A 56396-nucleotide genomic window follows, 5' to 3' on the forward strand; every position below is an offset into this window, starting at 1 on the left:
GGCCTCGGAGCGGCGCAGCAGCGGCAGCAGCGCGCCGGTCACCGTGACCACGCCGAAGACGTTGGTCTCGTAGACCTCCCGCAGGTCGGCCGCGGTGGCCTCGTCGGCCGTGCCGGTGAAGCCGCCGGCGATCCCGGCGTTGTTCACCAGGATGTCGAGGCGGCCGTACCGCCGCTCGATCTCGGCGGCGGCCTCGGCGACGGAGGCCGGGTCCGTGACGTCGAGGCGGATGGGCACCGCGGTGACGCCGTCGGCGACGAGGGCGTCCGCGGCCTCCTTGCCGCGGACCTCGTCGCGGGCGCCGACGAGGACGGTGACGCCCTGCTCGCCGAGCTGCCGCGCGACGGCGAACCCGATGCCCTTGTTGGCGCCCGTGATGAGCGCGATCTTCCCGTCCGGCACGTCATTTCCTTTCCTGAGGGGCGTTCCACGTGAGGCGCGCCGAATTGCTCATGCATTGACGTTAGTAAGAGGCAAAAGCCGGGAGCACCTCCGACATTGCCATTCAGCTCCGGCGTTCAAGCGTTCAACATCGGCGTTCAAGCACGCCTATTCCTCGGTTGAACGCCGCATCCGCGTGCCCGCATTCAATTCATTGCAGTCGAACACGGCGCTGAGTAGCTTCACCATGGCCAACCATTGCCACTGCGCAGAGGGTCTTAATGATGAAAACAACCGATGTCATCGTGGTGGGTGCCGGGCCCGTCGGCCTGTTCCTCGCCGGAGAACTGAGGCTGGGCGGCGCGGACGTGGTCGTCTACGACAAGCTGCCGGAGCCGAGCGGGGAATCCCGGGCCCTCGGCTTCAACCGGCGGGCCGCCGAGACCCTGGGGCAGCGCGGTGTGCTCTCCCGGCTCGGCGAGTTCCGGTGGGGTCCGATGGGGCACTTCGGCGGCGTCCGCTTCGACCTCGGCATGCTCGACGAGGACCACAGCGGCGTCCTCGGCCTGTCCCAGGCCAGGACCGAGGACGCGCTGGGCGGCTGGCTGGACGAGCTCGGCGTCCCGGTGCGCCGCGGCCGCGAGGTGACCGGCCTCCGCGAGACCGCCGAGGGCGTCGTCGTCGCGTACGACGGTCCCGGGGGCCCCGGCGAGGAGACCGCCGGCTACGTGGTCGGCTGCGACGGCGCGGGCAGCACCGTGCGCGCCCTCGCCGGCATCGCGGCGCCCGGCTGGGAGGCCACCCGCGGCATGTACACCGCGGAGATCACCGGTGTCGCCCTGCGGCCCCGGCCGATCGGCGAGCGGCTGCCCGGCGGCTGCATGGTGGTGTGCACCCCGGTGGGTCCCGGCCGCCTCAGGATCGTCGTCCACGACCCGTCCCTGCCCGCCCGCCCGACGCCGGGCGCGCTGACGTTCGCCGAGGTCGCCGCCGCCTGGCGGCGGCTGACCGGCGAGTCCATCGACGACGCCGAGCCCCAGTGGCTGTGGGCGACCGGCAACTCCGCGGCGAACGCGGCGGAGTACCGGCGCGGCCGGGTGCTCCTGGCCGGCGACGCGGCGCACGAGATCCCGCCGCTGGCCGCCTGGGGGCTGAGCGCCGGCCTCCAGGACGCCGCGAACCTCGGCTGGAAGCTGGCCGCGACGGTCAGGGGCACCGCCCCCGAGGGCCTGCTCGACACCTACCACGCCGAACGCCACCCGGTCGGCGCCGAGTTGATCCGCAACGCGCGGGCCGCGCAGAAGGTCTACCTCGGCGACGACGCCATGGACCCGATCCGCGAGGTCATGGGCGAGCTGCTCGCCCACAAGGACGCGGCGGAGCAGGTCGCCGGCATCGTGAGCGGCCTCGGCATCCGGTACGCGTGCGGCGAGGGCACCCACCCGCTGCTCGGCCTGCGGCTTCCGCCGCACCGCGAACTCGCCCTGGCGGACGGCACCCGCGCCCGGGTCGCCGACCTGCTGCGCGCCGGGCGCGGCCTGCTGATCACCACGGACGGCGGCACGGCGGCCGAGCAGGCGGAGGGTCTGGCCGACCGGGTCGACGTCGTCGCCGGCACCTGGATCACCGAGCCGGACGCCGGCGCGGGCACCGACGCCGTCGCCTCGCTCGACGCGGTCCTGGTCCGCCCCGACGGCTACGTCGCCTGGACCTCCCCCGGCGGCGCCGACGGCCTCGCCGAGGCGCTCGGCCGCTGGTTCGGCACCGCCCGCGTCCCCCAGACCGCCGGCCGTTGACCGGCCCCCTCGACCCAAGGAGCTTCCGTATGCCCAGGGACACAGCCCGGGATGTCATCGTCGTCGGCGCCGGGCCCGTCGGGCTGATGCTGGCGGGCGAACTCGGCCTGCGCGGCGTGGACGTCGTCGTCTACGAGCGGCTGCTCGCCCCGGCGCGCGAGTCGCGCGGCGCGAGCTTCACCCGGCGCACCGCCGAGTGCTTCGACCAGCGGGGCCTGCTCGGCGGGCTCGGCGCGACCGAGCCCGCCGACAGCCACTTCGGCGGGGTGCCGATCGACCTCTCCGCGCTGGCCGAGGACCACTACGGGCACCGGGGCGTGTCCCAGTTCCGCACCGAGCGGATGCTGGAGGAGTGGGTGACCGGGCTCGGCGTGCCGATCCTGCGCGGCTACGAGGTGACCGGTTTCGAGGAGGACGGCGACGGCGTCGTCGTGGCCCTCGACGGCCCCGAGGGCTCCGCCGAGGCCGCCGCCGCGTACCTCGTCGGTTGCGACGGCGGGCGGAGCTCCGTCCGCAAGCTGGCGGGCATCGACTTCCCCGGCACGCCCGGCGGGCGCGGCTTCCTCACCGCCGACGTCACCGGCATCGAGACCCGCAAGCGGCGCATCGGCGAGAACCTGCCGGGCGGCAGCATGATCATGGCGATGGACCTGGAGAACGGCGTCACCCGCGTCGTCGTCCACGAGGCCGGGACGCCGCCGCGCGACCGCGACTCCCTCACGTTCACCGACCTCGCCGACGCCTGGCAGCGCCTCACCGGCGAGTCCCTGCACCACGGCGAGTGCCGCTGGATCAGCTGCTTCACGGACGCCTCCCGGGCCGCCGCCGCGTACCGCAGCGGCCGGGTGTTCCTCGCCGGCGACTCCGCGCACATCCAGCCCCCGGCCATGGCGCAGGGGCTCAGCGTCGGCGTGCAGGACGCGGTCAACCTCGGCTGGAAGCTGGCCGCGACGGTCAAGGGCACCGCCCCCGAGGGCCTGCTCGACACCTACCACGCCGAACGCCACCCGGTCGGCGAGCAGTTGGCGCGCAACGCCCGCGCGGCGATCGAACTGCGGCTCACCGGCGAGGACATGGACCCGGTCCGCTCGATCATGACCGAGCTGGTCTCCCACCCGGACGCCGCCGAGCACCTGGCCGGCATGCTGAGCAACCTCGGCGTCCGCTACGACCTGGGCAAGGGCGACCACCCGCTGCTGGGCCTGCGCATGCCGCCCGGCCGCGAGGTCGACCTGCCCGACGGCACCCGCGCCCGGGTCGCCGACCTGCTGCGCACCGGGCGAGGCCTGCTGATCACCACGGACGGCGGCACGGCGGCCGAGCAGGCGGAGGACCTGGCCGACCGGGTCGACGTCGTCGCCGGCACCTGGGCCGCCGCCCCGGAGGCCGCGCTCGACGCGGTCCTGGTCCGCCCCGACGGCCACGTCGCCTGGACCTCCCCCGGCAGCGTCGACGACCTCACCGAGGCCCTCGCCCGCTGGTTCGGCACCGGCGGGCGGTCCTCGTCGCGGGCCTAGTCCAGCCGCACTCGACCGGGGTTCCGGGACGCCCGGTCAGACTGCCGAAGCCTGCCTCGGCGCCGACCCGTCGGCGCCGGGCGGGCCCTACGACACCGTATGCATCATTCATCAAGGAGCTGGTGGAATGGCCGGGAGCGAACGGGATCAGGCGAGCGGAAAGCCCCACGTGGTCATCGTCGGGGGTGGTATCGCGGGCCTTGCGGCAGCGTTCTACCTGCGGAACGAACCGGTCCGGGTGACGCTCCTGGAGGGCTCGGACCGGATCGGCGGCAAGCTCAAGGTCTCCGACGTGGCCGGGGTGCCGGTCGACGAGGCCGCCGAGTCGCTGTACGCCAACCGCCGCAAGACCACCGGCCTGATCAAGGAGGCCGGACTCGGCGAGCGGATCATGTCGGCGGGCGTCACCGCGTCGGCGATCCTCACCAAGGACGGCATACGGCACCAGCCGGACCGTCAGTTCATGGGCGTGCCGTGCGACATGGACGACCTGGCCCGGTCCGGCGTGCTGTCCGCCGCCGGGCTCGACCGGGCCCGCCAGGACCTGGCGCTGCCCTCCTTCGACCGCGAGGGCGACGTCTCGGTCGCCTCGTACGTCGGCGGGCGCCTCGGCCAGGAGGTCGTGGACCGCCTCGTCGACCCGTTCCTCGCCGGCGTGTTCTCCGGCCGCGCCGAGGACCTGTCGTTCGAGGCGACCCTGACGCCGCTGGCGATGGCGGCCCGCAACCACGTCTCCCTGGCGGACGCGGCGGGCTCGCTGACGCCGGTGCTCGCGGAGGGCGAGAAGCCGCCGCCGGTGAGCGTCGCCACCCTGGAGGGCGGCTTCGGCTCGCTGCCGCCCACGCTGGTCCGCGAGGTGCTGGCCGCCGCGCCGGACGCGTCCCTGCGCACCGGGGCGTCCGTGCGGGAGCTCACCCGGACCGCCGACGGCTGGCGGCTGGCCGTGGGCCCGGTCACGGACCCCGAGTACCTCGACGCCGACGCCGTCGTCGTCGCCGTGCCGGCCGGCCCCGCGGGCCGTCTGCTCTCCGGCGTCCCCGGCGCCTCCGCGGCGGTCTCCGCGCTCTCCGAGGTCCCGTACTCCAGCGTGGCGACGGTGACGCTCGCCTACCCGCGCGCGGCGTTCACCGGCGGCGGCCTCCACGGCCGCGGCTACGCCGCCTACCGGGTGCCGGCGACGGAGGGGAAGCTCGTCAAGGAGGTCACCTTCACCACCGTGAAGTGGCCGCACCTGGCCGGCGAGGTGGAGATCGTCCGCTGCGCCCTCGGCCGGTTCGGCGAGGACCACCTGCTGCGGCGCGACGACGCCGACCTGGTCGCGGTGGCGGCGGCCGAGCTCGCCGAGGCCATCGGCGTGACCGGCCCGCCGGTGGCGAGCCGGGTGAGCCGCTGGGACGACGCCCTGCCGCAGTACACGGTCGGGCACCTGGACCGGGTGAAGCGGATCCGCGAGTCGGTGGCGACCCAGCCCGGCCTCGCGGTGTGCGGCGCGCTGTACGACGGCGTGGGCGTCGGCGTCTGCATGGCCACCGCCCGCAAGGCCGCCGACCAGGTCCTCGGCTTCCTGAAGAAGGAGGCCGCCGGGCGCGCGGTCGCGGTCGGCGTCTGAACCGGCCTTTCCTCACCGACGGCGACGAGAAGGGGCCGTGCCCGATCGGGCACGGCCCCTTCTCGTCGTTCCGGGAGCGGGGGTCAGCGGTCCAGGACGGCCGCGAACACCTCGGTCAGGACCTGCTCCGGGTCCTCTGCGGCGTCCGTGGAGCGGTAGGCGACGTGTCCGTCCGGGCGGACCAGGAGCGCGCCGGCGCCGGTGATCTGCCGGACGGCCGCCCACCCGCCGTCGACGTCCTCGTAGTCGCCGCCCTCGCCGATGCGGGCCGTGACGACCGGGACGGAGTACTTCTCCGCCACGCGCTCGGCGGCCTCCGCCCACGGGGTCCCCTCGGGGCCGGTGATCAGCACGTAGCCGCTGGTGCCGGTGAGGTCGATCGTGGAGAGGAGCTCGCCGTCCCGGCTGATCCAGGCGTGCGGCACCCGGTGGCCGGGGCGGGACGTCGGCACGTGCACGTTCCGCATCGGGACCCGGACCGGCCGCTCGGTGCCGTCGGGGACGAGCGCGCCCTCCTCGTAGCCGAAGCCCACCTCCATGTCGAGCGACTGGCAGCCGCCCCGGTGGGTGTGGAAGATCTCCAGCGCCCGCGCCCGCACGGTGTCGCCGTTCGGGGACGGGTCGAAGTAGGCCTCCAGGCGCTGCCCGCGACGGCCGGCCGGGATGTTGTGGCCGGCGCCGATGGCGTCGATGACCACCTGGTGGTGGCTCGCGGCGGACACGGCCCAGTCGACGTTCTCGCGGCCCACGGGGCGGCGCTCGGCCTCGTAGGTGTCGATCAGGCTGTCCGGCGAGCCGCCGTTGACGACCGCGGCCAGCTTCCACGCCAGGTTGTGGGCGTCCTGGATGCCGGTGTTGAGGCCGAGTCCGACGGCCGGCGGCTGGCGGTGCGCGGCGTCGCCGGCGATCAGCACGCGGCCGACGCGGTAGCGGTCGGCGAGGTGGGCGTGCACGATCCAGTCGGTGACCTTGTGGACCTCGATCTCCAGCTCCGGCAGGCGCAGCAGCTCGCGGATGCGCGGGATGACGGTCTCGGCGTCCCAGCGTCCGGGCGGGCCGGGCGCGAAGTGCAGGCCCCACTGCTCGCAGGCCTTGCCCCAGCTCGGTCCCATCTCGATGAGGTTGCTGGAGAGGTCGGGGTCCTCCGGGCTGAGGAAGTGGGTGATGAGCGTGCCCTCCTCCCACCACTCGGACAGGTCGGCGGAGAAGTACGCGGTGGTGGTGTTGACGAGTCCGGGCGGGCCGTCCAGCGTGATGCCGACCTCGGGGCCCACGAAGCGGCCGCCGTCGGCGCCTATCAGGTACTGCGCCTTGACGGTGGTGACCTCGCCGGTCTCGACGTTCCGCACCTCGGCGCGGACGTGGTCGCCCTCGTCGGAGAAGGTGGTCAGTTCGTGGTGGAAGAGGATCCGGCCGGGGCTGCGCTCCTCCGCGTGGCGGCGCAGGATCGGCTCCAGCCACATCTGCGGCAGCTTCGCCGGCAGGACGGGGCCGACCTCCTCGTAGCTCTCGCGCAGTTCGCCGCCGCCGAAGGCGTCCATCTCGTGGATCAGGCGGCGGTCCATGGGACCGTCGCCCGCGAGCGTGGTCTGCCAGCGCACCTTGCCGAACATCTCCAGCGGTGCCGCCTCGGCGAGCACGTCGTCGGCGATGCCGTGCTGACGGAAGATCTCCATCGTGCGCTGGTTGAGATAGTGCGCCTTCGGAATCCTCGACGTGTCCGGGTGCCGTTCCACCAGCAGATGGTCGACGCCCTGGTCGGCCAGGAAGACGGAGGCGGACAGACCGCATCCGCCACCGCCCACGATCAGGACCGGAACCTCGATTGTCCCCATGTTCGCCCTTCCAGAAATATCGACGGATGCATTGCCGTCGCAGCCTGGCAAAGGGCTCTTCAGATCCGGTCAAGAACGGCTGGACCGGGCCGGCCCGTACGACCGCCGGCCGGTCACGGGGGTGACCGGCCGGCGGCGGGGTGGCGCGGTCGCGCGGGTCAGCCGAGCCAGACCCCGTCGCGCATGAGGCCGCGGCCCGCCAGCTCGTTGGCCTCCCGCCACGCCTGGGTGCGCTGCGGGCGGATGCGGAAGTACTGGTAGGGCTGGTCGAGTTCGCGCGGGTCGAAGCCGGTCTTGGCCGCGAAGGCGTCGCCGGCCTCCTGGCCGAGCGCGGCGACGTCGACCGGCTCGGCGACGCCGTCGACGATCACGACGTCGCGCGTCGGGCCGAGGCCGAGGCGCACCCGGCCGTCGGCGAGGAGGTTGCGGCCGGTGATCGAGGCGCGGGGGGTGGAGATCAGGAACGCGGTGCCGTCCCAGAGGTACGAGAGGGGGATGAGGTGGACCCCGCCCTCGGCGCCGGACGTGGCGACCCACAGGTCGACGTCGTTCTCCAGCCTGGCGCGGGTGTCCTTGAGCCGCTCCTCCAGTCCGCGCGGTGGCACGTCGGTCATGCTTCCTCCATCGATGTCACGGAGCCTCCCCGTGCGGGGAGGGCTCGTTCGGTTGTCGGTCCGGCCCGGTGGGCAGCGTGGCCGCCACGGCCGCCAGCGCCCTGACGGCCGCGCGCACACTGATCATGTCGTGTGACCGGTGCGCGACGAAGCGGACATGGCCGTTCGGCAGCGGAAGGACGCGAACTCCGTGTTCGGCGAGGCGCGTTGCGCAGTCGTCGGCGGCGAGTCCGGCGAGTCGGGCCATGACCATGTTCGTCGGTCGCGGCGGGCGCATCACCTCGGCGCCGGGCACCGAGGCGAGCCCGTCGGCGAGGGCGGCGGCCTTCTCGTGGTCGGCGGCGAGCTCGGGCAGGCGCCCGAGGGCCACCAGGGCGGGTGCCGCGACGACGCCCGCCTGGTGCAGGGAGCCGCCGAGCCAGGTGCGCGCCTCCCGTGCGTGCGCGAGGTAGGCGCGCGTTCCGCAGAGGAGTCCGCCGACGGGGCCGCCGAGCCCCTTGGAGACGGAGAAGGACACGCTGTCGGCGGGGCCGGCGAGTGCGGCGGGCGGGACGCCGAGCGCCACGGCCGCGTTGGCGAGGCGGGCGCCGTCGAGGTGGAAGTGCGCGCCGTACCGGTGGGCGAGGTCGGCGACGGAGCGGGTCGCGGCGGCGTCGAGGGCGTTGCCCGAGCGCATCATGCTGGTGTTCTCCAGGCACACCACGGTCGGCCGTCCTTCCGCGCCCGCGGCGAGCAGCGCGGTCAGGGCGTCCGGGTCGGGAAGCCCGTCGGGGCGCTGTGGCACCGCCACGAGCTCGACTCCGCCGAAGCGGCGCAGCCCGTCCGCTTCGAGGAACGCCATGTGGGTGTCGGCGCCGGCGATCACCCGGGGCGGCGGCGAGCCGGGCGGGCCGGCCGCGGCGAGCGGGGCGACGAGGTTCGCCATCGTGCCGCTGGGCATGAGCAGCGCGGCCTCGGTGCCGAGGAGTCCGGCGACCGTCTCCTCCAGGAGGGCGACGGTGGGGTCGTCGCCGTACACGTCGTCGCCGACCCTGGCCCCGGCCATCGCCGCGCGCATCCGGGCGTCGGGGAGGGTGCGGGTGTCGCTGCGGAAGTCGAGCCGCGGCGGGGTGGCGGTCGCCATCGCCGACTACCTCCCCGGCCGGTGGGCGACCCAGACGGCCCGGGGCCGGGTGTAGCCCTCCACCGCGTGGAGGCCCAGCTCGCGGCCGTACCCGGACTGCCCCATGCCGGAGACGCTGACGGTCTCCTCGGTGTCGCCCCAGGTGTTGACCCAGACCATGCCGGCGCGCAGGTTCCGGCCGAAGTGCTCGGCCCGGTCGGCGTCCGACGTCCAGACGGAGGCCGACAGGCCGTACGCGGTGTCGTGCGCGAGGGCCAGTGCCTCGGCGTCCGTGTCGAACGCGGCGACGGACAGCACCGGGCCGAAGATCTCCTCGCGCCAGGCGCGGCTGTCGGACGGCGCTTCGTCCAGGATCACGGGGTGGACGTGGAACCCGCCGTCGAGGTCGTGCCGCACGCCGGTGGCCTCGGGCGGCAGGACGACGCGCGCGCCCTTCGCCGCCGCCTCCTCGACCACCTCGGCCGCGCGGTCGGCTGCGGCGCGGCTGATCAGGGGGCCGAGGTCGGTGGCGGGGTCCGCGGACCGGCCGACCCGCAGGCCGGCGGCCAGTTTGGCCACGCGGTCGACGAACTCGCCGTGCACGGCCCGGTCGACGACGAGGCGGGAGGCGGCCACGCACATCTGGCCGGTGTTGCCGGTGAATCCGGTGACGACGGCCCGGGCGGCCGCGTCGAGGTCGGCGTCGCGGAAGACCACCACGGGGCTCTTGCCGCCGAGTTCGAGCGAGACGGGCTTGAGGCCGTCGGCGCAGCGGCGTGCGACGTCCCGTCCGGCGGCCGTCGAGCCGGTGAACGACACCATGCCGACGGCCGGGTGCCCGCACAGCAGCCGGCCGGTGCCGGCGCCGCCGTACACGCCGGTGAGCACGCCCTCGGGGAGCAGTTCGCCGGCGCGGTCGACGAGGCGGCGCAGCGAGAGCGGTGTCTCGGGCGCCGGCTTGACCACGACGGTGTTGCCGTACGCGAGGGCCGCGGCGATCTTCCACACGGCGAGGAGCAGGGGGTAGTTGTTCGGCGCGACGGCCGCGACGACGCCGACGGGCACGCGGTCGGTGTACGCGCGCATGCCGGGGCCCGACGGGTGGGTCTCCCCCACCGGGTGGCGGGCCGCCGCCGCGAACCAGTCGAGCACCCGGGCGGCGAAGTCGACCTCGCCGAGTGCCCGTGCCGTGGGCTTGCCGGCGTTGCTCCGCTCCAGTTCCGCGAACACCTCGCGCTCGGCGCGCAGCAGGTCCCCGAGGTTCCGGAGCAGGTCGCCGCGCCGGCTCGGCGAGGTGTCGGCCCACTCGCCGCGGAAGGCCGTGTCCGCGCGGGCCACGGCGTCGTCGACGCCGGACCCGTCGGTGTCCTTCAGGCGGGCGAGGAGACGCCCGGTGGCGGGGTCGAGGACGGCCCGTCCCGTCCCGCTCATCCCAGCGCCTCGGCGTTCCCGGCGAGGCGGAGGTCGGCGTCGATGCCGGCGACCAGGCCGAGGAAGGCCTCGCGGCCCAGGCCCGTGCCGGCGCTGCCCAGCAGGCGGAGGTCGTAGCCGTCGGGGTGCTGCCACCAGGCGTCGCAGGCGCCGTACTCGGCGTCGACGTGGCCGAGGTGGAGGGGGCGGCCGTCGAGGTCGTGGAGCTCCTCGGTGGCGGGGTGCTTCTCGCGGACGGGCGGGAACTCCAGGCGGCCGCCGCCGGTGCGCTGGGCGGTGAGGCGCAGTTCGGCGCCGTCCTGCGAGGCGTAGACGACCTCCAGTTCGCGGACGGCGGCGCCGTCCCCGAAGTTCGCGGCGCTCTCCGCGCGGAACCCGCCGGCGGTCACCGGAACGCCCTGGGCGGCGAGGAAGGCGGCGACGTCGGCGGAGGGGATCCAGTCGCCCTCGTGCTTCTTGTCGCGCCGGTGGAAGGAGAAGACGCCGGTGGGCACGGACACCATGTCGGCCCGGTGCCTGGCCCAGTAGCTCAGCTCGGCGAACGGGGTGGCGAGGATCCGCTCCGCGGCCTCGGGCACGGCGGGGCGCAGCGCCGCGAACAGCGCTACGAGCTCCTCGTCGGTGAACTCGCCTTCGAGCACCGAGAGTTCGACCGTGGTGCGGGCCATCCGGGCGCTGCCGGCCCGGTGCCCCAGGTAGTCGGTGCCGAGCCAGGCGACCCGGCCCTCGCCGATCTCGTACGGCCTGGTCTCGCTGCCCCACAGGCACGGGTGGTCCGCGGCGGGAAAGGCCCAGTCGTAGTGGAACTGCTTGAGGCGCAGCCGGCGCCCACCGCCGGAGATCTCCGTGCGGTATCCGGCCGGGTTGGCATCGCTCCAGGGGGTGCGGCCCTCGGCCTCCACCCGCCCGGGAGGAGCCTCCCTGCGGAGCGTGCCGACGCTGCTGTCGCAGCCCGCGGGCAGCGCGGTCGGCCGCCACACCGTGAAGTTGCACCCGTCCTGGGCCGCCGCCTCGGTGAGCACCGGCGGCACCGGGTCAAGGTCGGCGGCGCGCTCCAGGATCTGCCAGCGCCACGAGGGTACGGGACGGTTCAACATGACTCCTCGGTTCGGTTCTGAACTCCGCGAGGTGGTCGAGCCAGGCGGCGGAGGACGCGAGAAACATCCATTCGCCGACGCCCAGTTCGGCGCGGAGTGCGTCGGGCAGCGGCGGCAGCCCGAAGGGGGTGCCGAGTCCGTCGGCGAGTTCGGTCAGGCGCCGGACGTAGCGGGGGTCGGTGGGGGTGGGGAAGCCCTGCTTGCGGCGGTGCCGTACGGACTCGGGCATCAGGTCGGCGAGCGCCGCCTTGAGCAGGCCCTTGTGGGTGCCGGGCTTGTTGGAGTCCTTGAGGTGCTCGGGGCAGCGGAACGCCAGCTCGGTGAGGGTGACGTCCTGGAAGACGGGCCGGTCCTCCAGGGTGAAGGTCGACGAGGTGGCGTCGACCATGTCGTTGACGTAGACGAGGAAGCGCCGCATCAGGTGGTGGCGGCCGCGCTTGAGCGGCGACGCCGTCTTGATCGCCCGGTACTCGTCCATGGTGCGGGCCCACACCCGGTCGGTGACGACGCTCATGTCGACGTCGAGCTCGTGCGCCATCCAGCTCACGAGCCGGGCCCAGACGGGCCGTTCGTCGGCGTGCAGCCGGTGGGTGAGGTAGTGCCGGCCGTGGATGTACGTGGGGGCGAGCGGGTCGACGACGGGGAAGTAGCGGCCGTCCTGGTACCCCCAGAGCTCGTCGGCGCCGTGGCCGGAGTAGACGACCACCTTCCGGTCGGCGGCGATGGTGCCGTAGAGGTGGTGCATGGCGAGTTCGGCGCCGTGCAGGAGCGGCCGCATGAGCCGGGTGGGCAGGACGGGCACCAGGTCGGCGGCGGCGTGCCGGTCGAGGTCGCAGACGGTCAGCTTCACCCCGAGGTGCTCGGCGACCTCGGTGGCGTAGGCGACGTCGTCGCCCGAGCCGCCGATGCCGTCCTGGTAGCGGAGCACGTATCCGTCGAGGGGGATTCCGGCGGCGGTCAGGCCGGCGGCGATGGCCGTGCTGTCGACGCCGCCGCTGAGGACCGCGGCCCGGGGGACGTCGGACACGGACCGCTGCGCGACGGCCCGGTCGAACGCGGCCCTGATCTCCTCGGGTTCCACCAGGCCGTCCACGGACGCGGGGCGCCAGTAGCGGTGGGTGCGGGTGCGCCCGCCGTCGGCCACCAGGTACTCGGCGGGCTGGAGGGAGCGGACGCCGCGCAGCCAGGTGTGGTCGTCGGCGGCGTCCATCCGGATCCACGAGCGCAGCAGGTACTCCTCGGCGTCGACCTCGGGGGTGATCAGGCCGGTGCGGAGCAGGACCTGCTGCTCGGACGCGAAGAGCAGGCCGCCGTGGGTGAAGGCGTAGAACAGCGGCTTGACGCCGAAGTGGTCGCGGGCCAGCACGACCCGGCCGGTCGAGGTGTCGTGCCAGGCGAGCGCGAACATGCCGTCGAGGGGCCGCAGCGCGTCCCCGGGGTCGTCCTCGCGGCAGACCTGCTGGAGGGCGAACTCGGTGTCGCAGCTGGTGCGGCGCGGCCACAGCGGCGGGGCGGGCGAGCGCGAGCCGTAGACCTCGCCGTTGTGGACGAGGACGACGCGTCCGGTGGGGTCGGCCATCGGCTGGTCGCCGGCGTGGCTGCGGTCGCGGACGGCGAGCCGGGTCGCGCACAGCATGACGGTGCCGCACGCCGAGACGTACGGGGCGCAGGCGCCCTCGCCGCGGTGTGCCATGGCCGCGGTCATGGTCCGGCCGAGCGCGTCGAGCCACGCGGGGTCCCGGCGGCCGTCGAAGCTGACGAAGCCCGCTACACCGCACATGTGCCACTCACCCGACCCGGCTGACGTGTCCGGCCCTGCGGCGTCCGGGCGCGCTCCGCGGGGGCCGCCGGCTCCCGCCACACGCGCCACAGGCCGGCCAGGGCCTCGGTGAAGACGTGCTCGATGCCGTGGTGCCCGCCCTCGTGCTCGCGGTAGGCGTGCGGGACGCCGTGCGCGTCGAGGGCGGCGTGCAGGGCGCGGACGCCCCAGTGCATGCCGTACTCGTCGCGCTGTCCGACGTCGAGGTGGAGCAGGCCGAGCCCGGCGAGCCGGTCGGCGTACCGGGGCAGCATGCGCACCGGGTCGAGGGTGAGCCAGCGCTGCCACACGTCGTCGCGGAACAGCCCGGTCCCGGGGTCGCAGGGCAGCGCGTCCGAGGGGCTCGTGCCGGGCTTCTCGGCGTAGCACATGCCCATCGCGACGATGCTCATCGCGACCATGAAGGGCACGTCGTGCGGGCCGCCGGACCGGCGGGCGAGCAGCCCGTCGACGCCGCCGGCGGCGCGCACGGCGTCGAGGGTGGCGGGCAGCAGCGGCAGGTAGCAGTGCTCGAAGCCGGCGTCGGGCGAGCAGGCGACGACCGACCCGAACAGGTCGGACGTCATGCCCGCCATCAGTGCTCCGTAGCCGCCGCTGGACTTCCCGCCGACGGCGCGCCAGGCGGGTTCGGGGCGGGTCGCGAAGCGCCGGTCGACCTCGGCGACGACCTCGGCGAGGTAGCCGGCGTACGCGCCCGAGGCGGCGGAGTCGAGGTACTGCGAGCCGCCGTAGGCGGTGGTGCAGTCCGGCACGACGAGCAGCGCGGGCGGCACCCGGCCGTCCTCCATCGCCCGCCGCAGCCGGTCGGCGACGGACGCGCCGAAGGCGAGCGCCCGTCCGGTGAGGCTGGGGTGGGCGCCGAAGCCGGGCAGCCAGTACACGACCGGGAAGCGGCGGACGCCGTCGTAGCCGGGCGGCAGGTGCACCTCGATCCGGCGCCGGTACGGGTCTCCCAGCGGGTTGCCGCGCAGGCGGGCGCTCTCGTGGTCGACCAGGACGGTGGCGGGGCCGGGGGCGGCGGGGGCGCTCATGAGCCGGCCCCTTCCCGCAGCGCCCGGTCCACGTGCCGGGTGTAGAACGACGGGTGGTGGAAGACCGCGGACAGCAGGACGCCGTCGCTGGCCCACAGGCCGAAGGAGCTGCCGAACAGCAGGTCGGCGCCGAGCATGGCCTCCAGGGTGCTCGCCGCGATCTCGGTCCAGCCCTCGCCGCCGGCGACGTGGCTCCGGGCCGGGCCCGGGCCGAGCCGGGTCACGCGGCCGGCCACCGGGTCGAGCAGGAAGGCGGTCTCGCCGCCGGTCCCGTCCTCGGCGGCGTCCCCGGCCCCGCCTTCGGCCCCGTCCTCGTACAGCGAGACGACGTGCCGGCCGGCGCCGTCGTCGAGCGCCCGGTACCAGTAGTCGGTCGCCACGAGCCGGTCGAGGACCTCGCGGAGCAGCTCGTCGGCGGGGCGGGTCTGGCTGCCGTACCGGTCGAGCGAGGCGTCGAACGGCGGGACCGGCGTGCCGGGTTCGAGCCGCACCTCGGCGTAGACCTCGTCGAAGTCGTACGCGTCGGGGGCGACGGGCCCCTCGGTCAGGACGGCCTTGCCGTCCGCCACCTCGATGACCTGCCCCGGGCCCCACAGCAGGCCGTCGCGGCCCAGCTCGTCGAGGCGCGCGAGGGCCTCGGTCGGGGTGAAGGGGAACATCGTCCGGTTGCACCAGGAGTAGTCGCGCTCGCCGTCGCCGCTGACCCGCCAGCCGAACGAGGAGGGCACGGTGACGGTCGCGGGCAGCGTCCCGACGTACCGGTCGAAGTTGGCGACGGCGCGGGCGCGGACTGCGTCCGGGTCGGTCAGGGCGCGCCGCTCGGTGAGCACGCCGGGCGGCGAGACGCTGTGCGCGGGGACGAACACGGCGTCGAGGCGCGGCGCGTCGTCGCGCTGGAAGGCCGCGACGGTCGCCTCGTGCAGGAGGGCGTCCCCGCAGAGCATGACGGAGGCGTCGGCGGTCTCCACGAGCACGCTCATCTCGGGGAACGACACGGCCGACGGGAACGTCCTGAGGGTCGCGCCGCCCAGGGTGACGGTGTCGCCCGGCGTCACGGGGTGCAGGCGCTCGAAGCCGAAGCGGCGGAGCGTCCAGGCGATGGCCTGGTGCCCGAGCCCGGAGGCGGTCAGCTGCGGCGGCACCGGGCCGGCCGGGTAGACGCAGGTGACGCCGGAGCTCTGGCGCGGGCTGTCGTCGAAGTCCACGTCGGCGCCGTCGACGAGCCGGAGCAGCGACGGGAAGTGGTGGTGGTCGTAGTGGTGGTGGCTGAGGACCACGTAGTCGACGCCCTCGTCGAGGACCCGGCGGACCAGGTCGTCGGGCAGCGGCGGGTGGTGCTCCCAGAAGCGGTCGAGGCGCTGGGTGAGCCACGGGTCGAAGAGGATCCGCTCCGTGCCGGTCTCGACGAGGACCGCGGCGTGGCCGAGCGAGGTGAGGCGCATCAGCCGGCCGCCTCGTACACGCAGCGGAAGCCGACCTCCATGTGCCGGTCGGTGATGAGGTCCTTGCCCCGGTAGAACGTGGTGAGGCAGGCCGGCGGCGACGTCCAGGTGCCGCCGCGCAGGACGTGGAAGGCGTCCTTGCGGTTCATGAAGTCCAGCGGGTGGCGGCCCTTGAAGAAGGGGTCCATGTCCTCGCCGGTGTAGAAGTTGGTCCGGGTGAGTTCCCAGACGTTGCCCGAGGTCTGGAGCACGCCGTACGGGCTGGCGCCCTCCGGGAGCGCGTCGGCGGCCAGCACCGGGTGGGCCGGGCTCTCGCCCTGCTCGACGGTGACGAGCAGGGCCTCCAGGGAGTCGAGGTCGGCGACGTTCTCGCCGAAGGACCGCTCGACGTAGTTCACCCGGGACGGGTCCCAGTCGTCGCCCCACGGGAAGCGGCGGCCGTCGGTGCCGCGCGCGGCCTTCTCCCACTGGTTCTCGCTGGGCAGCGCGCCGCCGGCCCACTTCGCGAAGGCGTAGCCGTCGTACCAGTCGACGCCGACGACGGGCTGGTCCGGCGCGTTGAAGCGCCGGTCGTGCCAGTGCGCGGGGCGGTGCGACCGCTCCTCCGGCTGGTCGGGGTGGTCGAACTCGCCGGAGTCGCCGACCTCTTCGAGGAACTCGCGGTAGCGGGCGTTGGTCACCGTCGTCCGGTCGACGAGGAACGGGGGCACGTCGACGGCGCTCAGCGTCAGGTCGTCGGTCAGCATCCGGAAGGCGTCGGTCTCCTCGACGGCACCCATGATCGCCGGGCCGCCGGGCACCAGGACGACGTCGGCGTTGCGCCGGGGCCGCCGGCGCGCGGCCTCGATCCGGGCCCGCATGTCGGAGAAGTACTCGTCCTCCAGGCGGCGCAGCTCGGCGGAGTCGCGGGTGCCGAACACGCTGATGAGGGCGCGCTTGGTGAGCGCCGCGCCGCAGCCGACGGGCTTGCGCGCCCAGCCCGGCTTGGTGAAGTTGCTGGGCCAGCCCGAGATGCGGATGAGGTCGGGGACGGCGGCCGCGATGCGGTACTCGGTGATGACCTTCAGGGCGGTGAACGCGACCCAGTCGACGGTGTCGTGCGTCGAGGCGGCGACGGCCGAGTCGGCCGCGGGGTCGCCCGCGTGGTGCTCGGCGAGCAGCCGTACGGCGCCGGCGCGCACCGGCCACTCGGGGTGCGTGATGGCGAGGGTGGCGAGGAGCGGCACCCCGTCGGCGGCCCTGCCCTTCGCGCGGGCCAGTTCGAGGACCCGTTCCACCGACGCCCAGTAGCGGTCGTCGGTGGATTCGTCGATCACCAGCATGTCGGCGGGAATGTCGATGACGTGGGAAACGCGATTACCTACCATCTCAACCTCTCTCTCGGGACGGTGGACGACGAGCCGCCCGTACGGAATGCGAATCCGTACGGGCGGCGCAATTCGCTGGGTCAGCGGATTACCACTTGCTGGTCTCCTGCTGCGCGTCACGGGTCTCCATGAAGGTACCGTCGCTCATTGTGAACTCCCTCCGGTATTCCGATTCATGCGGTCGGTCGACCTCATGCCGAGAAGCTTAGGCAGGGCCTCGAAGGCGCTACAACGGAAAAGGCCGCGAACGCCGAAAGAGAGCATTCTGCGATATATCAGGGGGAGGTTCGCGGCCGTCCGACACCAGGAGAGAGGACACGAAGAATGGTCGACACCGAATCCCGTGACCTGCGGGAGAACGGATTCACCCAGCTCCCCGCGCTCGCCACCGGCGACGCGCTCGACCGGCTCCGGCGGGCCGTCGGCCGACTGGAGGAGCTCGCCCGCGAACGCACGGTCTCCAGCGGCGACTTCGTCCTGGAGGCGCCCGGCATCGGCGGCTGGGCGGCCTGGCAGCAGGGGGCGGGGGCGCTCGCCGGGGTGCTCCGCTCGGCGGACCGCATCCACGAGCACGTCCCGGAGTTCGACGCCGTGCAGCGGTCCCTCGGCCTGGCCGACGGGCCGGTCGCCCGGGCCGCCGGCGGGCACCCGGGCACGCTGGTCAACGCCTTCCTGTGGGCCAAGCCGCCCGTGGTGGGCTCGGCGAAGCCCTGGCACCAGGACCTGGCGTTCGCGCCGCCCGGCTTCGGCGCGGACGCGCACGGCATCGTGACGGTCTGGGTCGCGCTCGAACGGGCCACCCCGCGCAACGGCTGCCTGGAGTTCCTGCCCGGCTCGCACCTGCTCGGGCTGCTCCCGCACACCGGGGACCGCGAGCGGCTGCCGGGCGAGGCGCCGCTGCGGGCGGCCGTCGAGCCGCACGTCGCGGACGCGGACCTGCCCGCCGTCGAGCCGGTGGCCGTGCCCCTCGCGCCCGGCTCGGCCGTCCTGTTCGACGGCCTGGTGGTGCACCGCTCGGCGCCCAACACGACGGCGGCGGAGCCCCGTACGGCCGTCAGCTTCGTCTACCGGGTGCCGCGCCCCGCCTGGTCGCGCAGCACACCGGCCGCCGTCCGCGCCTGATGTTCGACCGCGGATCGGCAGCGGTCGAACGGTGGCGCGGTCGGCGGCCGGTCGGGGCCCGGTCGAACGGCGGTCAGGAGCCGTCGAGGCCGTAGAACCCGACGCCGTCGAGGTGCCGGATGGTGTTCAGGTCGCGCTGCACGACCTCGTCAAGGTCGTGCAGCAGCGTCACGATCACCGGGTACGTGAGGTCGTCGACCGTCCTGCGGAGGTCCTGGCCCGGCTTCACCAGGGTCGCCAGGGCGTGGAAGCCCTCCAGGCGCTCGATCTCCTCGATCCCCCGGTACTCCCGGAGCACCCCCTCCACCGGCGAGACCATGCCGGCGATCGCGCAGTACCGCTTCACCTCGTACGGGGTCCCCGCGTGCGCGTGGAACCGTTCGGGCCGCAGGAAGGCCTCGACCGTCCGGTCCAGCTGCGAGGAGCCGGTGCCGAGGGCGGCGGCGGCGGGGATGCCGCCGCCGGCGATCCGGGCGCCGACCTCGACGAGGCAGGGCCCGTCCGGGGTCATCCTGATCTCCAGGTGCGCGGGTCCGTGCCGGATGCCGAGGGCGTCGAGGACCTGGAAGCCGTATTCGGTGAGCGGCGCGACGACCCGGCTGCCGGAGTCGACGAGGGACAGGGCGTCGCAGAGGTCGACGACGCCGTTCGCGCTGACCCGGCCGGTCCGCCAGACGTCGCACACGTGGTGGCGGCCGTCCCGGCTCACGGTGTTGACCATGTACTCGGTGCCCGCCAGGTACTCCTGGGCCACGGCCCCCCGGTTGGGCTCGTCGAAGACGTCGTCGGCGTCGGCGAGGGACCGGTAGGCGGCGACGGACTCCTCCGGCGTGTCGCAGAAGGAGACGCCCTGGCTGCCGGCGCTGCGCGGCGGCTTCACCACGACCCGGCCGCCGAGCTCGCGGTGCCAGGCGGCGAGTTCGTCCGCGTCGGTGGCCCGCAGCTGCCGGGCCGCGCGGAGCCCGGCGGCCCGCAGGGTCTCGATCATCAGGTGCTTGTCGCGGCGCGCGGCGCTGAGGGCGGTGCCGTTGCCGGGCAGGCCGAGCCGCTCCGCGAGCAGGTCCGCGAGCTCCACGCCGATCTCGCCGCCCGAGATCACCGCGATCGGCGCGAACCCCGCGATCGCGTCGGCCGTGGCCGCGACGTCGCCCTCGTGGACGATGTCGGCGACGAAGTCGTCGGGAACGTGCGGGGCCGACCGGTAGACGTACGGCACGTGGCGCGTGCTCTGCACGCGGACGACGGAGCACCCCTGCTCCCGGAATTCCAGAACGAGCGAACGGACCGCGGCATAGGCATCGACCATCACGATGCACGGGCGGCCCTCTATGGCTGCTGTCATGTGTTCAAGATAGACAGACATCCCCTTGGCCGAAATCCGTTCAGCTCTGCCATCCTCCAGCCCTGGAGGGATACTTCATGACGTTATTTCCCGCGGCATTCCGGTCGCCTCATTTCACTCCCGCGCTGCTGTTCGTCAACACGTGCGGGAGTTTTCTGCTTCTCGTGAGCCTGTCCACCCGCGTCGGCTCGGAGACCGGCTCGGGGCTGCTGGCCGGCGCCGTCCTGAGCGCCCCGTGGCTGCCCGCGCTGCTGCTCGCCGCACCGCTCAACCGGCTGCTCGCCCGGCGCGCCCCGGAGCGGCTGATCCGGCTGGCCGAGCCCGCGAGCCTGCTGCTCACCGCCGCCGCGCTCGCGTCCCCGGGCCCCGCGCTGCTCGCCGTCGCCACCGGGCTCGTCCTGGTCCGCGGCTTCTTCGAGGCGGTCACCCGCTCGGCCACCGCCGTCGTGCTGCGCGGCGCGGTCCCGGTCGACCGGCTCGACCGGGCCAACACCGTCGCCGAGATAGGGAAGTTGACCGGCCTGAGCGTCGGCGCCGCGCTGGCCGGGCCGGCCGGGTCCGTCCTCTCGCTGCGGGGCCTGATCGCCGTGAACGCGGCGACCCTCGTGCTCTCCGCACTGCTCGCCTGGGCGCTGCCGGCGTCCGGGGTCACGGCCTCCGGGGAGAAGGACGGCGAGCGGGCCGCGGCCGACACCCGGCTGCGGGTCGAGGACCCGGTGGTGCGCCGGCTGTTCGCCCGGTTCCTGCTCGTGGCGTTCTGGCAGGGCTTCCACACGGTGGCCGTCACCGTGGTCCCGCTCCACCTCCTGGACGGCGGGACCCGCCTGGTGGGCGTGTTCGTCGCGATGTCGGCGCTCGCGATCTTCGCGGGTTCGCTCGCCGCGCTGCCGGCGCAGCAGTACCTCGACCGGGTCCCGTCGGCCGTCTGGGCGGTGCTGCCCATGGCGCCGCTGCTCGCCGCGGTCCTGATCGGCCGCACGGCGCCGACGCTGGTGCTGTACGCGGTGTTCCTGGTGCTCTTCGAGGTTGCCTTCGTGCACTTCAACAACCGGCTGCTCGCCGCGGCCTCCGCCGAGGAGCTGTCGTCGGTGGTGACCCTGCGGGCGACCCTGCTGCCCTCCGGCGTGGCGGTGTCGATCCTGGTCATGGGCGCGCTCTGCGATCTCGCGGGCCCCGTACCGGCGGCGTTCGCGGTCGCCGCCGTCACGCTCCTGGTCACCGCCGCAACCGGTGGCACCCGGCAAATCTGGAGAAGACCCGTACCGGACGCGTGAGCATGATGATCAGGACCGGCAAGGGCGGAGTACCCCCAGACTCGCCCGGCCCCGAAGCGAAGGCGGTCCGTCATGCGTGTGCTCATTGTGCCGTTTCCCTTTAAGACGCACCTGTTCAACCTGATTCCGCTGGCCTGGTCGCTGCAGACCGCGGGCCACGAGGTACGGATGGCCGGCTGGCCCGACCTCCTCGACGTCGTCACCGGGGCCGGGCTCACCGGCATCAGCGTCGGACCGGGCGAGACCGCCGAGGTGCGGAGGCAGCGGGACCAGCGCGACCAGCGGAAGAAGGCGGCGGCACCTGCGGCCGGCGGCGCGGCGCCGGGAGGACCGGGCGGACCGGGGCAGGGCGGCGGTCTCGACCCGCTGTTCGACGTCCGGCCCGACCGCGACCGGCTGAGCTGGGAGCAGGCCACCGGGGTCTTCGAGAACCTGGTGCTGCCCCAGGCCCGGCGGTCCAACGACACGATGATGGACGACGTGGTCGGCTTCGCACTCGACTGGAAGCCCGATCTGGTGCTCTGGGGCGCGAAGGCGTTCGCGGGCGCGGTGGCCGCCGCCGCGGTCGGCGCGGCGCACGCCCGGGTGCTGTACTCGGTGGACGTCTACAGCCGGATGCGCGAGGACTTCCTGCACGCGCAGCGGCAGCAGCCGCCGGAGGACCGCGCCGACGGCCTGCGCGACTGGCTGTCCGGCTGGGCGGAGAAGTACGGCGTCGAGTTCTCCGAGGACCTGGTGAACGGCCAGTTCACCATCGACCCGCTGCCCGGGGCGTTCCGCCCCGACTCCCGTCCGACGACGCTCCCCATGCAGTTCGTGCCGTACAACGGCCCCACTGTGGTGCCGCGTTGGCTGGCCGAGCCGCCGCGGGCCCCGCGGGTCCTGATGACGTTCGGCGACGCGGTGAACGACGGGCCGGTGCGGCAGTTGCTTCCCGTCGAGAAGATCCAGGAGATCCTCGACTCGGTCGGCGACCTGGAGATGGAGCTGGTGCTCACGCTGCCGCGGGAGTCCCAGGACAAGCTGAGCCGGGTGCCGGACAACACCCGCCTGGTGGAGTCCGTGCCGCTCGCCGACGTCCTGCCGACCTGCACGGCCATGGTGCACCACGGCGGGACCTGGTCGTTCGGCTGCGCGCTGCGCTACGGCGTCCCCCAGCTGCTCGTCAGCCGGGCGTTCGACGTGCCGCTGAAGCTCCAGTGCCTGGAGCGGTCGGGGGCGGGGCTCGCCATGAAGCCCGCCGAGGTGGACGGGCCCGGGGTCCGCGCCGCGATCGTCCGGCTCATCGAGGACGAGACGCTGCGGGCCAACGCCCGGCGGCTGCGCCTGGAAGTCCTCACGATGCCCGCGCCCAACGAAATCGCGCGCACCCTGGCCCAGTTGGTGGACGCCCACCGGGCCGGCGCGACCGGCGCCGTGCGCTGAGACGGAGCGGCGCCCACCGGGCGAAGCCTTCCCGGAGAGCGCCGCTTCCTTTCGTCACGGAGACCACGGACCCCGCATGTCTCGCTCATGCGGGGTCCGTCCGCGTCCCGCACGTCTCGCTCGTGCGGGGCGCGTCCGCGTCCGCTCAGGCGCCGGCCGGCACCGGGTCGGGAGCCGCCGCGCAGGTGGCGTCGACACCCCACTTGGAGGCGGGCCGGGTGCCGTCCCTCAGGTAGTCGCTGAGGTAGGCGTTGAGGCAGGTGTTGCCGTTCGCCGACAGGGCGGCGCCGACGCTGTGGCCGCCCTTCTCCAGGATGAAGCGGGAGTTGGGGAAGCGCAGGTGCGTGTCGTAGGCGCCGATGACGCCGTGCGCGGCGTCGAACTCGGGCTGCACGATCAGGACGTCCACCGAGGGGTTGCCGACCTGCACGGGCGTCTGGGAGGCCGCCGGCCAGAAGGCGCACGGAGCGGTGTACCAGGCGTTGTTCCAGGTCAGGAACGTGGTGCCGGTGGCATACTGGGCGGAGTAGGCCGCGCTGTACGCGCTCCAGTCCCGCGACCACGGGCCGTCGGTGCAGTTGACCGCGTTGGTCATGGTGTGGCGGTTCTGGTGCGGGAAGCCCGGGTCGGAGAAGTTGGCCTTCAGCGACGTCGGGTCGTTGTTGACGGCGAAGTCCGAGAGGATCTTCGCGCGGTTCAGCCAGATCCAGTGGCGGTAGACGACCGGCTCGAAGACGTCGGCCCACTCCGCCGGGCCTATCTTGCCGTCGACGGGCGCGGTGCGGAGGCGGTCCTGGGCCGCGTAGTACTTCGCCTCGACCTGGGCGGCGGTGGTGCCCAGGTGGTAGACCGAGTCGTACTTGGCGACCCAGGCGAAGAAGATGCCGGCGTTCTGCTCGCTCGTGAAGTTCTTCCCGAGCTGGTTCAGGAAGCCGACGCCGCTCGGGCTCGGCACGCTGTCGACGATCAGCCGCTGGACCCGGTTCGGGTACAGGGTGGCGTAGACGGAGCCGAGGTAGCCGGCCCAGTCGGTGCCGAAGTAGGTGATCTTCTCCTGGCCGAGCGCGATGCGCATCTGCTCCAGGTCGCGCGCGGAGTCCTTGGTGGTGAGGTGGTCGAGCACGTCGCCGTACTGCTGTCCGCAGCTCTCGGCGTACGCGCGGGCCCGGTCCACCAGGGCCTGCTCGGCGGCGGCCGAGGCCGGGACGGGATCGGGCAGCGCCTGGCCCGGGTTGATGTAGGTCGGGTCGCAGACGATCGCCGGCTCGCTGGCGCCGACGCCGCGCGGGTCGAAGCCGATGAAGTCGTAGGCCGCGCCGACGTCCGCCGCGAGGCCGGTGGTGCCCTTGGCGTAGCGGGTGGGCAGGTCGCGGGCGATCGGGCCGGGCCACTGGCCGCGGTGCAGGATCACGACGCCCTTGTAGTCCGCTTCGGCGACGGTGTGCTTGGCCCGGGTCAGTGCCAGACTGATCTTCCGGCCCTCGGGCTGGCTGTAGTCGAGCGGCACCTGGACCGTGCCGCACTCGAGGCCCTTGAGCATGGCCCCGAGGATCGGATCGTTCTCCGGACACGGCGACCAGGCCATGCTTGCGGCCGGCGTGACCGTCTCCACCGCCGCCACCGGGGTGACGGCCGGACCCACCAGGCCGGTCACGATCACCGTTGTGACCAATGCGAGCTTCTTCACGTGATTCCCCTTCTGGATGCAACGCGCTCGCAGCCTGACAAGGCCCTCTGCAATTCCGGTCAAAGATGGCTGGAATCCCACTTGAGTGAGCAAGAACGGAGAAGCATCCGGAGAGGGGTTTTCCCTAGCATGCGGAAACACGATCCCGACCTAGGAGTGATCATGTCCCACCCCGGCACCCAGGGAATCAAGACGGTGCTGCACCCCGTCAAGGACCTGGCGACGGCCAAGACCGTGTACACCGCGCTGCTCGGCGTCGAACCGCAGACCGACGAGGACTTCTACGTCGGCTTCGACGTCGCGGGGCAGCACATCGGCCTGGTCCCCGGGGCGGGCACGCAGGGCATGGCGTCCCCGGTCGCCTACTGGCACGTGCCGGACATCGAGGCGAAGTTGGCCGAGGTGATCGCGGCCGGCGCCGTCGTGCAGAACCCCGCCGCCGAGGTCGGCGGCGGCCGTCTCGTGGCCACCGTCACCGACGTCGACGGGAACGTCCTCGGCCTCCTCCAGGAGCGCTGACGCCCAGGCCCCCGCCCGCAGCGCCCCCGCGGCCGCCACATCCCCATACCGCTCGCATCCCCCTGGATTCCCGCTCGAATTCCCCTCAAGCCCCCCGCGAGGAGAATTCGAGGGGGATTCGAGCGTGCCCGCCTAAGCTCGCCGGATGGGGCCGGGCAAGGGCGGCCCCATCCGGAGAGATGGAGAGACCATGAGCAAGGACACCGGGACGGACGCGCGCTCCACCGAGCCGCACGTCGCCGACCGTCACGACCTGATCCGCGTGCACGGGGCACGGGTGAACAACCTCAAGGACGTCAGCGTCGAGCTCCCCAAGCGCAGACTGACGGTGTTCACCGGGGTGTCCGGCTCGGGCAAGAGCTCCCTCGTGTTCGGCACGATCGCCGCCGAGTCCCAGCGGATGATCAACGAGACGTACAGCGCCTTCGTCCAGGGCTTCATGCCGTCGATCGCCCGCCCCGAGGTCGACGTCCTCGAAGGGCTGACGACCGCGATCGTCGTCGACCAGCAGCGCCTCGGCGCCGACCCCCGCTCCACGGTCGGCACCGCCACCGACACCAACGCGATGCTCCGCATCCTCTTCAGCCGCCTGGGCACGCCGCACGTCGGCCCGCCCAGCGCGTTCGCCTTCAACGTCCCCAAGCGGGTCGCCAGCGGCGCCATGAGCATCGACAAGGGCAAGGGCGAGAAGCTCGTCGTCACCAAGGCCGTCTACCACGGCGGCATGTGCGCCCGCTGCGAGGGCCGCGGCACCGCGAACGACATCGACCTCACCCAGCTGTACGACGACTCGAAGGCGCTCGGCGACGGCGCGCTCACCATCCCCGGCTGGAAGCAGGACAGCTTCTGGACCACCCGCGTCTACACCGACTCGGGCGTCCTCGACCCGAAGAAGCCGATCCGCGACTTCACCGCCGACGAGATGGCGGAGTTCCTCCACGGCGAGACGCGCAAGGTCAAGGTCGACGGCGTCAACCTCACCTACGAGGGCCTGATCCCGAAGATCCGGAAGTCCATGCTCTCCAAGGACAAGGACTCCCTCCAGCCGCACATCCGGGCGTTCGTGGAGCGCGCGGTCACCTTCACCTCGTGTCCCGAGTGCGGCGGCTCGCGGCTCAGCGAGGAGGCCAGGTCGTCGAAGATCGACGGCATCAGCATCGCCGACGCCTGCGCGATGGAGATCAGGGACCTGGCCGCGTGGATCCGCGGCCTCGACGAGCCGTCGGTCGCGCCGCTGCTCGCCAAGCTGCTGCACACCCTGGACTCGATCGTCCGGATCGGCCTCGGCTACCTCTCCCTGGACCGCCCCGCGGGCACCCTGTCGGGCGGCGAGGGCCAGCGGATCAAGATGATCCGCCACCTCGGCTCCTCGCTCACCGACACCACGTACGTGTTCGACGAGCCCACCACCGGGCTCCACCCGTACGACATCAGCCGGATGAACGACCTGCTCCTGGAACTGCGGAACAAGGGCAACACGGTCCTCGTCGTCGAGCACAAGCCCGAGACGATCGCCATCGCCGACCACATCGTCGACATCGGCCCGCGCGCGGGCTCCGGCGGCGGCCAGGTGATGTTCGAGGGCTCCCTCGACGGGCTGCGCGCCAGCGGCACGGTCACCGGCCGCCACTTCGACGACCGCGCCGCCGTCAAGGACACCGTGCGCAAGGCGAACGGGCACCTGGAGATCCGCGGCGCCCGGACGCACAACCTGCAGGACGTCGACGTCGACATCCCGCTCGGCGTGCTCTGCGTGGTCACCGGCGTCGCCGGCTCCGGCAAGAGCTCGCTGATCCACGGCTCGGTGGCGCGCCGCGAGGGCGTGGTCTCCGTCGACCAGACGCCGATCAAGGGCTCGCGCCGCAGCAACCCGGCGACGTACACCGGGCTGCTCGACCCGATCCGGAACGCCTTCGCCAAGGCCAACGGCGTGAAGCCGGCCCTGTTCAGCCCCAACTCCGAGGGCGCCTGCCCCACCTGCAACGGCGCCGGCGTCATCTACACCGACCTGGCGATGATGGCCGGCGCGGCCACCACCTGCGAGGACTGCGAGGGCAAGCGGTTCGAGGCGTCGGTCCTCGAACACCGCTTCGGCGGCCGCGACATCAGCGAGGTCCTCGCGATGCCGGTCGACGAGGCGAAGGACTTCTTCGGCGCCGGCGAGACCCGCGTCCCCGCCGCCCTCCGCATCCTGGAGCGCCTCTCCGACGTCGGCCTCGGCTACCTCGACATCGGCCGGCCGCTCACCACCCTGTCGGGCGGCGAGCGCCAGCGGCTCAAGCTGGCCACGCACATGGCGGAGAAGGGCGGCGTCTACGTCCTCGACGAGCCGACCACCGGCCTCCACCTCGCCGACGTGGAGAACCTGCTCGGACTGCTCGACCGCCTCGTCGACTCCGGCAAGTCGGTCATCGTCATCGAGCACCACCAGGCAGTGATGGCGCACGCCGACTGGATCGTCGACGTCGGCCCCGGCGCCGGTCAGGAAGGCGGCCGGGTCGTCTTCGAGGGCACGCCCGCCGCACTCGTGGAGAACCGCTCGACCCGCACCGGCGAGCACCTGGCCATGTACGTCGGCAAGCAGTAACACCGGCCTGAATCAAGGGGGTTGGCAGCGGGAAACGTCCCGCCGCCAACCCCCCGCGGTTTTTCAGCGGTTGAACCCGCAATCTGAAAGATGCCCCTCATCAGGCGTTTCTTTAGCGTGAATTGCATGCCATCCGCCCCCCTCATCGAAAAGGGTTAAGACACATGCCTGGACCGTGGAATTCCGACTGCGATGTGATCTCATGAGAATCCTCGTCACCGGCGGAGCCGGATTCATCGGATCGCATTATGTGCGGACCATGCTCGACGGGGGGTACCCGGGCTACGAGGACGCGCACGTCACGGTCCTCGACCTGCTGACGTACGCGGGGAACCGCGACAACCTCCCCGCCGCCCACCCCCGGCTCACCTTCGTCCACGGCGACATCCTCGACCGGGAGCTCCTCCGCTCCGTCCTCGAAGGCCAGGACGCGGTCGTGCACTTCGCCGCGGAGAGCCACGTCGACCGCTCCATCCTGAGCGGCGCCGCGTTCGTCCGCACCAACGTCGAGGGCACGCAGGCCGTCCTGGAGGCGAGCCTGGCCGCCGGCGTCGAGCGGGTCGTGCACGTCTCCACGGACGAGGTCTACGGCTCCATCGACGAGGGGCACTGGACCGAGGAGTCCCCCCTCCTGCCCAACTCCCCCTACGCCGCGTCGAAGGCAGCCTCCGACCTCGTCGCCCTGGCCTACTTCCGTACGCACCGGCTGAACCTCTCGGTCACCCGCTGCTCCAACAACTACGGGCCCTACCAGCACCCCGAGAAGTTCATCCCGCTCGCCGTCACCAACCTCCTCGAAGGCCGGCGCATCCCGGTCTACGGCGACGGGCAGCAGGTCCGCGAGTGGCTGCACGTGGACGACCACTGCCGTGCCATCCAGCGGGTCCTCACCGCCGGCCGGGCCGGCGAGGCGTACAACATCGGCTCCGGCTCGTCCGTGCCGAACCTGGTGCTGGCCCACCGGCTCGTCGAGCTCCTCGGCCTGTCCACGGACCTGATCGACCACGTCGCCGACCGCAAGGCGCACGACCGGCGCTACGCCCTCGACCAGACCAAGATCGAGGAGGAGCTCGGCCACCGGCCGCTCACCTCCTTCGACGAGGGCCTCGCGGCGACCGTCGACTGGTACCGGAACAACCCGCAGTGGTGGAAGCCGGTCAAGGAGAGCGGTGGTCGGCCGTGACCGTGCAGACACGACTGGTGCCGCGCCACCGGGCCGGCATCACCGAGCGCCTCGCCCTGTCCGCCGCCACGCCCGAAGGCGCCCACATCGCGACCTCCGACGTGCCGGGCTGGCTGGACTTCCACCGGCTGACCTGCGGGACGGCGATCCGCCGCATCCCGTTCGCCGAGCTCGACCACTGGTCCTTCGCCCCGGACACCGGCGACCTGCGGCACAGCAGCGGCAAGTTCTTCACCGTCGAGGGACTGCACGCCGTCCGCCCCGAGGGCGCGTGGCAGCAGCCGATCATCGTCCAGCCGGAGATCGGCATCCTCGGCATCCTGGCCAAGGAGTTCGACGGCGTCCTCCACTTCCTCATGCAGGCGAAGATGGAGCCGGGCAACCCGAACCTGGTGCAGCTCTCCCCCACCGTGCAGGCCACCCGCAGCAACTACACCAAGGCCCACGGCGGGGCGGAGGTGAAGTACCTGGAGCACTTCCTCGGCCCGGACCGGGAGCGGGTGCTCACGGACGTCCTGCAGTCCGAGCACGGCGCCTGGTTCTACCGGAAGCGCAACCGCAACATGATCGTCGAGGTGGAGGGCGACGTCCCCGCCGACGAGGACTTCCGCTGGCTCACCCTCGGCCAGATCACGGCCATGCTCCGCCTCGACAACGTGGTGAACATGGACGCGCGCACGGTCCTGGCCAGCGCCCCGATGGCCCCCACCGAGATCGGCGCGCTGACCTCCGACGCCGACCTGCTCGCCTGGTTCACGGGCGAGCGGGCCCGCCAGGACATCGACGTGCGCCGGATGCCGCTGCGCGAGATATCCGGCTGGCGGCGCGACGAGTACTCCGTCCGCCGCGAGGACAACCGGTTCTTCCAGGTGGTGGCGGTCTCCGTCGAGGGCGCCGGCCGCGAGGTCGCCGGCTGGACCCAGCCGATCATCGAGCCGGTCGGCCAGGGCATCGTCGCCTTCGCCCGCCGGGTGTTCGACGGCGTCCCGCACGTCCTGGTGCACGCCCGCGTCGAGGGCGGCTTCCTCGACACGGCGGAGCTCGCGCCGACCGTGCAGTACGTCCCGGAGAACTACGCCCACCTGCCGGCGGAGCACCGGCCGCCGTTCCTGGACGCGATCCTCTCCGCTCCGGCCGAGCGCGTGCGCTACTCGACGGTCCACTCCGAGGAGGGCGGCCGGTTCCTCAACGCCGAGAGCCGGTACCTGATCGTCGACACCGACGAGGACACCACGCCGGCCGAGGCTCCCCCGGGATACCAGTGGGTCACCGCCGGGCAGCTGAACTGGCTCGCCGGCCACAGCCGTTACGTGAACGTCCAGGCGCGCACCCTGCTGGCCGTGCTCACCACGGGCGCGGGCGGCCGCTCGCTCTCCTCCCGCTGATCCCGCACAAAGCATCAGGCCCTGTTCGGTGGAATTCCCACCGGACAGGGCCTGATTGCGAATGCCTGGAAACGAGTCGAGTCAGCTGGAAGAGGTCGCGGCGGGCTGGGCCTGCGCCTGGGCGAGCCGGGACGTCATCGGGGTCCACTTCTTGGGGTTGATGCGCCAGTCGACCGGCTCCTGCTTGGTGGCGACGTTGACGCGGTTCCACAGGTTGACCAGGCCGATGTGAAGGACGATCGCGCCGAGTTCGACCTCGTTCCAGTGCTTGGCGGCCTCCTCCCAGACCTCGTCCGACACCGGGTCCTCCCGGTCGTTGATGCGGGTGGCGGCCTCGGCGAGGGCGAGGCAGGAGCGCTCGGCGTCCGTGAAGCAGTCCTGCTCGCGCCAGGTCTCCACCACCGGCAGACGGTGGTCCTCCTCCCCGGCGGCCTCGAACTCGGCCTGCTTCTTCGGGATCTGGACCGGACGGCCGTTGATCTGGCTCACCCGCAGGTGGATGAGCACGAGCGTCTTCAACGGCACACCGACGCTGTTGACGGCCTTGACCAGTGCGCGCATGGGCGGCAGAACATCGGGAACGACCAGCGACGGGTTAGGCATCCGCGGCGACATCTGTAATTCTCCTTCGGATCGGGATCGGTAACAGCTTGCCCACCGGGCAGCCTTTTCTCAAGTATTCCGAATTTCGATGGTCAGTTGCTTTTCCGGCTTACTGCGGCTTGTACGAGTGCTTCGTGGAGCCGAGTGTCGGGAGTGTGTCCGGCTTCCCATTGCACGCCTATCGCAAAGGGGTGCCCGGTGACTTCCACGGCCTCGACGGTGTCGTCCTGGGCCCGTCCGGTGACGGTGAGGCCGGCGCCGATCCGGTGCACCGCCTGGTGGTGGTGGCAGGCCGTCTCCGGCTCGGCCTCGTCGAGGACGGCGGCGATCCGGCTGCCGGGTTCCAGCTTCAGCGGGTGGCGGCCCAGCGTGAACGAGGACGTGCGCGGCTGGTGGCCGTCGTGCCCCGTGATCTCCGGCAGGTGCTGGTGGAGGCTGCCGCCGTGCAGCACGTTGAGCAGCTGCATCCCGCGGCAGATGGCGAGCACCGGGAGCCTGGCACCGAGTGCCGCCTCCAGCAAGGCCAGTTCGACGCGGTCGGCGTCGGGGCTCATGGGTCGGGTGACCGGGTGCGCGGCCTCGCCGTACAGCGCCGGATCGAGGTCGGGGCCGCCCGGGACGAGCAGGCCGTCGAGCCGGTCGACGAGGGTCTCGACGCCGGGCAGCAGCGGGAGCAGCAGGGGTGTGGCGCCCGCCGCGGACAGGAATGACACGTGCGCCTGGAGGGCGAGGCTGACGAGCATGCCGCTGCCCTGGAGCGTGACCGGCGCGGTCCGCGCGCAGATCCCGATGACCGGCCGCCCGGCGCCCGCCGGACCGTTCACGTCTGAATTCATGACCACCCTCATGGGTTTCCGTGGGTTCCGTGGGTTCGCGTTCAACTGAGGAAATCGAGCAGATGGAACAACCGCCGAAACGGGCGGTCGGCACCGTAAAAATAGCCGCGGACCTGAAACGGAGGCCATCGTTCACGAGCGGCCCCGTAGGGGACTACTGAACATTTGGCAACCCTGGTACCAAGGTGGGCGGGGAGTATTGCGTCCCCGGTTAATCTCTCGCAGCCCATTCAACCGAGGTAACCCATGATCGAAGCCAAGAACCTCACGAAACGCTACGGCGACAAGACCGCCGTGAACGGTCTGTCCTTCACGGTCGAGCCCGGTCGCGTCACCGGCTTCCTGGGCCCCAACGGCGCGGGCAAGTCCACCACCATGAGACTCCTGCTCGGCCTCGACCGGCCCGACGGCGGCGAGGCCACCGTCAACGGCGTGCGCTACAGCGACCTTCCGCAGCCCATGCGGGTGGTCGGCGCGCTCCTGGAGGCCCGCGCCGTCCACACCGGCCGCAGCGCCTACGACCACCTGCTCTGCCTCGCCCAGACCCAGGGCTTCGGCAGGCGCCGGGTCGACGAGGTCATCGACCAGGTCGGCCTGGCGTCGGTGGCCCGCAAGCGGGCCGGCGGCTTCTCGCTCGGCATGGGGCAGCGGCTCGGCATCGCCGCCGCGCTGCTCGGCGACCCCGCCGCCCTCGTGCTCGACGAGCCGGTCAACGGCCTGGACCCCGAGGGCATCCTCTGGATCCGCAACCTGATGAAGTCCCTCGCGGCCGAGGGCCGTGCCGTCTTCGTCTCCAGCCACCTGATGAACGAGATGGCCGTCACCGCCGACCACCTCATCGTCATCGGGCGCGGCCGGCTCGTCGCCGACTGCTCCACCCAGGAGTTCATCGAGCGCAGCACCGAGCAGTCCGTCCTCATCAGGACGCCGGACCGGGAGCGGCTCGCCGCGCTCCTCAGGAGCCACGGCGGCACCGTCACCGACACCGACGGGGGCGACCTGGACGTCGTGGGCCTGGAGGCCCCGCGCATCGCCGAACTCGCCGCGGGCGGCGGTCTGGTGCTGCACGAGCTCTCGACCCGGCGGGGCTCCCTCGAGGAGGCCTTCATGGAACTGACCAAGGACGCCGTCGAGTACGACGCCGGCGTGCCCACCGCCGGAGGTGTGAAGTGACCACCGCGACCGCCACCACGCCGTCCGCGACCGTCCCCGTCGCGGACGGCCACAAGCCGACCTTCGGGCGGCTGATGCTGTCGGAGTGGACGAAGATCCGATCCGTCCGCTCCACGGTCTGGTCGCTCGCGATCCTGGTCGTGGCGACCCTGATCTTCACCGCGCTCTTCATCCAGATGGGCGTGGCGAACTGGGACAAGACCGACCCGGCGCAGCAGGCCGCCATGCGGCTCGACCCGACCGGCACCATCCTCGGCAGCGGCATCCTGATCGGCCAGCTCGCGGTCTGCGTGCTCGGAGCGATGGTCATGGCGTCCGAGTACTCCACCGGCATGATCCGGGCCAGTCTGCTCGCGGTGCCCAAGCGGGTGCCGGTGCTCCTGGCCAAGGCGGCCGTCTTCGGCCTGCTCGTCCTGGCGATGGGCGAGGTGACCGCGTTCGGCTCGTTCCTGATCGGTGCTCCGATGCTCGAGGGCAAGGCCCCCGTCTCGCTCGGCGACCCGGGCGTGCTGCGGGCGGTCGTCGGCTGCGGGTTCTACCTGTCGCTGCTCGGCCTGTTCTCGCTCGCCGTCGGCGCGATCATCCGGCACACGGCGGCGAGCATCACCGGCGTCATCGCCTTCGTCCTGGTGCTCGCCCCGATGGCCAGGCTGCTGCCGGGCACCGTCGGCGAGCACATCCACGCCTATCTCCCCACCGAGGCGGGGTTCCTGGTCACCCAGCAGCACGCGCGGGTGGACGACCTGCTCGGCCCGTGGCAGGGCATCGGGGTCCTCGCCCTGTGGACCGCCGCGCTGCTGGCCGTCGCGGCCGTCCTGCTGAAGCGCAGGGACGCCTGATCCCACCCCCGAACACCGCGGGTGCCCGCCGATCCGGCGGGCGCCCGCGGTGTCGTGCTTCCAGGCGGCGTCCAGCTTTCCTCGACCGCCCCTGAAGACGCTGCTGCGACGCTCGACGGCAGCGGCAGCAGAAAGGGAGTGAAGGGAATGGCTCAGAGCAGTGGGCAGGCCGTCTTGATCACGAGTGCATTCAGCCCCGTCAGAACGGAGAGCGCCGAAGCAGCGACCCGCAGCGAATTCGATCTGAAGAACTTCGAGAAACTGCCGGCACGCGACGTACCCGTCAGCGCGCTGTCGCCCGGCGTCTCCCTGCGCCAGAGCGGTACGGACGCCGCTCACATCCAGCTTCTCGTCGACGCGGCGGGGTCGGCGGAACTGCCGCCCATTCTGGTCCAGATGGACGGCTACCGCATCATCGACGGCCTGCACCGCCTGGAAGCCGCCCGGCTCCGGGGCGACGTCAGCATCAAGGCGCGCTTCCTCGACTGTTCCAATTCCGAGGCGCTCGTCATCGCCATGAAGGCGAACGGCTCGCACGGTCTCCCGCTGTCGAAGGCCGACCGGGTGTCCGGGGCGCAGCGCGTGCTGAGTTCGCACCCCGACTGGTCCGACCGGGCCATCGCCGGCATCACCGGGCTGAGCGCCAAGACGATCGCGTCGCTGCGCGACCGGACGGGCGAGGGGGCGCCGCTCGACGGCAAGCGCATCGGCCGGGACGGCAGGCGGCGTCCGGTGGACGCGGGCGAGGGCCGGCGGCGGGCCGCCGAGTACATCACCGCCCACCCGAACGCCCCGCTGCGTCAGGTCGCCCGGGAGACGGACGTGTCGCTGGGCACGGTGCACGACGTGAGCGCCCGGCTCCGCCGCGGCGACAGCCCCGAGCGGGACGGGCGCCAGTCGGCCGCCGCGCGGCCGGAGCCGGTACAGCCCGTGCGGTCGGTGCAGTCCGTACGGCCCGTACAGGTCGTTGCCGCCGTGCAGTCGGTGCCGACGGTGCGGCAGCAGGTGCGGCTGCCCGGCGAGGCGGCGCGGCCGGCCGGCGCGGCGGCGTGCGGCACCGCCCGCGGGCCGCTGCGGGTGGCGCCGCACCCCGACGCGGCGCCCGCGCCGCGCCGGAACCACACCGAGGCGCCGCCCGCGTGGGCGACGGTGGCGGCCAAGATGGCCACCGATCCGGCCATCCGGTACAACGCGGGCGGCCGGGAGTTCCTGCGCTGGATGCAGCTGCACGCGACCGACCCCGACGAGGACTGGCGCGAGCTCGTCGACGCCGTGCCGCCGCACTGGCTCGGTGTCATCGCGCCGATCGCCGAGCGGATCAGCAGGGAGTGGAGCCTCCTCGCCGAGCAGCTCAAGACCAAGCAGGACATGGTGCCTTGATCCCCCGTCCTCACGACGCCGACGGCGCCGGTGCCGCGGTCGCCACCCTGAGGTGGCCCGCGGCCTGGCGCCGTCCGCCGTTTTCCTGGGGCGGGTTGACGGAGGCGCACCCGGGGTGCGGGACGACGTCGGCCGGGGGTTCGAGCTCGGGCAGGGCGAGCAGGACCGGCGGGTCGACGGGCCTGGCCGGGCGGAGCCGTACGGCCGCGCTGGTGACGGTGTCGGCGGCGACGGTGACGGTCTTCGGGCCGTGCCCGCCGACGAGCGGGGTCCGCCCCGCGCCGGGGTCGGGTCCGAGGCCGTCGGCGACCGCCACCGCGAGCAGGTACCAGCTGCCTTCGGGGACGTTCTTCAACGAGTAGCAGGACGGCCGGCCGCTGGGCACGTCGATGACGCCCGAGGCGACCGAGGGGTGTTGGACGATCGGCGTGCCGAAGGCGCCCAGGAACACCCGGGCGTTGCCGTGCCCGGCGGGCAGGCTGATGGTGCCCGCGATCGTCCCGAAGCCCGTCCACGCCGTCGGCTCGGGGCCGGGCGGCGCGTCACCGCCGTCGCGGGCCAGCCTGCGGAACCGGCTGGGCGAGACGCCGACACTGGCCGTGAAGGAATTGGTGAAGGAACCCAGGCTGTTGTACCCGACCGCGTAGGAGATGTCGGTGATGCTCATCGAGGTGGTCTCGATCAGCCTTTTCGCCTGGTAAATGCGGATCGCGGCCAGGAATCTGCCGGGAGTGAGCCCGGTCTCCTCTTTGAACAGCCGAGTGAAATAGAAACGGCTGAGCAGAGCGCTTTCGGCGATCTCCGTGAGGGTCAGCGGTTCGCCGTAACGCTCCCGGATGCACTCGATCGCCCTTTCTACTGCTGTATCCATATGCACCTCACTACGTGTCGACCCACGCAGCAGTGTGACCCGCGGATATCGTGCTCGGCTCGGCGATCGCTTGAGGACCGGTCGAGAATTGTTCACCGGATTTGCGGCGGACCCTCCGCTTCCTGTTGGCTGGCGAGGGGGCGTCTTTCCTTTGCGCGGACATGACCGTGCCCCGGCCTGTTCGGCCGGGGCACGGGTGGGTCGGAAGCGCCGGTGATCAGCGCACGGGGCGGTCGAGGCGGACCCGTACGAGCGTGGTCTCCACGCCGCTGTCGACGAGGCGGCCGGCCGCGTCGAAGGCCTCGGGACCGTCGGTCATGCCGAAGTCGTTGTCGTTGAGCAGGACCAGGGTCGACGGGCCGTCGAGGGCGATGCCCTCGATCTTGCCGGGCACGCCCGGGACCGTGTTCAGGTCCACGACCAGCCGCTTGCCGAGGACCACGCCGGCCGCGCCCTCGTCGTCGAGCTGCTCCAGGGCCGGGGCGGTGGAGGTGTCCCAGCGGGAGCCGAGGATGTCGGAGCTCCGGCGCAGGCGCACCTCGTACACGCGGGCGGCCTTGTCGGTGCGCTCCTGGACGAGGAGGCGGTCGCCGCCGAGCGCGACGAGCGCGGAGACCTTCAGCTCGGAGGTCTTGGTCTGGCCGGGCTCGACGTCGCCGACGGCGTCGAAGCGGTAGGCGTACTCGGCCGTCACGCGGTTCTTCCGGGGCGAGAAGCGCAGGAGCCGCGTGGTGCGGGAGTTCTCGCCGGTGGCCTTGTCGGGGTTGAGCAGCGGGCTCTGCAGCGCCATCACGAGGTCGCCGTCGGGCAGCAGCGCCAGTCCCTCGAAGCCGCGGTTGATCTTGCGCTGGAGGAAGACCGACGGCAGCGACTCGACGACCGGGTAGTCGGCGCCCTTCAGGTTCAGGCCCTCGGGCACGTGGCGGGCGAGCACCCGCCCCGAGGCGGAGACGTGCACCAGCGACGGGCCGTACTCGTCGACCAGCCAGAAGCTGCCGTCCCGGTCCCGCACCAGCCCCTCGGTGTCGAGGCCGTTCGGGTCGTAGGCGAGCGGGGTCGAGGCGTCGTAGGTGTACGGCGCCTCGTCGCGGCCGGCCTGGTTCGGCAGTCCGGTCACGGGCGCGCCCGAAGCCGTCGTCAGCGGGATGGACTTCAGGACCTGGATCCGGTCGCCGACCGCCCGCACCTTCACGACGGCCGGGTCGAAGCCGGGCACGGGGAACGTCCGCCGCTTGTCCTTCCCCACGGCTATCTGCCCGTTCGGGCCGCGGTCGGTCACCGTCCAGTACTCGCCGCGCCGTCCGGCCGGGTACAGGTCGCTGCCGATGCCCCCGAGGTCGACGCCCCGGTCGTCCGCGACGCTGCCGGGTACCAGCGCGTTGCTGAACGCGGCCAGCGGGATGTCGGGCAGCGTCGCCGTGGAGACGACCCGGGCGCCGGAGCCGTGGTGGTGCTCCGGCGTCGCGTCGGCCGTCCCCACGACCACCGAGAGGGCGAGCGCGGCGGACAGCGGCAGGACCACGGCGGCGGGTCGGCGCAGGAGGCGCGGATTCATCAGAACTCCCTAGAACACATGGAATGTCGCCGGTGGCGGCGGCCCCATGGTCCAGTCCTGCGCACAACTCCCGGCGACCCGCCGCCGACACCGGGGCAAGCCCTGGGTGAACGCGCGCCTCCGGCGGGGTCCTAGTAGCGGTCGAGGATGAGCTGCGTCTTCAGGATGTCGCCGTGGTGGAGCCAGCCGTTGGCATCGGCGACGGCGATGGCGTCCGCGTGGAGGTCGGCGGCGTCGGCGGCGGAGTCGGTCTTGAAGGACAGCTCGACGACGTACTCGGTTCCGGTGCCGCCGGCTCCGACGACCGGCAGCACCTCGATGCTCGCGTCGTCGGAGGGGCCCCAGGCGCCGCCGTACACCTTGGCGGTGACGGGTCCGTGGGCGCGGGAGGCCTGGAGGGTGGTCCTGCCCCAGCCGGCGCTGCCCCAGTTCTCCAGCTTGCCGGGGATGTCGTTGACGAGCCAGGTGCGGCCGGTGGTGCTGGTCGGCATCGCGGTGCCGGAGTACCCGCTGGCGCTGTGGCTCTTCTCGGTGCTGAAGCTGAGGGTCTGCTTGGCGTAGCCCCAGTCGACCTCGGCCTTGTAGTTGGTGTCGCTGCTGTCGAAGCCGGCCGCGTTGGCGGCGTTCAGGGCCGCGGTGAGGTCGCCGTTCGTGACGGGGAACCGCTTCTTGTACGTCTCCTCGAACGACGAGCCGCTCTTGTGGCGCAGCCGCACGCTCCACCCCTCGGCGTCCAGCGCCCCGCCGTCGGTGTCGTAGTAGCTGTACGAGCGCGCCTTGGCCGAACCCGTGATCCCGAACGCCGACTTCACCGCCGCGGTCGGCGCGTGCGCCGAGTCCAGCGCCGCCGCGGTGAGGTTGATCTTCACCTCGTACGTCGGCACGGCGTTGGCGGCGGCGTACGCCGGCGAGGTCGGGGCGAGGAGCGCGACGGCGGCGGCGAGGGCGACCGCGGACGCGGCGGCGGCGGGGCGCGGGGCCCGGGAGGCGAAGGTCATGCGCCCGATCCTCACGACCCCGGGTGAGGGCCGCGTGTCACCGGAACGTGCCTCCGGTGAACCGGCGGCGTCCAGACCGGTCGGAGCGGACGGCCCTTCCCCCTTCCCCCGGCCGCGACCCCACGGCGCGGGCCCGCCGGGGCGGCCGGGCAGAATCGGCGCATGGTGATGACCGCGCGCGCCCTCAACCGCTCCACCCTTGCCCGGCAGTTGCTCCTCGCCCGGGAGCCGCTCGGCGTCGGGGAGGCCGTACGGCGGGTGGTGGCGATCCAGGCGCAGCAACCGGGCTCGCCGTACGTGGCGTTGTGGAACAGGGTCGCGGACTTCGACCCGGCGGCGCTCGACGGGGCCGTGGGCGACTACGAACTCGTCAGGTCGACGCTGATGCGGATCACCCTGCACCTGGTGCACGCGGAGGACTACCGGGCCTTCCGGGAGGGCATGGAGCCGACGGTACGGGGTTCCCGGCTGTGCGATCCGCGGTTCAGGGCGGCGGGGTTCACCGCCGCCGACGCCGACGCGCTCCTCCCCGACCTCCTCGCGTACGCGGCGGAGGCGCGGACCGGCGCCGAGATGAGGGCCCGTCTGGAGGCGGTCCGCGGCGGGCCGGTGGAGGCGGTGGTCTGGCGGATGATCCGGCAGTACGCCCCGCTGTGGCACGCGCCGACCGGCCTCCCGTGGTCGTTCGGCACGGCCCAGTCCTTCGTCACGGCGACCCGTCGCCCGGCGCTCACCGACCCGGAGGCCTCCGCCGCCGGCCTGGCCGTCCTCGTCCGCCGCTACCTGGAGGGCTTCGGCCCCGCCTCGGTGGCCGACATGGCGCAGTTCACCATGGCGCCGAAGGGTCTGGTCCGGGCGGCCGTGCAGTCCCTCGACGGCGCACTCGACCGCCTGGAGGGCCCGGACGGCGCGGTCCTCCACGACGTGCCGGGCGCACCGCTCCCCGACGAGGACGTTCCCGCCCCGCCCCGCCTGATGGCGATGTGGGACAGCGTCCTCCTCGCCTATGCGGACCGCAGCCGCGTCATCCCGCCCGCCTACCGCAAGCACGTCATCCGCGTGAACGGCGACGCCCTCCCCACCCTCCTCGTCGACGGCCTTGTCGCCGGCGTCTGGCGCCCCGTCCCCGGCGGCGTCGAGGCCTCCGCCTTCCACCCCCTCCCCGCCCCCGTCTGGGACGCGCTCGCCGCCGAGGCCGTCTCCCTCGGCACCCTCCTCGCCGACCGCGACCCCCACCTCTACCGCCGCTACGACCACTGGTGGACCAAGGGCCTCCCGGCCGCCGAGACCCGAGTGCTCCCCCGGCCCTGACGGACGGCGCCGTCCGCCGGGGCGGCCTCCGGCGGGCGGGGCCGCCGGCCGTCGACCATTGCCAGGGGCCGGAGGGGGACATATCTTTCGAGCGAAACCTACGGACCGGGATGCTCGTCAGTCCCGGGGCGGTCCGCCGTTCACGGGCCGGACGGCGGGGAGCGGACCCTCGGGACGACGGGGGCGCTGGACGCCGGGCGTACGGGATATCCGTATCCACGTACCCGCAGGAGCTGAGCAGCACATGAGCAAGCACGTCCTGGCCCAGAACCAGTACGGCAAGGCCGAGAACCGCATCGTCACGGTCACCCGCAAGGGCGGCGACGGCGCGTGGCACGAGATCCGCGACCTGAACGTGTCCGTGGCGCTGCGCGGCGAGTACCGCGACGTCCACCTCACCGGGGACAACGGCAACTGCCTGCCCACCGACACCACCAAGAACACGGTCTACGCGTTCGCCAAGGAGCACGGCGTCGACTCCCCCGAGGCGTTCGGCATCCTCCTGGCCCGGCACTTCGTGGCCTCGCAGCCGGTCATCCACGAGGCGCAGATCCGGATCGAGGAGTACGCCTGGGAGCGGATCTCCGTGCCGACGCGCAAGGAGCAGCACTCCTTCGCGCGCAAGGGCCAGGAGGTCCGCACCGCGCAGATCACCTACTCGGCGAGCACCGGGCTCCAGGTCCTGTCGGGCCTCAGGGAGCTGACGGTGATGAACTCGACGAACTCCGAGTTCCACGGCTTCGTCAAGGACCGGTACACCACGCTCCAGGAGGCGTACGACCGCATCCTCGCCACCAAGGTCACCGCCCGCTGGGCGAACTCGGCCACGGCCGCCGCGGACCCGGAGCACGACTGGGACCGCTCGTACGGCAAGGTCCGGCGCCACCTGCTCGAGGCGTTCGCGGAGACGTACAGCTACTCGCTCCAGCAGACGCTGCACGCGATGGCCGACCGGGTCCTCGACCACGTCCCCGCGGTCAACGAGGTCCGCCTCAACCTGCCGAACAAGCACCACTTCCTGGTGGACCTGGAGCCCTTCGGGCTGAAGAACGACAACGAGGTGTACTTCGCGGCCGACCGCATGTACGGCCTCATCGAGGGCACGGTCCACCGCGACGGCGTCCGTCCGGTCATCGCGACCAGCGACTGGATCACCGCCTGATCGGCACCTGATCCCCGGCTGACCACCGGCTGATCACTGCCTGACCACCGGCCGATCGGCGCCCGTCGGGCCCGGCTCACAGCAGTCCGGCCGTCCGGACTCCCAGCCACACGGCTGCGAGTCCGGCGGCCAGGCTGCCGGCCACGTTCAGGAGCGCGTACCCCTTCGCCCCGTCCTCGTACAGCTTCAGCGTCTCGTACGAGAAGGTCGAGTACGTGGTCAGCGCCCCGCAGAACCCGGTGCCGAGCAGCAGGGACACCTGGGCGGACGAGACGCCGGTGAGCAGCCCGAGGACGAACGAGCCGGCGACGTTCACGACGAAGGTGCCCCAGGGGAACACGGAGTCGTGCCGGGCCCTGACGGCCCGGTCCGTCAGATGGCGCAGGGGCGCGCCGACGGCGGCGCCGACCACGACGAGCAGCCAGTTCACCCCTGCTTCTCCCGGCCCGCGTACCGGACGACCTCGCAGTCGTCGAGGAGCACCAGACCGTCCGTCACCAGCTCGTCGAGCTGCGGCAGGAAGTCCCGGACGCGCTGCTCCGTGTCCACGATCAGGATCGCGACCGGCAGGTCCTCGCCGAGCGACAGGAGGCGGGTCGTGTGGATGCGGGACGAGGCGCCGAAGCCCTCGACGCCCCGGAAGACGGAGGCGCCGGCGAGGCCGGCGACGTGCGCCCGGTGCACGATCTCGGTGAAGAGCGGCCGGTGGTGCCAGGTGTCGTTCTCGCCGACGAGGATCGTCAGCCGCAGGGCCCGCCCGGTGAGTCGGGTCATCGTCGTCATCCCCTCGCCCTCGCCCGGGCGGCCGCCTGCGCGGTCCGGGCCGCGGTGACCCCGGCCCGGACGGCGACGAGCGCGGTGACCGCGGTCCCGCCCAGGTAGAGCAGTCCGCGGGTCGGGTCGCCGGCGGCGAGCAGCCGCTCGGTGTCGAGGGCGTACGTCGAGAAGGTGGTGAACCCGCCGCAGAAGCCGGTGCCGAGGAACGGGCGCAGCAGGGGGTGCGGGGCGGTGGTGGCCTCGGTGGCAAGAACCATGAGGACGCCGAGCGCGGCGCAGCCCGCCATGTTGACGGTGAACGTCGTCCAGGGGAAGGCGTGCGCGGGGGTGGGCCAGAGCAGCGCCAGGCCGTAGCGGACGGACGCGCCGAGGGCACCGCCGACGGCGACCGCCCCGACGACGGGCAGCTGTCCACGCGGTTCCATACCCTCAGGTTACGGGGACGCCGAGGCGAGGCGCACAGGCGGATCCCGGCCTGGGGCATTAACCGGACTCCGGCCCGTGCGGCCTCGCTCTGCGATGGTCCGGCCACTCCCTGCGACCGGTCAAAGCGGGGCCGGTGAGTCTGTCAGATCCCCCGAGGGGTGCCCGCGCCACACCCGAGGGGCACCCGGAGCCGCTCCGGACCGCCGTGACGGGGCCTCCGGAGCGGCCGTGGGGACGGCTCCGACCTGCGCGGACGCCGGGGGAGGTGGTCCGGCCACCATCCGGCGGCCGATTCGGGTGCCGGGTACACCTCGTGCCCGGGCACGGTGACGGGCGACGGTGGTGGGGCAGCGGGAGGGAGCTGCGCAACCATCGGGCAGGAGTGTCGTGAGTACATCCGTCGCAATCAAGCGCAGGGCCACCACCGGGGCCGCTGTTCCGGCAGCGTCCCTCGGCGTCGTCCGGTCCGCGGGCGCCGCCGGCGGGAACGGGGACGTCCACGCCGAGCTGTGCGGCGCGCTCTTCGCCGGCTTCCCGCGCCGCGACCAGCGCCTGAAGGCCGAGCAGTACCTGCACGGCCTGCTCACCGCGCAGGGCCGCAAGTCGATCCGCAACATCGCCGCCCAGATAGGCGGGCCCGCGGCCGAGCAGAGCCTGCACCACTTCGTCTCCAGCTCCACCTGGGACTGGCAGCCCATGCGGGCCGCACTCGCCCGGTACCTGGAGCGGAACGGCTGCCCGCAGGCGTGGGTGGTGCGGCCGATGCCGATCCCGAAGGCCGGGGAGCACTCGGTGGGCGTGGACCGGCGCTTCGACCCGGAGCGCGGGCAGGTCTTCCACGGCCAGCAGGCGTTCGGGGTGTGGTTCGCCAGCGACGAGCTGAGCGTCCCGGTCAACTGGCGGCTGTTCCTGCCGGACCCCTGGGTGAACGACCGCACGCGGCGCGACCGTGCGGAGGTTCCCCAGGAGGCCGGCGAGGAGACGCTGGAGGAGTGCGCGGTCGCCGCGGCCCTCGACACGGCCCGCTGGGCCGACGTCACCCGCAAGCCGGTGCTCCTCGACATCCGGGGCGGCGCGGGGCGGGCGGCCCTCACCCGGCTCGCGGCGGCCGGGGTGCCGGTCGTCGCCCGCATCGGTCCGGGGGCGCGGCTCGCCATCGCCGACCGGTCGCTGCCGGGCTTCGGGGCGGGTCCGCTCTCCGCCCATCAGATCCTGGAGTCCCTCAAGGGCCTGCGCAGGCCGGTGAGCTGGGTCGACACCGTGGCCGGGGCGCGGACCTCGCGGACCTCGCTCGCCACGGCGGTGCGGGTGGCGCTGCCCGCGCCGGGCGGCGAGCGGATGCGTCCGCTGGTGCTGCTCGGCGAGTGGGACGACCCGCGGCGGCCGGTGAGCCGGGTGTGGATCAGCGATCTGACCAACTCGCCGGTGGGCTCGCTGCTGCGGCTGACGAAGCTGGAGCGCCGGGTCGAGCGGGACTTCGCGGAGGTCGGCGAGGGCGCGGGGCTGCGGGACTTCGTGGGCCGTTCGTTCCGCGGCTGGCACCGGCACATCACGCTGGCCTCGGCGGCGCACGCGGCGACGGTCCTGTCCACCGGCTGGGAGGCGGCCTACGACGCCGGCTACGCCTCGGGGCGCACGGCCTAGCCGGACGCCCCCCCTCGCCCGGAGCGCTCGCGCCCGATCCGGCCGCCCGGTCCGCCCCAACGGACCGGGCGGCGGCCGGACGGCCGTCAGTCGACGGTAGGGCTGCGGTCGGCCGGTGGCAGTGCGGCGGTCGGCCGGTGGCAGTGCGGCGGTCAGCCGGTGCGGTCCTGCGGGCCCGGCGGGCGGGACGGGTCGGCGGCGGCGCGGCCCTGGGCGAGGACCTCGCGGGTGCGCTGGAGGCGGAGCGCCAGCTGGACTTCGAGGACCTGGCCGGGCTTCTGCCACTCGGGGCCGAGGAGTTCGCCGATCCGCTCCAGGCGGCGCGAGACCGTGTTCGGGTGGACGTGGAGCGCCTCGGCCGCGTTCGTGGGGCTGCCGCCCGAGGCGAAGTACGCCTCCAGGGTGCGGGTGAGGTCGGTGAACCGCTCGGCGTCGTAGTCGAGCACGGGGCCGATCGCCGACTCGACGAAGCCCTCGACGTCGTGGTCGTCGGAGAGCAGCAGCCCCAGGAAGCCCAGGTCCTGCACCGAGGCCGCCGAGCCGGTGCCGCCGAGGGCGCTCATGGCATCGAGGCAGCGTCCGGCCTCCTGGTGCATGCGCCCGACGCCGTCCGGGCTCCAGCCGGGTCCGGCGGCGGCGACCGAGACGGGGTGGCCGAGCAGCGGGGACAGTTCGGCGGCGACGGCCTTGGCGGCGGCGGAGGCGTCGATGCCGGGGAGGAGCAGCACGATGCAGCCGCCCTGCACGGTCTTCAGGCCGGAGAGGCGGTACGCGTACGAGGACGCCCACACCACCGCCCGGCCCTGCTCGCCGCCCTCCGGTCTGGCCACCACGAGGACGTGCGGTTTGCGCAGGTCGACGCCGAGGCGGCGGGCCCGCTGGGCGATCTGCTGCGGCGCGTGCGGCGGGTCGGCGATGAGGTCGTCGAGGAGTTCGTCGCGGACCGGGCCCTCGGCGACGGCCGTGGAGCGGCGCATGAGGAGGAGGAAGGCGACGGCCTGGGCGGCGAGTTCGAGGAGCCGCTCGTCCTCGCCGGTGAGTCCGCTGGCGGCGCGGACGACGAGGCCGCCGAGGTCCTCGGAGCCGGCGATGACGGGGGCGACCCAGGTGTCGTCGGCGGCGAGGACGGGACGGCGGCGGGCGTGCGCGTCGAGGGACGCCTTGGCGACGGCCTCCTCGTCGAGGGCGAGGACGTCGCCGGCGGTGGCGAGGCAGCGGCCGCCCTGGTCGCGGATCGTGACGGTCGCGTCGAGCGCGTCGGCGGCCGCCTTGGCGACGTTGCAGAGGTCGCCGCCGGACAGGACGAGGTTCATGATGCGGCCGTGGGTCTCGCTGACGTGCCGCATGCGGGTCAGGCTGGTGCGCACCCGGGAGCTGTCGCGTTCGAGTTCGGAGACCTCGGCCCGGGTCCGGTCGAGGAGTCCGGCCTTGTCGACGGCGAGGGCGGCGAGGTCGGCGAGCGCGGCGAGGAGCCCGATCTCCTCCGAGGTGTGGTCGCGGACCCGCCGGTCCGCGCCGTGCAGGGCGCCGATCACGGTGTCGCCGCTGCGCAGCGGAGCGGCCATCATCGCGTGCACGCCCTCGGCCCGCAGGGCGGCCTCGGCGGCCTCGTCGAAGGCGGGGGCGTGGACGCCGGCGTCGAGGGAGCCGGAGGGTGCGAAGCGTTCGTCGGCGAGGTAGTCCGCGGTCCAGACGGGCTCGCCGTGGAGCTGGACGGCGCCGCCGAGCCCGTACCCCTCGACGATCCTGAGTCCGGGGGCGAGGCGCGGTCCGGCGGTGCGGTCGGCGCCGGTGCGGGAGCCCTCGGTGGTGTGGACGTAGCAGGCGCCGTGCGGGGCGCGCAGGGTCACGTACACGAGGTCGAGGCCGAGCAGCCGCCGGGCGCGGCGGGTGATGACGCGCAGCAGGCTGTCGAGGTCGTAGGAGAAGGTCAGGTCGCGGGTGGTGTCGGTGAGGGTGGCGAGGGCGGACTCGCGGCGGGCGTCCTGCTCGCGTCCGGCGTGGATGCGGTCGGCGAGTTCGACGGCCCGCTCCAGGCGGACCAGTCCCTCGCCGTCGAGGCCGGCGAGGCGGGCGTCGTCGAGGAGGGCCTCGATCTGGGCGGGCGGCGCCTGTCCGGCGACCAGTTCGAGGACCGTGAGCAGCGCGTCGGCACCACCGGCTCCGTCCGCGCCGTGCAAGGTCATGGCCCTTACCCCCGTAGTCGAGCGAAATCGGGCACCTCGGAGGAAACCCGTACTGCTCGCCGAAACTAATTCCGCTTCGGGAGTCGGTCAACGGTGACCTGCCGCACTTCATTCCCCCGGTGCGTCTCCCGGCATCCGACCGGCCGGACGCCACCGACCGGTCGGAGGGTCCGGCGGGCCGTCAGCCGACGGAGCCCGCCGGGACGAGCCGGGCGCGCACCGGCGCGTACTGGGCGGGGATGCGGGGGCCGAAGGCGGGCCGGCCGGTGGTGTGCCGGACGGCGAGGGCCGAGCGGTGGAGGCGGCGCAGCCGCGCCGAGGGCTCCATGCCGCTCTCGCTCTTGAGGGCTCCGCGCAGCCGTTCGTAGGTGGCGAGGGCCTCGGCGTGGTGTCCGCAGCGCAGCAGGGCGACCATGAGGTGGGCGTGCAGCGGTTCGTTGGTGCGGTAGCGGGCGACGAGACCGGAGAGCTCGGAGAGGAGTTCGGCGTGTCGGCCGAGGCCGAGCTGGGCTTCGATCCACTGGTCGAGGACGCTCAGCCGGGAGGTTTCGAGGCGCTCGATCTCCCGGCGGATGCGGGGTCCCGCGGCCACGCCCGCGTAGGGCTCGCCGCGCCAGAGGGCGAGCGCCTCGCCGAGGCGGAGGGCGGCGCGGGGGAGGTCCCCGGCCTCCATGGCGCGGTAGCCGGCGCCGGCCGCCCGCTCGAACTGCCAGACGTCGTGGGCGCCGCCGCCGGTGTCGAGGCGGTAGCCGCCGGGCTGGGCGACGAGGATGGCCTCGGCGGTGCGCCGCTCCGACCAGCCGGGGCGCGGCTCGGCCGGTTCGGCGCCGCGCAGGGCGCTCGCGATGAGCCCGCGCAACTCGCCTATGTGCCCTTGGAGTTCGGCCCGGGCCGCGCGCGGCGCGCCGGACGGCCACAGCTCCTCGGTGAGGACCGTGACGGGCACGACCTGGTCGGCGCTGGCCGTGAGCAGGGCGAGCAGTTGCCGGGGCGCGGCCGCCGTCGGGGTGATCGACACCCCGTTCTCGCGTACCGACAACCCCCCCAGAATCCGGACGTCCACCTTGCCCCCTCAGTGCCTGTGCGGTGTCTGCGCGCGGGATGACCCCTCGATGATTAGAAAAGACCCCCGTAGGCATGTCAATAAGAAACCGGTTGGTACGGAATACCGAACTCGGATATCGGGGTGATTCACACCTTTTGCACGAGTTTCGAAGGGTCAAGTTTTCGTCATTGGCGCAGACCTGTACCCACCGGCCGACTGTTTCCGGACTCGGAGGTACGCTTTACAGGGGTCACCGCGGGGGGCGGCGGCCTCGTGATGCGCGAGTTCCGGCCAGAAACCGACACGGGGGTTCGGTTTCCGGTCGGACTCGCGCACCGCGGCCCCAGGGGGCGCCCCGCCGATCAGGCAGGACACCCCCTGGAGCACGACCTGGAGCACGGCCTAGAGCACGGCGGCGGCGGTGAGCAGGCCGAAGGACACGGTGATCAGCACCGTGCGGACGCGGTGGAAACCGTTCCACCGCTTCTCGAAGGCGGCGCGCACCCTCGCCGGGTCGTCGTCCGCGGTCCCCTCCGACGCGGCCAGGGCCTCGTTGAGCGGGACGTTGCCGGCGACGGTGACCAGGTGGTTGAGGGTCGCGCACACCAGCCCCGCGAGGACCAGCCACTTCTGGGTGTCGGTGCGCCCGTCGACGGGCACGAGGAACGCGGCGAGCGGGAAGGCGATCACCCCGAGGAAGACCGCGAGGAACAGGGGCTTCGGCACCCATTCGTTGATCCGGCGCATCGCCGGGACGAACTCGGCGTCCGTCAGGCGGGCGAGCGCGGGCATGATCCCGGTCAGGAAGATCAGCAGGAAACCCGCGTAGAGTCCGGTGCATCCGACGGCGAGGGCGAGCAGCAGGGTGGCCATGCGGCCATTCTGACCCGCCGCCCGCCCTCCGCGCCGGTGGTACGGGGCAGTTGCCCGGACGCGCGTGCGAACCGGCTCAGCTGTACGGGTCCCCCGACCCCAACTCACCCTCCTTCGAAGGACCTTCCCCCGGCTCCCGGTCCGGGCCGCGCAGACCGTGGGCCTGCCGGACCGCGTCGGCCAGCTCGCGGACCACCGCCGAACCCGACCGGTCGGCGATCGCCCCCGCCCGGTCCGCGAGCGCCGCGAGCCCCGGGTGGCCCGGCAGGTCGCCGCCGCGCAGGGCGTCCGCGAAGTAGGCGGTGATCGCCGTCAGTTGCAGGCTGTCGTGGCCCGCCCCCCAGACGTCGCCGGTCAGCGCGCCCGTGGCGACCGCGCCGGACCGCTCGTGCGGCGACCTGGTCGCCGGGTCGAGCCATCGGACGGTGGCCGTGGCCACCGGACCCGTCGCCCCGGGACGGGTCTTGACCGCGTACAGCGCGGTCACCGTGTGCCCGGCCCCGATCTCGCCGCCGTCCACCCGGTCGTCGCGGAAGTCCTCGTCGGCGACCGCCCGGTTCTCGTACCCGACGAGCCGGAACTTCTCGACCGTCCTCCGGTCGAAGGCCACCTGCGCCTTGGCGTCGCGGGCACGCAGCTCGACGTGGGCGGGCAGCTGGTCGACGAAGACCTTGCGGGCCTGCGCCGAGTTCGCGACGTACGTCGTCTGGCCGTCGCCCTTGTCGGCGAGCTGCTCCATGAACGCGTCGCCGTACTCACTGCCGACCCCCACCCCGAACAGGGTGATCCCGTACGCCCTGCGCTCCTCCTCGATCCGGGCGAGGATCGTCCCCGCCTCCGTGGCACCGGTGTTGGCGAGCGCGTCGGAGAGCAGCACGACCCGGTTGGTGGCGCCCTTCCGGTGCCCCTCGACGGCCACGTCGTACCCGGTGCGGACGCCCGCCTCCACGTTGGTGGACGAGCTCGTCCCCAGCGCGTCCACCACCTCGCGGATCCGACCCCGGGCCGCCCCGACCCGGGTCATCGGCAGCCGGGTCTCGGCCTCGGCGCTGAAGGTGACCAGCGCGATCGAGTCGTCGTCGCGGAGCTGGTCCGCGAGCAGCCCGAGCGACTCCTTGACCAGGTCGAGCCGCCCCGGCTCGCCCATCGAGCCGGACACGTCGACGACGAACGTGAGGGCGGCCGGCGGGCGTTCGGCGGCCCGGTCGGCACCCCGGGTGGCCAGCCCGACCCGCACCAGGGACCAGCCGTCCCGCCCGGTGCGCGCCCCGTCCACGGTCACGCTGAAGCCGTTGTCCGCCGGGCGCGGGTAGTCGGGCCGGAAGCTGTTGACGAACTCCTCGGGACGCACGGACGACGGGTCGGGCAGCCGCCCCTCGGCCAGCGTGCGGCGGGCGTAGCCGTACGAGGCGGTGTCGACGTCCAGGGCGAAGGTGGACAGGTAGTCGGGGGCGGGCACCGGGGAGCGCTGCTCGCCCTCCCGGGGCTGCGCGGTCCCGGCCCGCCCGCCGTCGGGGACCGCCGGGGCCGTCCGGCCGCCCTCCCGCACCCCCCGGTCGGCGCTGCTCCTCTCGCCGCCCGCTCCGCAGCCGGTGACCGCGAGTCCGGCCGCGAGCAGCGCCGCGACCGCGGCCGGGAACCGGGCCGCCGTCCGCCGGGCCGCCGTTGCGTTCCGTCGTTCCATGACATCTCCCCCTCTTCGTAAGGCACTTGTGAATGTGACGAACGAGAGGGCCGAACGGAGCAGTCGAAGGAGTTGCGGATGGATCTCGATGCGGCAACGGCGACGGCCGCGCACGCGCGTGGCATGGATTCGCCATCCTTTTCAACAGGGGTTGTCACCGTGTGCAGTCGCGTGCGTACATGGAGTGGACATCGATCGGGCGGGGGTGGTCAGCGGTGGCGGACAGCGCGGGCTCCGTGATGCTCGCCCGTTCGGCGATGAACCGGGCCGCGACCGAGGGACAGCGGCCCGCGGGGCGCCCGGTCCGGGGTGCGCGGAGCATCAGCGCCGCGCTCGCCGGGCTGGCCGCCTCCACCCGGTACGAACTGCTGACCTTCGACGACCCCGTCGCCTCCGCGGGCTGCGCCATCCCCGGGCCGTTCCTGGAACTCGCGGGAGCGTGCATGCGGGCCGCGGCGGAGCGGGCCGACGAGGTCAGACGGATCGTCCCGAAGCACGCCCTGCCCCGGCTCGAAGGGGGGCCCGGAATCCCCGGCCGGGCCCGCCTGGTCGACGCGATCCCGTTCAAGATGATCCTCGTCGACCGTACGGTGGCGGCCGTGCCGCTCGATCTGGAGCTGCTCTACAACGGGCTGCTGCTGATCCGCGACCCGGTGGTGGTGCAGGCCCTCGTCCGCGCCCATCACATCTGGTGGGCGGCGGCCGAGGAGTTGCCGTACCGCGCCCCGTCCGCTCCCCCGCCGGGCCATCTGCCGCCCCAGCTGCGGCCGGTCCTCGACGCCCTCCTGTCGGGGCTCACCGACGAGGCGGCCGCGGCCCGGCTCGGCATGTCGACCCGGACGTACAGCCGCCGCGTCGGCGAGCTGATGGCCGCCCTCGGCACGACGAGCCGCTTCCGCGCGGGCGCGGAAGCGGCTCGAAGGGGGTGGACATGAGCAGACCCCGGGGCCTCCATGTCCCGGAGATCTCCGGGACCCCCGGGACCTCCGGGACCTCAGGGACCTCAGGGACCTCAGGGACCTCAGGGACCCCCGGGACCTCAGGGGCCTCAGGGACCTCCAGGACCTCAGGGACCTCCGGGACCTCAGGGAGCCCTAGGACACGATGTCCTTGCGGGCGAAGCCGCGGAAGGCGAGCGCGAAGAGGACCACGGCGTACGTCACCGAGATCGCCGTGCCCTTCACCATGCCGCCCCATTCCAGCTGCGGCTGGAGCGCGTCGATCCAGGCGAACTGCCAGTGCGCGGGCAGGAAGTCGCGCCAGTCGCCGAGCGCCGTGACGGCGTCCAGGACGTTGCCGACGATCGTCAGGCCGACGGCGCCGCCCACCGCCCCGAGCGGGGCGTCGGTGCGGGTCGAGAGCCAGAAGGCGAGCCCCGCCGTGACCAGTTGGGAGGCGAACACGAACGCGACGGCGATGCCGAGCCGCAGCAGCGACTCCCCGGCCGGCACCGCCCCGCCGGTCGGCAGGCTCAGCGGCCCCCAGCCGTAGGCGACCGTGCCGACGGCCAGGGCCACCAGCGGCAGCAGGACCATCGCGGCCGCGCTGTACCCGAGCGCGACCACCAGTTTCGAGGCGAGGAGCCGCGAGCGCGGGACGGGCGCGGCGAGCAGGTACCGCAGCGAGGACCAGCTCGCCTCCGAGGCGACCGTGTCCCCGCAGAACAGCGCCACCGGAATGACCAGGAGGAAACCGGCCGAGACGAAGAGGCAGGTCGCGGCGAAGTTGGCGCCGGAGGTCGTCGCCGTGTCCATCAGGGTGATCCGGTTGCTGCGGTCGCCGCCCCCCGGGCTGCCGATCGCGAAGGCCGCGACCAGGATGAACGGCAGGGCGACGAGGATGCCGCCCATCACCAGGGTGCGCCGCCGCTTCCACTGGCGCAGCGCCTCGACGCGCAGGGGCAGGGTGCGCCCCGCCCGGTAGCCGGGGGCGGACTCCGCCGCGCCCGTGAGGGTGCCGGTGGTGCTCATGCGGATCCTCCTCCGATCAGGGTCAGGAACGCGTCCTCCAGGCGCCGGTGCGGCCCGACCCCGGTCAGCGGCACGTCCAGGCGGACGAGTTCGCCGATGAGGGCGGTCGCGTCGGCACCGTCCAGGCGGACCAGGAGTCCGCCGTCGACGCGGGCGGCCGAGTCGACGCCGGGCAGCGCGGCGGTCTTCTCGACGAGCGCGTCGTCGATCTCCCCGGCCAGGGTCACGAGCAGGGTGTCGCCGGATCCGGTGATCTCGGCGACCGGTCCGGCCTGCACCAGCTGCCCCCGGTCCATGACGACGAGGTGGGTGCAGGACTGCTCGACCTCGGCGAGGAGGTGGCTGGAGACGATGACCGTGCGGCCGCCGGCCGCGTACCGGATCATCACCTCGCGCATCTCGCGGATCTGCGGCGGGTCGAGTCCGTTGGTGGGCTCGTCGAGGATCAGCAGGTCCGGCAGGCCGAGCATGGCCTGGGCGAGGGCGAGGCGCTGCCGCATGCCCTGCGAGTAGGTCCGCACCGCACGTTCGAGCGCGCCGCCCAGGTTCGCGATCCGCAGGGCCTCGTCGACGTGGGCGTCCTCGGCGGGGCGGCCGGTGGCCTTCCAGTACAGGTCCAGGTTCTCGCGGCCCGACAGGTGCGGCAGGAAGCCGGCGCCCTCGACGAACGCGCCGACCCGGGAGAGGACCGGGGCGCCGGGCCTGATCGCCTGCCCGAAGACCCTGATCTCGCCCTCGTCGGGGGTGATCAGGCCCATCAGCATGCGCAGGGTGGTGGTCTTGCCCGCGCCGTTCGGCCCGAGCAGGCCGAGGACCTGGCCCTGCTCGACGCGGAAGGACAGGTCCCGGACGCTGTACCGGTCGCCGCCCTTGTACTTCTTCGACAGGCCGGTGATCTGGAGCGGCACGGCGACGAGGTCCGGGTCGGGTGCCGCCGCGGCGGTCCTGCGGCGGGCGGTCAGGAGCAGCACCGCCGTGGCGGCCAGGCCGAGGAGCGGCAGGCCCCACACCCACCACGGCAGGCCGGCGGCCTGGGTGGCGAGTCCGGGCGCGGTGGGCACGGTGAGCGGGCCCTCGACGGCGACCGTGTACCCGGCGGGGACCGTCGGGGACGCGTAGCCGAGGTCGGTGGCGGCGACGACGAGCCGCAACCGGTGCCCGGCCTCCACCTCGTGGTCGATCGCGGGCAGGGTCAGCGTGAGGTCGCGGCCGGCCCGGGCGTCCTCGACGCGGAAGGGGGCGACGAGCTGGGCGGGCAGCACCTGCTGCCGCCCGTCGGGCCCGACGTCGTACACCTTGGCGAAGAGGACGGCCGCGCCGTCGCCGGCGGTGGAGGTGACCTTGACGCGGACGGTCGGCGTCCCGGTGATCCGGACGGCCGCGGTCTGCGGCTTCGCGTCGAACCGGGCGTACTGGCCGGGGAAGTCGAGGGAGACCCCGACGCCGAGCGAGGACAGGCCCGACAGTCCGCCGCCGAGGCCGGGGACCGCCGAGACGGCGGGCGGTGCGGCTCCGGCCGGGTTGGCGAAGGTCTGCGGCGGGCCCGCGAGGGGGACCGTCGTGGTGCCGGCGGTGAGTCCCGGGTAGCGGTCGGCGGTCGCGGCGCGCAGGGTGGCCCGCCCGTCGGTGGAGTCGACGCCGCCGGTGCGGCTGACCCGGAAGGCGGGGCCGGTGTCGACGGAGGTGTCGCGCTTCAGCCAGCGGTCGAACCAGGCCCCGATCCGCCGCTCGACGCGCTCGGTCTCCCGGTCGCCGCCGTCGTGGCCGCCGGCGATCCAGTCGACGGCGACGGGGGCGCCGTTGGCGGTGAGGGCGCGGGCCGTGGCGTCGGACTGCGCCAGGGTGAAGAGGGAGTCCGACTGGCCCTGGACGAGGAGCGCGGGCACCTTGATCGCGGAGCCGACGGCGGACGGGCTGCGGGCTTCGAGGAGCGCGCGGGCGGCGGCGTCGGGCTTCCCGGAGACGGCGACGCGCTGGTAGAGGGCGCAGACCTCGGGGGTGAACCGGCCGCAGCCGTCGGCGCTCCCGGTCCCGGGCCGCTCGCCGGCGGAGAAGAAGATCCCGGCCCAGAGCTTCTTGAAGACGCCTTCGGGGAAGAGGGCGTCGGCCAGGTTCCAGTAGGTGATCTGCGGGGCGATCGCGTCGACCCGGGCGTCGTGTCCGGCGGCGAGCAGCGAGATCGCGCCGCCGTAGGAGGCGCCGGTGACGCCGACGCGCGGGTCGCCGGGCTTGTCGAGGAGGACCTCGGGGCGGGTCGCGAGCCAGTCGATCAGCTTCCGGACGTCCCGGACCTCGTGGTCGGGGTCGTTCAGGCCGATCTCGCCGGTGGAGGCGCCGAAGCCGCGTGCCGACCAGGTGAGGACGGCGTAGCCGTCGCGGGCGAGCCGTTCGGCCTGGGCGCGGACGTCGTCCTTGGAGCCGCCGAAGCCGTGGCCGAGGAGGACGGCGGGCCGCCGGCCGTCGCCGTCGCCGGTGAAGTACGAGGTGTCGAGCCGTACGCCGTCGACGGAGAGCGCCCGGTCCGCGCGGTGCACGGGGGGTGGATCGTCCGAGGCGGCGGCGGTCCAGGTGCCGGCGCCCGCGAGGACGGCGAGCGCGGCGGTGACCGCGGCCCACCGGGGAAGTCGGAGTCGCATGGGGTCGAGCCTAGGCGGGTCTCCTGTGCGGCCGCGGCGCTCCCGAGGCGGAGTTCGGCGGCCTCCTGGAGTCGTACGCGCTACCGTCGCGTACAGCAGGCGCGGTATGCGCAGGGGGTGCAGGCATCGGGAGGTGCGGGATGGACGTCCGGCAGGCGACGACGGTGGCCGAGCTGATCGCCGCGCAGCACTTGTACGACGGTCCGGCCCGGCACGCGTGGGCCGAGCGGTTCCTGGCGGCGCCGGGCCATCTGATGCTGATCGCGTACGCGGAGGACGGCTTCCCGGCCGGGTTCGTGTCCGGGATCGAGATGGTCCACCCGGACAAGGGCGTCGAGATGTGCCTGTACGAGCTGTCCGTGGACGAGGGTCACCGGCGGCGCGGCCTGGGCCGGGCCCTCACGGAGGCGCTGGTGGCGCACGCGCGGGAGCGCGGCTGCCGGGGCGCGTGGGTGCCGGTGGACACGGACAACGAGCCGGCGCTGGCCACCTACCGGGCGGCGGGCGCGGTGGACGAGGGCGTGTTCGCGATGCTCGGCTGGACCTTCGACGAGGAGGTCTCCGGCGAGGAGGCTTCCGGGGCGGGGGCTTCCGGCGAGGAGGCCGCCGCGGCAGGAGCTTCCGGCACGGAGGCCGCCGGCGCGGGGGCCTCCGGGGCGAGGGCCTCCGGGGCGAGGGCCTCCGGGGCGGGGGCTTCCGGCGAGGAGGCTTCCGGCCAGGGGTGACGCGGGCCGTCCGGACGGGGACGGCCCCCGGGGTGTGCTGTCAGCACCCCGGGGGCCGTCGTCGGGTGCCGCCCGTCAGTGGTTCCGCGGGAAGCCCAGGTCGACGCCGGTCGGGCCGTCGGCCGGGTCGGGCCAGCGGGTGGTGACGACCTTGCCGCGGGTGTAGAAGTGCACGCCGTCGTTGCCGTAGATGTGGTGGTCGCCGAAGAGCGAGTCCTTCCAGCCGCCGAAGGAGTGGTAGCCCACCGGCACCGGGATCGGCACGTTGACGCCGACCATGCCGGCCTCGACCTCCATCTGGAAGCGGCGGGCGGCGCCGCCGTCGCGGGTGAAGATCGCGGTGCCGTTGCCGAACGGCGAGGCGTTGATGAGGGCGAGGCCCTCCTCGTACGTGTCGGCGCGCAGCACGCAGAGGACCGGGCCGAAGATCTCGTCCTGGTAGGCCTTGGCCGTGGTCGGCACGTGGTCCAGGAGGGAGAGGCCGATCCAGTGGCCGTTCTCGTGGCCCTCGACGGTGTAGCCGGTGCCGTCGAGGACGACCTCGCAGCCCTCGGCGGCGGCGCCGTGGACGTAGGAGGCGACCTTGTCGCGGTGGACGGCCGTGATGAGCGGGCCCATCTCGGAGGTGGGGTCGGTGCCGGGGCCGATCTTGATCTTCTCGGCGCGCTCGCGGATCTTCTGGACGAGCTCGTCGCCGACGGCGCCGACGGCCACGACCGCGGAGATCGCCATGCAGCGCTCGCCGGCGGAGCCGTAGGCCGCGGAGACGGCCGCGTCGGCGGCGGCGTCGAGGTCGGCGTCCGGGAGGACCAGCATGTGGTTCTTCGCGCCGCCGAGCGCCTGGACGCGCTTGCCGTTGGCGGAGGCGGTGGTGTGGATGTGGCGGGCGATCGGGGTCGAGCCCACGAAGGAGACCGCGGAGACGTCCGGGTGCTCCAGGAGGCGGTCCACGGAGACCTTGTCGCCGTTCAGGACGTTGAAGACGCCGTCCGGGAGGCCCGCCTCGGCGAGCAGCTCGGCGATCTTCAGGGCCGGCGACGGGTCCTTCTCGCTCGGCTTGAGGACGAAGGTGTTGCCGGTCGCGATGGCGATCGGGAACATCCACATCGGCACCATGGCCGGGAAGTTGAAGGGCGTGATGCCCGCGACGACGCCCACCGGCTGGCGGATCGAGGCCACGTCCACGCGGTTCGAGACCTGGGTGGAGAGCTCGCCCTTGAGCTGGACGGTGATGCCGCAGGCCAGGTCGACGATCTCCAGGCCGCGGGCGACCTCGCCGAGCGCGTCCGAGTGGACCTTGCCGTGCTCGGCGACGATCAGCTCGGCGATGGCGTCGCGGTTGGCGTCGAGGAGCGCGCGGAACTTGAAGAGGATGGTGGTGCGCTGGGCGAGCGAGGAGGTGCCCCAGGTCGCGAAGGCGTCCTTCGCGGCGGCGACGGCGGCGTCGACCTCCTCGACGGAGGCGAGCGCGACGCGCGTGGTGACGGCACCGGTGGCCGGGTCCGTGACCGGGCCCCAGTTGCCCGACGTGCCCTCGACGGTCTTGCCACCGATCCAGTGGTGGACGGTCTTCGTCATGACGAGTTACTCCTTCAGAGATGGCGGCGTCGGGCGGTGACGTGCCGGTCGTACTCCTCGCGGGCCTTGACCGCCGACGGGCGGGTCGACGTCTCGGCCACGGGCACATCCCACCACGCCTGGGCCGGGGGCGGGCCCGACACTGTGTCTGGCGTTTCGGTCTCGACGTAGACACATGTGGGAACCGTTGCGCGCCGTGCGTCCGCGAGGGCTTCTCGCAGGTCACGGACGGTGCGGGGGCGGAGCACCCGCATGCCGAGGGAGGCGGCGTTGGCGCCGAGGTCGATGGGGAGCGGGGCTCCGGTGAAGCCGCCGTCCGGGTCCCGGTGGCGGTAGTCGGTGCCGTAGCGCTCGGCGCCGACGGCCTCGGAGAGGCCGCCGATGGAGGCGTAGCCGTGGTTCTGCAGGACGATCAGCCGCAGGGGCAGCCGTTCCTGGACGGCGGTGACGATTTCGGTGGGGTTCATCAGGTACGTACCGTCGCCGACGAGTGCCCAGACGGGCCTTTCGGGCGCGGCGAGCAGCACGCCGAGGGCGGCGGGGATCTCGTAGCCCATGC

General features: G+C 73.2%; 45 protein-coding genes and 1 pseudogene (2 of these 46 cut by a window edge). 18 read left to right on the top strand and 28 right to left on the bottom strand.

The genetic code is table 11. The features are described from left to right. A protein-coding gene (locus ACIQFX_RS12300) for an SDR family oxidoreductase (protein WP_402461390.1) crosses the window boundary here: on the bottom strand, window positions 1-402 show its 5' portion. The gene continues 327 nt to the left of window position 1, outside the view; the window shows 402 of its 729 coding nt (coding positions 1-402); the start codon lies at window positions 400-402; its stop codon lies beyond the left edge, outside the window. Between the two features lie 263 nt (window positions 403-665). Between ACIQFX_RS12300 and ACIQFX_RS12305 the strand changes: the two genes are divergently transcribed. From ACIQFX_RS12305 to hemG, 3 genes are all read left to right on the top strand, one after another. After that, on the top strand, window positions 666-2177 hold the full coding sequence (locus ACIQFX_RS12305; RefSeq protein ID WP_402461392.1) for an FAD-dependent monooxygenase: 1512 nt from the start codon (window positions 666-668) through the stop codon (window positions 2175-2177). Window positions 2178-2206: 29 nt separating this feature from the next. Continuing rightward, window positions 2207-3694 (top strand): FAD-dependent monooxygenase, encoded by a 1488-nt coding sequence (locus ACIQFX_RS12310; RefSeq protein WP_402461394.1) that lies wholly within the window; start codon window positions 2207-2209, stop codon window positions 3692-3694. 127 nt (window positions 3695-3821) lie between these two features. Next, window positions 3822-5303: a protoporphyrinogen oxidase gene (hemG, locus tag ACIQFX_RS12315; protein WP_402461396.1), complete on the top strand. Its 1482-nt coding sequence runs from the start codon at window positions 3822-3824 to the stop codon at window positions 5301-5303. Window positions 5304-5386: 83 nt separating this feature from the next. On the opposite strand, the gene ACIQFX_RS12320 is transcribed toward hemG, so the two are convergent. The 9 genes from ACIQFX_RS12320 to ACIQFX_RS12360 all read right to left on the bottom strand — a co-directional run bounded on the left by ACIQFX_RS12320 (window position 5387) and on the right by ACIQFX_RS12360 (window position 17041). Next, window positions 5387-7138: an FAD-dependent monooxygenase gene (locus ACIQFX_RS12320; protein ID WP_402461397.1), complete on the bottom strand. Its 1752-nt coding sequence runs from the start codon at window positions 7136-7138 to the stop codon at window positions 5387-5389. 158 nt (window positions 7139-7296) lie between these two features. Continuing rightward, window positions 7297-7752, bottom strand: coding sequence for a pyridoxamine 5'-phosphate oxidase family protein (locus ACIQFX_RS12325; RefSeq protein ID WP_367827993.1), 456 nt, complete (start codon window positions 7750-7752; stop codon window positions 7297-7299). Between the two features lie 16 nt (window positions 7753-7768). Then, window positions 7769-8875: a threonine aldolase family protein gene (locus tag ACIQFX_RS12330; RefSeq protein WP_402461400.1), complete on the bottom strand. Its 1107-nt coding sequence runs from the start codon at window positions 8873-8875 to the stop codon at window positions 7769-7771. 6 nt (window positions 8876-8881) lie between these two features. Further along, complete coding sequence (locus ACIQFX_RS12335) at window positions 8882-10285, bottom strand: aldehyde dehydrogenase family protein (protein WP_402461402.1); 1404 nt, start codon at window positions 10283-10285, stop codon at window positions 8882-8884. Further along, entirely contained in the window at window positions 10282-11382 is a 1101-nt protein-coding gene (locus ACIQFX_RS12340; RefSeq protein WP_402461404.1) for a hypothetical protein, read from the bottom strand. Before ACIQFX_RS12340 ends, ACIQFX_RS12335 begins: the two co-directional genes overlap by 4 nt. After that, complete coding sequence (locus ACIQFX_RS12345) at window positions 11321-13162, bottom strand: asparagine synthetase B family protein (RefSeq protein ID WP_402461406.1); 1842 nt, start codon at window positions 13160-13162, stop codon at window positions 11321-11323. The genes ACIQFX_RS12340 and ACIQFX_RS12345 overlap by 62 nt, the downstream gene beginning before the upstream one ends. Further along, entirely contained in the window at window positions 13150-14232 is a 1083-nt protein-coding gene (locus ACIQFX_RS12350) for an alpha/beta hydrolase-fold protein (RefSeq protein WP_402461408.1), read from the bottom strand. Before ACIQFX_RS12350 ends, ACIQFX_RS12345 begins: the two co-directional genes overlap by 13 nt. Further along, a complete protein-coding gene (locus tag ACIQFX_RS12355) occupies window positions 14229-15674 on the bottom strand; it encodes an MBL fold metallo-hydrolase (protein ID WP_402461410.1) in 1446 nt (481 codons plus the stop codon). Before ACIQFX_RS12355 ends, ACIQFX_RS12350 begins: the two co-directional genes overlap by 4 nt. After that, a complete protein-coding gene (locus ACIQFX_RS12360; RefSeq protein WP_402461412.1) occupies window positions 15674-17041 on the bottom strand; it encodes an SUMF1/EgtB/PvdO family nonheme iron enzyme in 1368 nt (455 codons plus the stop codon). The genes ACIQFX_RS12355 and ACIQFX_RS12360 overlap by 1 nt, the downstream gene beginning before the upstream one ends. 324 nt (window positions 17042-17365) lie before the next feature. Between ACIQFX_RS12360 and ACIQFX_RS12365 the strand changes: the two genes are divergently transcribed. After that, window positions 17366-18163, top strand: a complete 798-nt coding sequence (locus ACIQFX_RS12365; RefSeq protein ID WP_402461413.1) for a phytanoyl-CoA dioxygenase family protein — start codon at window positions 17366-17368, stop codon at window positions 18161-18163. A gap of 73 nt (window positions 18164-18236) precedes the next feature. On the opposite strand, the gene ACIQFX_RS12370 is transcribed toward ACIQFX_RS12365, so the two are convergent. Continuing rightward, entirely contained in the window at window positions 18237-19505 is a 1269-nt protein-coding gene (locus ACIQFX_RS12370; protein WP_402461414.1) for an ATP-grasp domain-containing protein, read from the bottom strand. Between the two features lie 77 nt (window positions 19506-19582). Here ACIQFX_RS12370 and ACIQFX_RS12375 point away from each other — a divergent pair, with 77 nt between their 5' ends. Then, a complete protein-coding gene (locus ACIQFX_RS12375; RefSeq protein WP_402461416.1) occupies window positions 19583-20779 on the top strand; it encodes an MFS transporter in 1197 nt (398 codons plus the stop codon). Window positions 20780-20851: 72 nt separating this feature from the next. Then, on the top strand, window positions 20852-22204 hold the full coding sequence (locus tag ACIQFX_RS12380; RefSeq protein ID WP_402461418.1) for a nucleotide disphospho-sugar-binding domain-containing protein: 1353 nt from the start codon (window positions 20852-20854) through the stop codon (window positions 22202-22204). Between the two features lie 145 nt (window positions 22205-22349). Here ACIQFX_RS12380 and ACIQFX_RS12385 read toward each other — a convergent pair whose 3' ends face one another. After that, window positions 22350-23891, bottom strand: a complete 1542-nt coding sequence (locus ACIQFX_RS12385) for an alpha/beta fold hydrolase (RefSeq protein ID WP_402461420.1) — start codon at window positions 23889-23891, stop codon at window positions 22350-22352. 162 nt (window positions 23892-24053) lie between these two features. Between ACIQFX_RS12385 and ACIQFX_RS12390 the strand changes: the two genes are divergently transcribed. From ACIQFX_RS12390 to ACIQFX_RS12405, 4 genes are all read left to right on the top strand, one after another. Then, window positions 24054-24410, top strand: a complete 357-nt coding sequence (locus tag ACIQFX_RS12390; protein WP_376490726.1) for a VOC family protein — start codon at window positions 24054-24056, stop codon at window positions 24408-24410. A gap of 190 nt (window positions 24411-24600) precedes the next feature. Further along, on the top strand, window positions 24601-26997 hold the full coding sequence (locus tag ACIQFX_RS12395; protein ID WP_402461422.1) for an ATP-binding cassette domain-containing protein: 2397 nt from the start codon (window positions 24601-24603) through the stop codon (window positions 26995-26997). Window positions 26998-27199: 202 nt separating this feature from the next. Beyond that, on the top strand, window positions 27200-28180 hold the full coding sequence (gene rfbB / locus ACIQFX_RS12400; protein ID WP_402461424.1) for a dTDP-glucose 4,6-dehydratase: 981 nt from the start codon (window positions 27200-27202) through the stop codon (window positions 28178-28180). Then, a complete protein-coding gene (locus ACIQFX_RS12405) occupies window positions 28177-29565 on the top strand; it encodes an NDP-hexose 2,3-dehydratase family protein (RefSeq protein WP_402461426.1) in 1389 nt (462 codons plus the stop codon). The genes rfbB and ACIQFX_RS12405 overlap by 4 nt, the downstream gene beginning before the upstream one ends. A gap of 81 nt (window positions 29566-29646) precedes the next feature. Here ACIQFX_RS12405 and ACIQFX_RS12410 read toward each other — a convergent pair whose 3' ends face one another. Together ACIQFX_RS12410 and ACIQFX_RS12415 are read right to left on the bottom strand one after the other, a co-directional pair. Then, window positions 29647-30126 (bottom strand): carboxymuconolactone decarboxylase family protein, encoded by a 480-nt coding sequence (locus tag ACIQFX_RS12410; RefSeq protein WP_376488386.1) that lies wholly within the window; start codon window positions 30124-30126, stop codon window positions 29647-29649. A 134-nt stretch (window positions 30127-30260) separates the two neighbouring features. Beyond that, complete coding sequence (locus ACIQFX_RS12415) at window positions 30261-31004, bottom strand: gamma-glutamyl-gamma-aminobutyrate hydrolase family protein (RefSeq protein WP_402461428.1); 744 nt, start codon at window positions 31002-31004, stop codon at window positions 30261-30263. Between the two features lie 246 nt (window positions 31005-31250). Between ACIQFX_RS12415 and ACIQFX_RS12420 the strand changes: the two genes are divergently transcribed. The 3 genes from ACIQFX_RS12420 to ACIQFX_RS12430 all read left to right on the top strand — a co-directional run bounded on the left by ACIQFX_RS12420 (window position 31251) and on the right by ACIQFX_RS12430 (window position 34396). Further along, window positions 31251-32177, top strand: coding sequence for an ABC transporter ATP-binding protein (locus tag ACIQFX_RS12420; RefSeq protein ID WP_402461430.1), 927 nt, complete (start codon window positions 31251-31253; stop codon window positions 32175-32177). Continuing rightward, window positions 32174-33016 carry an ABC transporter permease gene (locus tag ACIQFX_RS12425; protein ID WP_402461432.1) on the top strand — a complete coding sequence of 281 codons (843 nt, stop codon included), beginning with the start codon at window positions 32174-32176 and terminating at the stop codon, window positions 33014-33016. Before ACIQFX_RS12420 ends, ACIQFX_RS12425 begins: the two co-directional genes overlap by 4 nt. 147 nt (window positions 33017-33163) lie before the next feature. Continuing rightward, window positions 33164-34396: a ParB N-terminal domain-containing protein gene (locus ACIQFX_RS12430; protein ID WP_402461434.1), complete on the top strand. Its 1233-nt coding sequence runs from the start codon at window positions 33164-33166 to the stop codon at window positions 34394-34396. 10 nt (window positions 34397-34406) lie between these two features. On the opposite strand, the gene ACIQFX_RS12435 is transcribed toward ACIQFX_RS12430, so the two are convergent. The 3 genes from ACIQFX_RS12435 to ACIQFX_RS12445 form a co-directional block, all read right to left on the bottom strand. Further along, window positions 34407-35267: a helix-turn-helix domain-containing protein gene (locus tag ACIQFX_RS12435; RefSeq protein WP_402461435.1), complete on the bottom strand. Its 861-nt coding sequence runs from the start codon at window positions 35265-35267 to the stop codon at window positions 34407-34409. Between the two features lie 217 nt (window positions 35268-35484). Further along, entirely contained in the window at window positions 35485-36822 is a 1338-nt protein-coding gene (locus ACIQFX_RS12440; RefSeq protein ID WP_402461437.1) for an esterase-like activity of phytase family protein, read from the bottom strand. Between the two features lie 131 nt (window positions 36823-36953). Then, window positions 36954-37820 carry a hypothetical protein gene (locus ACIQFX_RS12445; protein WP_402461439.1) on the bottom strand — a complete coding sequence of 289 codons (867 nt, stop codon included), beginning with the start codon at window positions 37818-37820 and terminating at the stop codon, window positions 36954-36956. Between the two features lie 162 nt (window positions 37821-37982). Here ACIQFX_RS12445 and ACIQFX_RS12450 point away from each other — a divergent pair, with 162 nt between their 5' ends. Together ACIQFX_RS12450 and pucL are read left to right on the top strand one after the other, a co-directional pair. Continuing rightward, window positions 37983-39131, top strand: coding sequence for a winged helix DNA-binding domain-containing protein (locus tag ACIQFX_RS12450; protein ID WP_402461440.1), 1149 nt, complete (start codon window positions 37983-37985; stop codon window positions 39129-39131). 244 nt (window positions 39132-39375) lie between these two features. Then, window positions 39376-40293, top strand: a complete 918-nt coding sequence (gene pucL, locus ACIQFX_RS12455) for a factor-independent urate hydroxylase (protein WP_402461442.1) — start codon at window positions 39376-39378, stop codon at window positions 40291-40293. A 76-nt stretch (window positions 40294-40369) separates the two neighbouring features. Here the strand turns inward: pucL and crcB (ACIQFX_RS12460) are convergent, their stop codons facing one another. The 3 genes from crcB (ACIQFX_RS12460) to crcB (ACIQFX_RS12470) are packed head-to-tail and all read right to left on the bottom strand — an operon-like array spanning window position 40370 to window position 41495. Continuing rightward, window positions 40370-40723, bottom strand: coding sequence for a fluoride efflux transporter CrcB (crcB, locus tag ACIQFX_RS12460; RefSeq protein WP_402461444.1), 354 nt, complete (start codon window positions 40721-40723; stop codon window positions 40370-40372). Then, window positions 40720-41067 (bottom strand): DUF190 domain-containing protein, encoded by a 348-nt coding sequence (locus ACIQFX_RS12465; protein ID WP_402461446.1) that lies wholly within the window; start codon window positions 41065-41067, stop codon window positions 40720-40722. The genes crcB (ACIQFX_RS12460) and ACIQFX_RS12465 overlap by 4 nt, the downstream gene beginning before the upstream one ends. 5 nt (window positions 41068-41072) lie before the next feature. After that, window positions 41073-41495, bottom strand: a complete 423-nt coding sequence (crcB, locus tag ACIQFX_RS12470; protein ID WP_402461448.1) for a fluoride efflux transporter CrcB — start codon at window positions 41493-41495, stop codon at window positions 41073-41075. A 388-nt stretch (window positions 41496-41883) separates the two neighbouring features. Here crcB (ACIQFX_RS12470) and ACIQFX_RS12475 point away from each other — a divergent pair, with 388 nt between their 5' ends. Beyond that, window positions 41884-43140 carry an IS701 family transposase gene (locus tag ACIQFX_RS12475; protein WP_402461450.1) on the top strand — a complete coding sequence of 419 codons (1257 nt, stop codon included), beginning with the start codon at window positions 41884-41886 and terminating at the stop codon, window positions 43138-43140. A gap of 152 nt (window positions 43141-43292) precedes the next feature. On the opposite strand, the gene ACIQFX_RS12480 is transcribed toward ACIQFX_RS12475, so the two are convergent. From ACIQFX_RS12480 to ACIQFX_RS12495, 4 genes are all read right to left on the bottom strand, one after another. Next, window positions 43293-45326, bottom strand: a complete 2034-nt coding sequence (locus ACIQFX_RS12480) for a helix-turn-helix domain-containing protein (RefSeq protein WP_402461452.1) — start codon at window positions 45324-45326, stop codon at window positions 43293-43295. Between the two features lie 181 nt (window positions 45327-45507). Next, window positions 45508-46389: a BTAD domain-containing putative transcriptional regulator gene (locus tag ACIQFX_RS12485; protein ID WP_402461454.1), complete on the bottom strand. Its 882-nt coding sequence runs from the start codon at window positions 46387-46389 to the stop codon at window positions 45508-45510. A 384-nt stretch (window positions 46390-46773) separates the two neighbouring features. Continuing rightward, on the bottom strand, window positions 46774-47244 hold the full coding sequence (locus ACIQFX_RS12490; RefSeq protein ID WP_402461456.1) for a DUF1772 domain-containing protein: 471 nt from the start codon (window positions 47242-47244) through the stop codon (window positions 46774-46776). 76 nt (window positions 47245-47320) lie between these two features. Continuing rightward, window positions 47321-48928 carry a von Willebrand factor type A domain-containing protein gene (locus ACIQFX_RS12495; RefSeq protein ID WP_402461458.1) on the bottom strand — a complete coding sequence of 536 codons (1608 nt, stop codon included), beginning with the start codon at window positions 48926-48928 and terminating at the stop codon, window positions 47321-47323. 215 nt (window positions 48929-49143) lie between these two features. Between ACIQFX_RS12495 and ACIQFX_RS12500 the strand changes: the two genes are divergently transcribed. Next, window positions 49144-49863 (top strand): DNA-binding response regulator, encoded by a 720-nt coding sequence (locus tag ACIQFX_RS12500; protein ID WP_402461460.1) that lies wholly within the window; start codon window positions 49144-49146, stop codon window positions 49861-49863. A 159-nt stretch (window positions 49864-50022) separates the two neighbouring features. On the opposite strand, the gene ACIQFX_RS12505 is transcribed toward ACIQFX_RS12500, so the two are convergent. Beyond that, on the bottom strand, window positions 50023-50898 hold the full coding sequence (locus ACIQFX_RS12505) for an ABC transporter permease (RefSeq protein ID WP_402461462.1): 876 nt from the start codon (window positions 50896-50898) through the stop codon (window positions 50023-50025). After that, window positions 50895-53534 carry an alpha/beta fold hydrolase gene (locus ACIQFX_RS12510; protein ID WP_402461464.1) on the bottom strand — a complete coding sequence of 880 codons (2640 nt, stop codon included), beginning with the start codon at window positions 53532-53534 and terminating at the stop codon, window positions 50895-50897. The genes ACIQFX_RS12505 and ACIQFX_RS12510 overlap by 4 nt, the downstream gene beginning before the upstream one ends. A gap of 140 nt (window positions 53535-53674) precedes the next feature. Here ACIQFX_RS12510 and ACIQFX_RS12515 point away from each other — a divergent pair. Further along, window positions 53675-54088 (top strand): annotated as a pseudogene (locus ACIQFX_RS12515) (GNAT family N-acetyltransferase); the annotation flags it as partial. Window positions 54089-54334: 246 nt separating this feature from the next. Here the strand turns inward: ACIQFX_RS12515 and mmsA are convergent. Beyond that, on the bottom strand, window positions 54335-55837 hold the full coding sequence (mmsA, locus tag ACIQFX_RS12520) for a CoA-acylating methylmalonate-semialdehyde dehydrogenase (RefSeq protein ID WP_402461465.1): 1503 nt from the start codon (window positions 55835-55837) through the stop codon (window positions 54335-54337). A 14-nt stretch (window positions 55838-55851) separates the two neighbouring features. Next, window positions 55852-56396: the 3' portion of a 3D-(3,5/4)-trihydroxycyclohexane-1,2-dione acylhydrolase (decyclizing) gene (gene iolD, locus ACIQFX_RS12525; RefSeq protein WP_402461467.1), read on the bottom strand. It continues 1327 nt past the right edge of the window; the window shows 545 of its 1872 coding nt (coding positions 1328-1872); the start codon falls outside the window, past its right edge; it ends in the stop codon at window positions 55852-55854.

It is taken from the genome of Streptomyces sp. NPDC093089 (genome assembly GCF_044754405.1).
In the GTDB taxonomy this organism is placed as follows: Bacteria; Actinomycetota; Actinomycetes; order Streptomycetales; family Streptomycetaceae; genus Streptomyces.

Bases quoted from the DNA above. Each gene is read 5' to 3' on its own strand.
- ACIQFX_RS12305 (WP_402461392.1), top strand. From the start codon at position 666: ATGAAAACAACCGATGTCATCGTGGTGGGTGCCGGGCCCGTCGGCCTG.
- ACIQFX_RS12310 (WP_402461394.1), top strand. From the start codon at position 2,207: ATGCCCAGGGACACAGCCCGGGATGTCATCGTCGTCGGCGCCGGGCCC.
- hemG (WP_402461396.1), top strand. From the start codon at position 3,822: ATGGCCGGGAGCGAACGGGATCAGGCGAGCGGAAAGCCCCACGTGGTC.
- ACIQFX_RS12320 (WP_402461397.1), bottom strand. From the start codon at position 7,138: ATGGGGACAATCGAGGTTCCGGTCCTGATCGTGGGCGGTGGCGGATGC.
- ACIQFX_RS12325 (WP_367827993.1), bottom strand. From the start codon at position 7,752: ATGACCGACGTGCCACCGCGCGGACTGGAGGAGCGGCTCAAGGACACC.
- ACIQFX_RS12330 (WP_402461400.1), bottom strand. From the start codon at position 8,875: ATGGCGACCGCCACCCCGCCGCGGCTCGACTTCCGCAGCGACACCCGC.
- ACIQFX_RS12335 (WP_402461402.1), bottom strand. From the start codon at position 10,285: ATGAGCGGGACGGGACGGGCCGTCCTCGACCCCGCCACCGGGCGTCTC.
- ACIQFX_RS12340 (WP_402461404.1), bottom strand. From the start codon at position 11,382: ATGTTGAACCGTCCCGTACCCTCGTGGCGCTGGCAGATCCTGGAGCGC.
- ACIQFX_RS12345 (WP_402461406.1), bottom strand. From the start codon at position 13,162: ATGTGCGGTGTAGCGGGCTTCGTCAGCTTCGACGGCCGCCGGGACCCC.
- ACIQFX_RS12350 (WP_402461408.1), bottom strand. From the start codon at position 14,232: ATGAGCGCCCCCGCCGCCCCCGGCCCCGCCACCGTCCTGGTCGACCAC.
- ACIQFX_RS12355 (WP_402461410.1), bottom strand. From the start codon at position 15,674: ATGCGCCTCACCTCGCTCGGCCACGCCGCGGTCCTCGTCGAGACCGGC.
- ACIQFX_RS12360 (WP_402461412.1), bottom strand. From the start codon at position 17,041: ATGGTAGGTAATCGCGTTTCCCACGTCATCGACATTCCCGCCGACATG.
- ACIQFX_RS12365 (WP_402461413.1), top strand. From the start codon at position 17,366: ATGGTCGACACCGAATCCCGTGACCTGCGGGAGAACGGATTCACCCAG.
- ACIQFX_RS12370 (WP_402461414.1), bottom strand. From the start codon at position 19,505: ATGACAGCAGCCATAGAGGGCCGCCCGTGCATCGTGATGGTCGATGCC.
- ACIQFX_RS12375 (WP_402461416.1), top strand. From the start codon at position 19,583: ATGACGTTATTTCCCGCGGCATTCCGGTCGCCTCATTTCACTCCCGCG.
- ACIQFX_RS12380 (WP_402461418.1), top strand. From the start codon at position 20,852: ATGCGTGTGCTCATTGTGCCGTTTCCCTTTAAGACGCACCTGTTCAAC.
- ACIQFX_RS12390 (WP_376490726.1), top strand. From the start codon at position 24,054: ATGTCCCACCCCGGCACCCAGGGAATCAAGACGGTGCTGCACCCCGTC.
- ACIQFX_RS12395 (WP_402461422.1), top strand. From the start codon at position 24,601: ATGAGCAAGGACACCGGGACGGACGCGCGCTCCACCGAGCCGCACGTC.
- rfbB (WP_402461424.1), top strand. From the start codon at position 27,200: ATGAGAATCCTCGTCACCGGCGGAGCCGGATTCATCGGATCGCATTAT.
- ACIQFX_RS12410 (WP_376488386.1), bottom strand. From the start codon at position 30,126: ATGCGCGCACTGGTCAAGGCCGTCAACAGCGTCGGTGTGCCGTTGAAG.
- ACIQFX_RS12415 (WP_402461428.1), bottom strand. From the start codon at position 31,004: ATGAATTCAGACGTGAACGGTCCGGCGGGCGCCGGGCGGCCGGTCATC.
- ACIQFX_RS12420 (WP_402461430.1), top strand. From the start codon at position 31,251: ATGATCGAAGCCAAGAACCTCACGAAACGCTACGGCGACAAGACCGCC.
- ACIQFX_RS12430 (WP_402461434.1), top strand. From the start codon at position 33,164: ATGGCTCAGAGCAGTGGGCAGGCCGTCTTGATCACGAGTGCATTCAGC.
- ACIQFX_RS12435 (WP_402461435.1), bottom strand. From the start codon at position 35,267: ATGGATACAGCAGTAGAAAGGGCGATCGAGTGCATCCGGGAGCGTTAC.
- ACIQFX_RS12440 (WP_402461437.1), bottom strand. From the start codon at position 36,822: ATGAATCCGCGCCTCCTGCGCCGACCCGCCGCCGTGGTCCTGCCGCTG.
- ACIQFX_RS12445 (WP_402461439.1), bottom strand. From the start codon at position 37,820: ATGACCTTCGCCTCCCGGGCCCCGCGCCCCGCCGCCGCCGCGTCCGCG.
- ACIQFX_RS12450 (WP_402461440.1), top strand. From the start codon at position 37,983: ATGGTGATGACCGCGCGCGCCCTCAACCGCTCCACCCTTGCCCGGCAG.
- pucL (WP_402461442.1), top strand. From the start codon at position 39,376: ATGAGCAAGCACGTCCTGGCCCAGAACCAGTACGGCAAGGCCGAGAAC.
- ACIQFX_RS12465 (WP_402461446.1), bottom strand. From the start codon at position 41,067: ATGACCCGACTCACCGGGCGGGCCCTGCGGCTGACGATCCTCGTCGGC.
- crcB (WP_402461448.1), bottom strand. From the start codon at position 41,495: ATGGAACCGCGTGGACAGCTGCCCGTCGTCGGGGCGGTCGCCGTCGGC.
- ACIQFX_RS12480 (WP_402461452.1), bottom strand. From the start codon at position 45,326: ATGACCTTGCACGGCGCGGACGGAGCCGGTGGTGCCGACGCGCTGCTC.
- ACIQFX_RS12490 (WP_402461456.1), bottom strand. From the start codon at position 47,244: ATGGCCACCCTGCTGCTCGCCCTCGCCGTCGGATGCACCGGACTCTAC.
- ACIQFX_RS12495 (WP_402461458.1), bottom strand. From the start codon at position 48,928: ATGGAACGACGGAACGCAACGGCGGCCCGGCGGACGGCGGCCCGGTTC.
- ACIQFX_RS12505 (WP_402461462.1), bottom strand. From the start codon at position 50,898: ATGAGCACCACCGGCACCCTCACGGGCGCGGCGGAGTCCGCCCCCGGC.
- ACIQFX_RS12510 (WP_402461464.1), bottom strand. From the start codon at position 53,534: ATGCGACTCCGACTTCCCCGGTGGGCCGCGGTCACCGCCGCGCTCGCC.
- mmsA (WP_402461465.1), bottom strand. From the start codon at position 55,837: ATGACGAAGACCGTCCACCACTGGATCGGTGGCAAGACCGTCGAGGGC.